Annotated in this window: 54 protein-coding genes and 1 pseudogene (1 of these 55 cut by a window edge); 36 read left to right on the top strand and 19 right to left on the bottom strand. The window is 64.2% G+C overall.

Annotation, left to right across the window (positions count from 1 at the left end; translation table 11 throughout):
• A protein-coding gene (locus JJC00_RS28005; RefSeq protein ID WP_200469077.1) for an ABC transporter substrate-binding protein crosses the window boundary here: on the bottom strand, window positions 1-521 show its start. 1,078 nt of this gene lie to the left of the window's left edge; 521 of the gene's 1,599 nt are visible here — the first part of the coding sequence; its start codon is at window positions 519-521; its stop codon lies beyond the left edge, outside the window.
• Between the two features lie 375 nt (window positions 522-896).
• Here JJC00_RS28005 and JJC00_RS28000 point away from each other — a divergent pair, with 375 nt between their 5' ends.
• The 6 genes from JJC00_RS28000 (at window position 897) to JJC00_RS27975 (ending at window position 8,653) form a co-directional block, all read left to right on the top strand.
• The gene (locus JJC00_RS28000; RefSeq protein ID WP_200469076.1) at window positions 897-1,154 is read left to right on the top strand and encodes a DUF6489 family protein; all 258 of its coding nucleotides are present in this window, start codon (window positions 897-899) and stop codon (window positions 1,152-1,154) included.
• Window positions 1,154-1,954 carry an esterase/lipase family protein gene (locus JJC00_RS27995; RefSeq protein ID WP_200469075.1) on the top strand — a complete coding sequence of 267 codons (801 nt, stop codon included), beginning with the start codon at window positions 1,154-1,156 and terminating at the stop codon, window positions 1,952-1,954. Before JJC00_RS28000 ends, JJC00_RS27995 begins: the two co-directional genes overlap by 1 nt.
• Before the next feature lie 49 nt (window positions 1,955-2,003).
• A complete protein-coding gene (locus JJC00_RS27990) occupies window positions 2,004-3,554 on the top strand; it encodes a WS/DGAT/MGAT family O-acyltransferase (protein ID WP_200469074.1) in 1,551 nt (516 codons plus the stop codon).
• A gap of 22 nt (window positions 3,555-3,576) precedes the next feature.
• Window positions 3,577-4,572, top strand: coding sequence for an alpha/beta fold hydrolase (locus JJC00_RS27985; protein WP_200469073.1), 996 nt, complete (start codon window positions 3,577-3,579; stop codon window positions 4,570-4,572).
• 139 nt (window positions 4,573-4,711) lie between these two features.
• Window positions 4,712-7,948: a bifunctional cytochrome P450/NADPH--P450 reductase gene (locus tag JJC00_RS27980; RefSeq protein ID WP_200469072.1), complete on the top strand. Its 3,237-nt coding sequence runs from the start codon at window positions 4,712-4,714 to the stop codon at window positions 7,946-7,948.
• Window positions 7,949-7,978: 30 nt separating this feature from the next.
• Entirely contained in the window at window positions 7,979-8,653 is a 675-nt protein-coding gene (locus JJC00_RS27975) for a spermidine synthase (protein ID WP_200469071.1), read from the top strand.
• On the opposite strand, the gene JJC00_RS27970 is transcribed toward JJC00_RS27975, so the two are convergent.
• Entirely contained in the window at window positions 8,650-9,564 is a 915-nt protein-coding gene (locus JJC00_RS27970) for an alpha/beta fold hydrolase (protein ID WP_200469070.1), read from the bottom strand. The genes JJC00_RS27975 and JJC00_RS27970 overlap by 4 nt on opposite strands.
• A 163-nt stretch (window positions 9,565-9,727) precedes the next feature.
• Here JJC00_RS27970 and JJC00_RS27965 point away from each other — a divergent pair, with 163 nt between their 5' ends.
• From JJC00_RS27965 to JJC00_RS27890, 16 genes and pseudogenes are all read left to right on the top strand, one after another.
• A complete protein-coding gene (locus JJC00_RS27965) occupies window positions 9,728-10,108 on the top strand; it encodes a hypothetical protein (RefSeq protein WP_200469069.1) in 381 nt (126 codons plus the stop codon).
• Window positions 10,105-11,187: an alpha/beta fold hydrolase gene (locus JJC00_RS27960; protein WP_200469068.1), complete on the top strand. Its 1,083-nt coding sequence runs from the start codon at window positions 10,105-10,107 to the stop codon at window positions 11,185-11,187. Before JJC00_RS27965 ends, JJC00_RS27960 begins: the two co-directional genes overlap by 4 nt.
• Window positions 11,184-11,777, top strand: a complete 594-nt coding sequence (locus tag JJC00_RS27955) for a GNAT family N-acetyltransferase (protein WP_200469067.1) — start codon at window positions 11,184-11,186, stop codon at window positions 11,775-11,777. Before JJC00_RS27960 ends, JJC00_RS27955 begins: the two co-directional genes overlap by 4 nt.
• Before the next feature lie 220 nt (window positions 11,778-11,997).
• Complete coding sequence (locus tag JJC00_RS27950) at window positions 11,998-12,453, top strand: phasin (protein ID WP_200469066.1); 456 nt, start codon at window positions 11,998-12,000, stop codon at window positions 12,451-12,453.
• 172 nt (window positions 12,454-12,625) lie between these two features.
• Window positions 12,626-13,911 (top strand): annotated as a pseudogene (locus JJC00_RS27945) (DUF445 domain-containing protein).
• Between the two features lie 188 nt (window positions 13,912-14,099).
• The gene (locus JJC00_RS27940; RefSeq protein WP_200469065.1) at window positions 14,100-14,870 is read left to right on the top strand and encodes an esterase/lipase family protein; all 771 of its coding nucleotides are present in this window, start codon (window positions 14,100-14,102) and stop codon (window positions 14,868-14,870) included.
• A gap of 88 nt (window positions 14,871-14,958) precedes the next feature.
• A complete protein-coding gene (paaX, locus tag JJC00_RS27935) occupies window positions 14,959-15,825 on the top strand; it encodes a phenylacetic acid degradation operon negative regulatory protein PaaX (RefSeq protein ID WP_200469064.1) in 867 nt (288 codons plus the stop codon).
• Window positions 15,826-15,901: 76 nt separating this feature from the next.
• Entirely contained in the window at window positions 15,902-16,894 is a 993-nt protein-coding gene (gene paaA, locus JJC00_RS27930; RefSeq protein WP_200469063.1) for a 1,2-phenylacetyl-CoA epoxidase subunit PaaA, read from the top strand.
• Between the two features lie 11 nt (window positions 16,895-16,905).
• Window positions 16,906-17,193: a 1,2-phenylacetyl-CoA epoxidase subunit PaaB gene (paaB, locus tag JJC00_RS27925; protein WP_008136594.1), complete on the top strand. Its 288-nt coding sequence runs from the start codon at window positions 16,906-16,908 to the stop codon at window positions 17,191-17,193.
• Entirely contained in the window at window positions 17,193-17,969 is a 777-nt protein-coding gene (gene paaC / locus JJC00_RS27920) for a 1,2-phenylacetyl-CoA epoxidase subunit PaaC (RefSeq protein ID WP_200469062.1), read from the top strand. Before paaB ends, paaC begins: the two co-directional genes overlap by 1 nt.
• Window positions 17,963-18,466, top strand: a complete 504-nt coding sequence (gene paaD / locus JJC00_RS27915; RefSeq protein ID WP_200469061.1) for a 1,2-phenylacetyl-CoA epoxidase subunit PaaD — start codon at window positions 17,963-17,965, stop codon at window positions 18,464-18,466. The genes paaC and paaD overlap by 7 nt, the downstream gene beginning before the upstream one ends.
• Before the next feature lie 138 nt (window positions 18,467-18,604).
• Window positions 18,605-19,687, top strand: coding sequence for a 1,2-phenylacetyl-CoA epoxidase subunit PaaE (gene paaE, locus JJC00_RS27910; protein ID WP_200469060.1), 1,083 nt, complete (start codon window positions 18,605-18,607; stop codon window positions 19,685-19,687).
• A gap of 55 nt (window positions 19,688-19,742) precedes the next feature.
• Window positions 19,743-20,192, top strand: coding sequence for a hydroxyphenylacetyl-CoA thioesterase PaaI (paaI, locus tag JJC00_RS27905; RefSeq protein WP_200469059.1), 450 nt, complete (start codon window positions 19,743-19,745; stop codon window positions 20,190-20,192).
• Window positions 20,193-20,235: 43 nt separating this feature from the next.
• Complete coding sequence (paaK, locus tag JJC00_RS27900) at window positions 20,236-21,567, top strand: phenylacetate--CoA ligase PaaK (protein ID WP_200469058.1); 1,332 nt, start codon at window positions 20,236-20,238, stop codon at window positions 21,565-21,567.
• Between the two features lie 52 nt (window positions 21,568-21,619).
• Complete coding sequence (locus JJC00_RS27895; RefSeq protein ID WP_200469057.1) at window positions 21,620-22,624, top strand: quinone oxidoreductase family protein; 1,005 nt, start codon at window positions 21,620-21,622, stop codon at window positions 22,622-22,624.
• 2 nt (window positions 22,625-22,626) lie between these two features.
• Window positions 22,627-23,685 carry a YeeE/YedE family protein gene (locus JJC00_RS27890; protein WP_200469056.1) on the top strand — a complete coding sequence of 353 codons (1,059 nt, stop codon included), beginning with the start codon at window positions 22,627-22,629 and terminating at the stop codon, window positions 23,683-23,685.
• Here the strand turns inward: JJC00_RS27890 and JJC00_RS27885 are convergent.
• Window positions 23,664-24,578 (bottom strand): DMT family transporter, encoded by a 915-nt coding sequence (locus tag JJC00_RS27885; RefSeq protein ID WP_200469055.1) that lies wholly within the window; start codon window positions 24,576-24,578, stop codon window positions 23,664-23,666. The two genes, JJC00_RS27890 and JJC00_RS27885, sit on opposite strands and share 22 nt — an antisense overlap.
• Before the next feature lie 101 nt (window positions 24,579-24,679).
• Between JJC00_RS27885 and JJC00_RS27880 the strand changes: the two genes are divergently transcribed.
• On the top strand, window positions 24,680-26,110 hold the full coding sequence (locus JJC00_RS27880) for a PLP-dependent aminotransferase family protein (protein ID WP_200474260.1): 1,431 nt from the start codon (window positions 24,680-24,682) through the stop codon (window positions 26,108-26,110).
• Between the two features lie 4 nt (window positions 26,111-26,114).
• On the opposite strand, the gene JJC00_RS27875 is transcribed toward JJC00_RS27880, so the two are convergent.
• The 5 genes from JJC00_RS27875 to JJC00_RS27855 form a co-directional block, all read right to left on the bottom strand.
• Complete coding sequence (locus JJC00_RS27875) at window positions 26,115-27,338, bottom strand: bifunctional alpha/beta hydrolase/OsmC family protein (RefSeq protein ID WP_200469054.1); 1,224 nt, start codon at window positions 27,336-27,338, stop codon at window positions 26,115-26,117.
• A gap of 26 nt (window positions 27,339-27,364) precedes the next feature.
• Entirely contained in the window at window positions 27,365-28,024 is a 660-nt protein-coding gene (locus JJC00_RS27870; protein WP_200469053.1) for a sulfite oxidase-like oxidoreductase, read from the bottom strand.
• Window positions 28,025-28,027: 3 nt separating this feature from the next.
• Window positions 28,028-29,350 carry an MFS transporter gene (locus JJC00_RS27865; protein WP_200469052.1) on the bottom strand — a complete coding sequence of 441 codons (1,323 nt, stop codon included), beginning with the start codon at window positions 29,348-29,350 and terminating at the stop codon, window positions 28,028-28,030.
• Between the two features lie 33 nt (window positions 29,351-29,383).
• Window positions 29,384-30,604 carry a cytochrome P450 gene (locus tag JJC00_RS27860; RefSeq protein WP_200469051.1) on the bottom strand — a complete coding sequence of 407 codons (1,221 nt, stop codon included), beginning with the start codon at window positions 30,602-30,604 and terminating at the stop codon, window positions 29,384-29,386.
• 78 nt (window positions 30,605-30,682) lie between these two features.
• Window positions 30,683-30,892, bottom strand: a complete 210-nt coding sequence (locus JJC00_RS27855; RefSeq protein WP_200469050.1) for a ferredoxin — start codon at window positions 30,890-30,892, stop codon at window positions 30,683-30,685.
• Between the two features lie 155 nt (window positions 30,893-31,047).
• Here JJC00_RS27855 and JJC00_RS27850 point away from each other — a divergent pair, with 155 nt between their 5' ends.
• On the top strand, window positions 31,048-31,695 hold the full coding sequence (locus JJC00_RS27850) for a TetR/AcrR family transcriptional regulator (protein WP_200469049.1): 648 nt from the start codon (window positions 31,048-31,050) through the stop codon (window positions 31,693-31,695).
• On the opposite strand, the gene JJC00_RS27845 is transcribed toward JJC00_RS27850, so the two are convergent.
• From JJC00_RS27845 to JJC00_RS27830, 4 genes are all read right to left on the bottom strand, one after another.
• Window positions 31,692-32,342: an arylsulfatase gene (locus JJC00_RS27845; protein ID WP_200469048.1), complete on the bottom strand. Its 651-nt coding sequence runs from the start codon at window positions 32,340-32,342 to the stop codon at window positions 31,692-31,694. The genes JJC00_RS27850 and JJC00_RS27845 overlap by 4 nt on opposite strands.
• A 146-nt stretch (window positions 32,343-32,488) precedes the next feature.
• Entirely contained in the window at window positions 32,489-33,502 is a 1,014-nt protein-coding gene (locus JJC00_RS27840) for an amino acid ABC transporter substrate-binding protein (protein WP_200469047.1), read from the bottom strand.
• Between the two features lie 12 nt (window positions 33,503-33,514).
• Complete coding sequence (locus JJC00_RS27835) at window positions 33,515-34,864, bottom strand: aspartate aminotransferase family protein (protein ID WP_200469046.1); 1,350 nt, start codon at window positions 34,862-34,864, stop codon at window positions 33,515-33,517.
• Between the two features lie 3 nt (window positions 34,865-34,867).
• Window positions 34,868-35,740, bottom strand: a complete 873-nt coding sequence (locus tag JJC00_RS27830) for a MurR/RpiR family transcriptional regulator (protein ID WP_200469045.1) — start codon at window positions 35,738-35,740, stop codon at window positions 34,868-34,870.
• Between the two features lie 86 nt (window positions 35,741-35,826).
• Here JJC00_RS27830 and JJC00_RS27825 point away from each other — a divergent pair, with 86 nt between their 5' ends.
• Both JJC00_RS27825 and JJC00_RS27820 read left to right on the top strand, forming a co-directional pair.
• Complete coding sequence (locus JJC00_RS27825) at window positions 35,827-37,014, top strand: amino acid ABC transporter permease (protein WP_200469044.1); 1,188 nt, start codon at window positions 35,827-35,829, stop codon at window positions 37,012-37,014.
• Between the two features lie 2 nt (window positions 37,015-37,016).
• On the top strand, window positions 37,017-38,123 hold the full coding sequence (locus JJC00_RS27820; protein ID WP_200469043.1) for an amino acid ABC transporter permease: 1,107 nt from the start codon (window positions 37,017-37,019) through the stop codon (window positions 38,121-38,123).
• A 47-nt stretch (window positions 38,124-38,170) separates the two neighbouring features.
• Here JJC00_RS27820 and JJC00_RS27815 read toward each other — a convergent pair whose 3' ends face one another.
• Both JJC00_RS27815 and JJC00_RS27810 read right to left on the bottom strand, forming a co-directional pair.
• On the bottom strand, window positions 38,171-39,589 hold the full coding sequence (locus JJC00_RS27815; protein WP_200469042.1) for an amidase: 1,419 nt from the start codon (window positions 39,587-39,589) through the stop codon (window positions 38,171-38,173).
• Between the two features lie 113 nt (window positions 39,590-39,702).
• Window positions 39,703-40,479, bottom strand: coding sequence for an SDR family oxidoreductase (locus JJC00_RS27810; RefSeq protein WP_200469041.1), 777 nt, complete (start codon window positions 40,477-40,479; stop codon window positions 39,703-39,705).
• A gap of 159 nt (window positions 40,480-40,638) precedes the next feature.
• Here JJC00_RS27810 and JJC00_RS27805 point away from each other — a divergent pair, with 159 nt between their 5' ends.
• Entirely contained in the window at window positions 40,639-41,712 is a 1,074-nt protein-coding gene (locus JJC00_RS27805) for a tartrate dehydrogenase (RefSeq protein WP_200469040.1), read from the top strand.
• Between the two features lie 66 nt (window positions 41,713-41,778).
• On the opposite strand, the gene JJC00_RS27800 is transcribed toward JJC00_RS27805, so the two are convergent.
• From JJC00_RS27800 to JJC00_RS27785, 4 genes are all read right to left on the bottom strand, one after another.
• Window positions 41,779-42,852, bottom strand: a complete 1,074-nt coding sequence (locus JJC00_RS27800) for a malate/lactate/ureidoglycolate dehydrogenase (RefSeq protein WP_200469039.1) — start codon at window positions 42,850-42,852, stop codon at window positions 41,779-41,781.
• 11 nt (window positions 42,853-42,863) lie between these two features.
• Window positions 42,864-43,775, bottom strand: coding sequence for an NAD(P)-dependent oxidoreductase (locus JJC00_RS27795; RefSeq protein WP_200469038.1), 912 nt, complete (start codon window positions 43,773-43,775; stop codon window positions 42,864-42,866).
• 12 nt (window positions 43,776-43,787) lie between these two features.
• The gene (locus tag JJC00_RS27790; protein WP_200469037.1) at window positions 43,788-45,038 is read right to left on the bottom strand and encodes a Zn-dependent hydrolase; all 1,251 of its coding nucleotides are present in this window, start codon (window positions 45,036-45,038) and stop codon (window positions 43,788-43,790) included.
• 119 nt (window positions 45,039-45,157) lie between these two features.
• Complete coding sequence (locus JJC00_RS27785; protein WP_200469036.1) at window positions 45,158-46,075, bottom strand: LysR family transcriptional regulator; 918 nt, start codon at window positions 46,073-46,075, stop codon at window positions 45,158-45,160.
• Between the two features lie 119 nt (window positions 46,076-46,194).
• On the opposite strand from JJC00_RS27785, the gene JJC00_RS27780 reads away from it, so the two are divergent.
• From JJC00_RS27780 to JJC00_RS27755, 6 genes are all read left to right on the top strand, one after another.
• A complete protein-coding gene (locus tag JJC00_RS27780) occupies window positions 46,195-47,010 on the top strand; it encodes a putative hydro-lyase (RefSeq protein ID WP_200469035.1) in 816 nt (271 codons plus the stop codon).
• 89 nt (window positions 47,011-47,099) lie between these two features.
• Complete coding sequence (locus JJC00_RS27775; RefSeq protein WP_200469034.1) at window positions 47,100-48,344, top strand: ABC transporter substrate-binding protein; 1,245 nt, start codon at window positions 47,100-47,102, stop codon at window positions 48,342-48,344.
• Between the two features lie 227 nt (window positions 48,345-48,571).
• Window positions 48,572-49,405 carry a branched-chain amino acid ABC transporter permease gene (locus tag JJC00_RS27770; protein WP_246774295.1) on the top strand — a complete coding sequence of 278 codons (834 nt, stop codon included), beginning with the start codon at window positions 48,572-48,574 and terminating at the stop codon, window positions 49,403-49,405.
• On the top strand, window positions 49,405-50,388 hold the full coding sequence (locus tag JJC00_RS27765) for a branched-chain amino acid ABC transporter permease (RefSeq protein ID WP_200469032.1): 984 nt from the start codon (window positions 49,405-49,407) through the stop codon (window positions 50,386-50,388). The genes JJC00_RS27770 and JJC00_RS27765 overlap by 1 nt, the downstream gene beginning before the upstream one ends.
• Window positions 50,385-51,116 carry an ABC transporter ATP-binding protein gene (locus tag JJC00_RS27760; RefSeq protein WP_200469031.1) on the top strand — a complete coding sequence of 244 codons (732 nt, stop codon included), beginning with the start codon at window positions 50,385-50,387 and terminating at the stop codon, window positions 51,114-51,116. Before JJC00_RS27765 ends, JJC00_RS27760 begins: the two co-directional genes overlap by 4 nt.
• The gene (locus JJC00_RS27755; RefSeq protein ID WP_200469030.1) at window positions 51,100-51,804 is read left to right on the top strand and encodes an ABC transporter ATP-binding protein; all 705 of its coding nucleotides are present in this window, start codon (window positions 51,100-51,102) and stop codon (window positions 51,802-51,804) included. Before JJC00_RS27760 ends, JJC00_RS27755 begins: the two co-directional genes overlap by 17 nt.
• 139 nt (window positions 51,805-51,943) lie before the next feature.
• On the opposite strand, the gene JJC00_RS27750 is transcribed toward JJC00_RS27755, so the two are convergent.
• Entirely contained in the window at window positions 51,944-52,648 is a 705-nt protein-coding gene (locus JJC00_RS27750) for an aldolase (protein ID WP_200469029.1), read from the bottom strand.
• A gap of 104 nt (window positions 52,649-52,752) precedes the next feature.
• On the opposite strand from JJC00_RS27750, the gene ltnD reads away from it, so the two are divergent.
• The 3 genes from ltnD to otnK are packed head-to-tail and all read left to right on the top strand — an operon-like array spanning window position 52,753 to window position 55,736.
• Complete coding sequence (ltnD, locus tag JJC00_RS27745) at window positions 52,753-53,670, top strand: L-threonate dehydrogenase (protein WP_200469028.1); 918 nt, start codon at window positions 52,753-52,755, stop codon at window positions 53,668-53,670.
• A gap of 12 nt (window positions 53,671-53,682) precedes the next feature.
• On the top strand, window positions 53,683-54,465 hold the full coding sequence (otnI, locus tag JJC00_RS27740) for a 2-oxo-tetronate isomerase (protein ID WP_200469027.1): 783 nt from the start codon (window positions 53,683-53,685) through the stop codon (window positions 54,463-54,465).
• Window positions 54,462-55,736, top strand: coding sequence for a 3-oxo-tetronate kinase (gene otnK / locus JJC00_RS27735; protein WP_200469026.1), 1,275 nt, complete (start codon window positions 54,462-54,464; stop codon window positions 55,734-55,736). The genes otnI and otnK overlap by 4 nt, the downstream gene beginning before the upstream one ends.
• Window positions 55,737-55,834 lie beyond the last annotated feature (98 nt).

Below are 55,834 nucleotides of genomic sequence, written 5' to 3'. Positions count from 1 at the left end.
GGCGTCGGTGCCACCGCATCGTTCGCCTCTGCCCATTTCTTGTCCATAATGTACCAGGTCGCCCAAAGCGCCGTCAGGATCGGATTGGGCGAGCTCAGGACGAAATCGACGGTGTAATCGTCGATCTTGACGACTTTGGCGTCGGCGGGGAGGCGGCTGAGGAAGTTTGAGCCTTTAGCCCGCACGCGCTCAGCCGAGAACACGACATCGTCGGCGGTGAAGGGGTCGCCATTGTGGAATTTTACGCCCTTGCGCAGGTGAAAGCGCCAGCGTGTCGGCTCCGGCGTCTCCCAGCTTTCGGCGAGCGCCGGAATGATCTTCAGGTCTTTGCCGCGGGCGACTAAGCCCTCATAAACGTGGCCGAGATGCGCACTCGTGGTCGACTCGTTCAGCGTGTAGGGGTCGAGCGACTTCAGCTCACCCTGGTTGGCGTAGCGCAGCGACTGGCCCGACACAGGCGAAACCGCCAACGCGAGCACACCGGCGAGCGTCGCCGCAAACAGACTTCGTCCGACTGACATTCTTGACCCTCTCCACTAGCCCGCACCGTGATTTTTGATTGTTCGGCGGGGCTGATCGATCCATGTTGCCCAGAGTTCTCGACCCGTGCAAGCGCCATTCCAGCAAGGAACGCGCCAAGTTGCACCGCTGTGCAGCAATGCTGACCAACAATTTAGGGGCGACAGGCGCATGGGCGACATTGGACTTTCGGCCAGACGGGTCCCGAGAATGAGGGCGGAATCGGCCCGCCGGCGCCCATTCGCGCCGACAATTTGATTGACCATATCCGCCGGTTGCGGGAGCCCGCGTCCGGCCCCACGTCTCAGGTCGCTTGCGTCGCACACCATGTCGCGGTGATACTGTGTGACGCCGCTCGAATCTCATCCGGAGGGGACATGAAAGTTAATATCGAAATCGACTGCACCCCCCTCGAGGCCCGCCAGTTCTTCGGGTTGCCGGATGTCTCGCCGATGCAGACGGCGGTGATGGACAAGCTGCAGCAACAGGTCCTGAGCAACATCGATAAGGTCTCTCCGGAATCGCTGATCCAGAGCTGGTTCACCTTCGATCCCAAGATCGCGGAACGGTTTCAGGACATGTTCGTTACCATGGCCGGTCTCGGTAGCCCGCGCGGCGGCGACAAGAAGAAATAATGCCGACCACGCGCGGCGGTGCGCCAGGCTCGGGCCGGCTTCGTCCGCCGGGCCTTGGCCTGCTGCTTGCGGAGGCGCGCAGCCTGTTCGAATTCAACGCAAGCGTCCTGCTGTCGCCGCTGCTGATGCGCGCGCCCAGGGGAGACGGCCATCCGGTGCTGGCGCTTCCGGGCTTTCTCGCCAGTGATCTCTCGATGGCACCGATACGGCGCTATCTCCGCGAACTCGGCTATGACGCGCATGCCGGGCGGATGGGCCGCAATCTCGGCGGACTGGCGCGGATGCGGGAAACCCTGCACACGCGCCTCACCGAAATCCACGCTGGAAGCGGACGGAAGGTCAGCCTGGTCGGATGGAGCCTCGGCGGCGTCTATGCCCGCGATCTCGCGCTCCAGGTGCCCGACATGGTCCGCTCTGTCATCACGCTCGGCAGCCCCTTTGCCAATGATGCGCGGGCCACCAACGCGACGGCGCTCTATGAGGCGTTGTCCGGCGAGCGGGTCGAGGATTTCGCGGAAGTGCGCGAAGCGATCGCCGGCGATCTTCCGGTGCCGGCGACGTCGATCTATTCGCGCACAGACGGCGTCGTGAATTGGCGGACTTGCCTGCTAGACCCCTCCGACCGGGCCGAGAATATCGAGGTGCGTTTCGCAAGCCACATCGGGCTCGGGGTGAACCCGGCTGCGTTATGGGCCGTGGCGGATCGCCTGGCGCAACCGGAGGGGGAGTTCTGGCCATTTGACCGGGCTGGTCCGTTTGCCATTGCATATGCCCCGCCGGAGCGGGCAGTATCGGCCTGACGAGAAGTGCCATTCAAAGGCGCCCGTCGAATCTAAGCGGAGGGAACCTATGGCTGACGGTAAGAAGCTGTCGTCGCTGGACGCGTCGTTTCTCTATCTGGAAACGCCGGAAATGCCGATGCATGTCGGCAGCATGGCGATCTTTCGCCTGCCTGACGATTACAAGGGCGACTTCTTCGAAGACTTCAAGGCGATGATCGTCTCGCGGCTGCACATCGCGCCGATCCTGAAAGCCCGCCTGGAGAAGGCGCCGCTCGACATCGATCATCCGACCTGGGTCGAGGACGATCAGTTCGACATCGACCGTCACATCTTCCGCGCCAGCCTGCCAGCGCCGCGCGACCGCGCCACGCTCGAGCGCATCGTCGGCTGGATGCATGCCAAGCTCCTGAACCGTGCCCGTCCGCTCTGGGAGTTCTACGTGTTCGAGGGCATGAAGGACAACGAGGTCGGGCTCTATTCCAAGATGCACCACGCCGCCATCGACGGCGGCGCCGGTGCGGCCCTGACCAACATGATCTACGACATCTCGCCGGTCCCGCGAAAGGTCGAGCCGCCGACAGGCGAGTCGAAGCCCGGACAGGAGCCGCGCGACATCGCCGCCAATCTGCTCGACTCGTATCAGCAGCTCTTCACCCAGCCGCTCGATGCCTCGGCGGCTGCGAAGAATCTGCAACTGCCGCGCACCGGCAAGAGCGACATCGGCTCGATCCTGTTCGACAATGCGATGTACCAGATCGAGAGCGCGGTGCGCTTTGCCGGAAATATCCCGACGATGGTCAAGAGTGTCGCCGACGTGCTCGGCAAGATTTCCGATCCGAAGTCGCGCGAGAGCCTCGCCAGCATGGTGTCGCCGCCGACCATGCTCAACAAGTCGATCTCATCGGAGCGTAGCTTTGCCGGCGTGTCGATCTCGCTGTCGCGATCCAAGGCACTCGCCAAGCAGGCCGGCGGCAAGCTCAACGACGTGGTGCTGGCGCTCGCCTCCGGCGTGGTGCGGCGCTACTTGCAGCAGTACGGCACGCTACCGGCGAAATCGCTGACCGCGGCGGTGCCGATCTCGCTGCGCGAGGAGGGCAATACCGAGGCCAACAACCAGGTGTTCGGCATGATCTGCTCGATCGCGACCAACATCGAGGACCCCAAGGCACGGCTGGAAGCCATCATCGCGCAGTCGACCAAGTCGAAGGAGATGTCGCATCCGCTGCGGGCGTTGATGCCGCAGGTCTCCAACATCTCGATGCTGGGCGCGCCGATCATCGTTCAGATCATGGCGCTGCTTTACAGCCGCTCCGACCTCTCGGACGTGCTGCCGCCGGCGGCGAACATCACCGTCTCCAACGTGCCGGGCCCACGGCAGACGCTCTATGCTGCAGGTGCCGAGCTGCTGCACATCTTCCCGGTGTCGATCTCGACGCATGGGCAGGCGCTCAACATCACCGTGCAGAGCTACCGCGACCAGCTCGATTTCGGCTTCATCGTCGGCGCCAACATCATTCCTCACGTGCAGGTGATGTGCGACATGCTGCCGGAGGAGTTTGCCGCGCTCGAAGCGGCTTATGCGCCACCCGCGGCCGACATCAAGGGTGCGGCCGAATAAGAAGTCTGTCAGGATTTTTGCAATGATCGAAATGCCGCCGCTCAAGTTCGCGCCGACGAACGGAATCCGCATGGGCTATTACGAGGCAGGCCCAGTCACCGACAAGCCGCCGGTGGTGCTATGCCATGGCTGGCCCGAACTCGCCTTCTCCTGGCGCCATCAGATCAAGGCGCTGAGTGAGGCCGGCATCCGCGTGATCGCGCCCGACCAGCGCGGCTATGGCGCGACCGATCGGCCCGAGCCAGTCGAGGCCTATGACATCGAGCATCTGGCCGGCGATCTGGTCGGGCTGCTTGATCATCTGAAAATCGACAAGGCGATCTTCGTCGGCCACGACTGGGGCGGCTTCGTGGTCTGGCAGATGCCGCTGCGCCATATCGACCGCGTCGCCGCCGTGGTCGGCATCAATACCCCCCACACCAACCGCGCCTGGGCCGATCCGATCGAGCTGTTGCGTGCGCGCTTCGGTGAGAAGATGTACATCGTGCAATTCCAGGATCCGGCGCGCGAACCCGACCGGATCTTTGGCAGTCGCGTCGAGCAGACCTTCGACGCCTTCATGCGCAAGCCGGCGCCGCGCCCGGCCGATGCGCCGGCAGAGGACGTGGTCGCCGGTGTCGGCGCCTCGCCACGGCTCAATTTGGCGTTTCCGCAGATGATTGCCGGCTATGACGCCAAGCACGACCCGCGCACGCCGATCTTGTCGGCGGAGGAAAAGCAGGTGTTCGTCGACACTTTCACGAAGACCGGTTTCACGGGCGGCATCAACTGGTACCGCAACATGTCGCGCAACTGGGTGCGCTCTGAGGGCCTCGATCACACCGTGCGGGTGCCGGCGCTGATGATCATGGCCGAGAACGACGCGGTGCTGCCGCCGTCATCGGCGGACGGCATGGAGAAGCTCATACCCGATCTGGAGAAATATCTGGTGAAGGACAGCGGCCATTGGACGCAACAGGAGAAGCCGGAAGAGGTCAGCGCCAAGCTGATCGAATGGCGTAGAAGGCGGTTTGGCTAGCTCGTCATTGCGAGCCCGTCATTGCGAGGAGCGAAGCGACGAAGCAATCCAGACATATCGCCGCGGATACATTTCTGGATTGCTTCGCTTCACTCGCAATGACGACGTTGGATACCGAGGCAGGGGGATACGCTTCTAAATGTCATCGAAGAACCGTCTGGACCCGATTCCGCATCCGCCGACCAAGCCGGTGGTCGGCAACATGCTGTCGCTGGACTCGGCCGCGCCGGTGCAGCACCTGACGCGGCTTGCCAGGGAGCTTGGCCCGATCTTCTGGCTCGACATGATGGGGTCGCCGATCGTCGTCGTCTCCGGCCATGATCTCGTCGACGAGCTCTCCGATGAGAAGCGCTTCGACAAGACAGTGCGCGGTGCGCTGCGGCGCGTGCGCGCGGTCGGCGGCGACGGCCTGTTCACCGCGGATACCAAGGAGCCGAACTGGAGCAAGGCGCACAACATTCTGCTGCAACCGTTCGGCAACCGCGCCATGCAGTCGTACCACCCGAGCATGGTCGATATCGCCGAGCAGCTCGTTCACAAATGGGAGCGTCTGAACGCCGACGAGGAGATCGACGTCGTCCACGACATGACGGCGCTGACGCTCGACACGATCGGCCTGTGCGGTTTCGACTATCGCTTCAACTCATTCTACCGGCGCGATTACCATCCCTTTGTCGAGTCGCTGGTGCGCTCGCTCGAAACCATCATGATGACGCGCGGCCTGCCGTTCGAGCAGCTCTGGATGCAGAAGCGCCGGAAGACGTTGGATGAAGACGTCGCCTTCATGAACAGGATGGTCGACGAGATCATCGCCGAGCGCCGCAAGAGTGCCGAAGGGATTGACGACAAGAAGGACATGCTGGCCGCGATGATGACCGGCGTCGATCGCTCGACCGGCGAGCAGCTCGATGACGTCAACATCCGCTACCAGATCAACACCTTCCTGATCGCAGGCCACGAGACCACCAGCGGCCTGCTGTCCTACACGCTCTATGCGCTGCTCAAGCATCCGGACATTCTCAGGAAGGCCTATGACGAGGTCGACCGCGTCTTCGGCCCGGACGTCAATGCCAAGCCGACCTATCAGCATGTGACGCAGCTCACCTACATCACGCAGATCCTGAAAGAGGCGCTGCGGCTGTGGCCGCCGGCGCCGGCCTACGGCATCTCGCCGCTGAAGGACGAGACCATCGGCGGCGGCAAGTACAAGCTCAGGAAAGGGACATTCACCACGATCCTGGTGACCGCGCTGCATCGAGACCCCAGCGTCTGGGGGCCCAATCCCGATGCTTTCGACCCCGAAAACTTCAGCCGCGAGGCGGAAGCCAAGCGGCCGATCAATGCCTGGAAGCCGTTCGGCAACGGCCAGCGCGCCTGCATCGGCCGCGGCTTCGCCATGCACGAGGCAGCACTCGCGCTCGGCATGATCCTCCAGCGCTTCAAGCTGATCGATCACCAGCGTTACCAGATGCATCTGAAGGAAACGCTGACGATGAAGCCGGAAGGCTTCAAGATCAAAGTGCGTCCGCGTGCCGATCGCGAGCGCGGGGTCTATGGCGGGCCCGCGGTGGCGGCGGCTTCGGGCCCGAAAGCGCCACGCCAGCCGACGACGCGGCCCGGCCATAACACGCCGATGCTGGTGCTGTTCGGCTCCAATCTCGGCACGGCCGAGGAACTTGCGACGCGCATGGCCGATCTCGCGGAGATCAACGGCTTTGCCGTGCATCTCGGGCCGCTCGACGATTACGTCGGCAAGCTGCCGCAGGAGGGTGGGGTGCTGATCATCTGCGCCTCCTACAATGGTGCGCCGCCTGACAATGCGACGCAGTTCGTCAAATGGCTCGGTGACGACTTGCCGAAAGACGCCTTCGCCAACGTGCGCTACGCCGTGTTCGGCTGTGGTAACAGCGACTGGGCCGCGACCTATCAATCGGTGCCGCGCTTCATCGACGAGCAATTGTCGAAGCATGGCGCACGCGCGATCTATCCGCGCGGCGAGGGCGATGCGCGCAGCGATCTCGACGGCCAGTTCCAGAAGTGGTTCCCGGCCGCCGCTCAGGTCGCGACCAGGGAATTCGGCATCGACTGGAATTTCACACGCACCGCAGAAGACGATCCGCTGTACGCGATCGAGCCGGTGGCGGTGACCGCCGTCAACACCATCGTTGCCCAGGGGGGCGCTGTGGCGATGAAGGTGCTGGTCAATGATGAGCTCCAGACCAAGTCCGGCGCCAATCCGTCCGAGCGCTCGACGCGTCATATCGAGGTGCAGCTTCCGTCTCATGTCGCCTACCGGGTCGGCGACCACCTGAGCGTGGTTCCACGCAACGATCCGACGCTGGTGGATTCGGTGGCCCGCCGGTTCGGTTTCCTGCCGGCCGACCAGATCAGGCTTCAGGTCGCCGAAGGTCGCCGCGCGCAGTTACCGGTCGGCGATGCCGTGTCGGTCGGCCGTCTGCTCAGCGAGTTCGTCGAGCTGCAGCAGGAGGCGACGCGGAAACAGATCCAGATCATGGCCGAGCACACCCGCTGCCCGGTCACCAAGCCGAAGCTGCTGGCCTTTGTCGGCGAGGAGGCCGAGCCGCTCGAGCGCTACCGCAGCGAGATTTTGGCCGGACGCAAATCCGTGTTCGACCTTCTTCTGGAATATCCCGCCTGCGAACTGCCGTTCCACGTCTACCTGGAAATGCTCTCGCTGCTGGCGCCGCGCTATTACTCGATCTCGTCCTCGCCGTCGGTCGATCCAGCGCGCTGTAGCGTCACAGTCGGCGTGGTCGAAGGGCCGGCCGCCTCCGGGCGCGGCGTCTACAAGGGGATTTGCTCGAACTATCTTGCCAACCGTCGCACGGGCGATACGGTCTACGCGACCGTGCGCGAAACCAAGGCCGGCTTCCGGCTCCCGGATGATCCATCCGTGCCGATCATTATGGTCGGTCCGGGTACGGGATTGGCTCCGTTCCGTGGCTTCCTCCAGGAGCGCGCCGCGCGTAAGGCCAGGGGCGCTGCCCTTGGGCCGGCCATGCTGTTCTTCGGCTGCCGCCATCCCGGCCAGGATTTTCTCTATGCGGATGAACTGAAGGCCCTGTCGGCCAGCGGCATCACCGAACTGTTCACCGCGTTCTCGCGCGCGGATGGACCGAAAACCTATGTGCAGCACGTCCTTGCCGCGCAGAAGGACAAGGTCTGGCCGCTGATCGAGCAAGGCGCGATCATCTATGTCTGCGGCGATGGCAGCAAGATGGAGCCTGATGTGAAGGCGGCGCTGGTGGCGATCCATCGCGAGAAGAGCGGCAGCGATGCGGCTGCGGGCGCGCGCTGGATCGAGGAGATGGGCGCGAAGAACCGCTATGTGCTGGACGTTTGGGCGGGAGGGTGATTGTTCGTCCGATCGTGCTAAAGCTCTCGCATGATTCCCTGGGAAAAGATCGACACCGCCAAAATCCCCGGTTCCGACGAGGAGCTTCGCCTGATGCGGCGGGGCAAGGAGTTCTCCATCAAGCTCGGCACCAACGAGCTGATGAACAACCGCCTGTCAGGCTCCGAAGCCGCGCTCGCAACGCTCGCGGCAAAGCAGATCGAAACGGTTGCCAAGCCCGTCGTTCTCATCGGCGGCCTCGGCATGGGCTTTACCTTGCGCGCGGCGCTCACCGCGCTCGGAAGCAAGGCGAAGGTTGTGGTCGCCGAGCTCGTGCCGGCGGTCGTCAGCTGGGCGCGAGGCCCGATGGCGGAGGTCTTCGGCGACAGCCTCGATGATGCCCGGGTGAGCATCCGGGAGACCGATGTTGGCGAAATCATCCGGGCGAAGAGCTCGGCCTTCGACGCCATTCTCCTCGACGTCGACAACGGGCCGGAGGGGCTGACAAGAAAGGGCAATGACGCGCTCTACGGTGCGAGCGGGTTGAAGGCGGCGAAGACGGCGCTGCGGCCGGGCGGCGTGCTCGCTATCTGGTCGTCGGGACCGAATCCCGCATTCACCAAGCGTCTCGGCAGCGCCGGTTTCGACGTCAACGAGGTCAATGTGCGCGCCACCGGCAGGGGCGGCGGCGCGCGCCACGTGATCTGGATCGCGAAGAAGGCTTAAGCCGCTTGCGCCGCCGCGCCATGCGCATGCTTGTCGATGGCGCCGATGATCTCCGGCCAGAAGCGCATCGGCAGCGCGTGGCCCATGCCGTCGATCATCAGCAGCTTTGCGCCCGGAATTGACTCTGCCGTGTCCTTGCCACCCTCGGGCCGTACCAGTGGATCGACGGTGCCGTGAATCACGAGCGTCGGAGTCTTGACGCTATGTAGCCGTTCCTTGCGGCTGCCGGAGGCGAGCACGGCGCGGAGTTGGCGGCCGACGCCGGCCGGATTGAGCCCGCGGGCGAAAACGCGTTCGGCGCGGCCTGGATCGAGCGCTTCCTCCTCCGGAAAGGAGCCGACGCGCAAGACCTTCCATGTCTGGCCGAAGCGGGTGATGAACTCTTCCTTGCTGCGCGGCGGCGGCGCCATCAGCATGGCGGCGGCCTCCCGCGTCGGCGGCGGTACGCGCGGATTGCCGGTGGTCGACATGATCGAGGTCAGTGAGCGCACGCGCTGCGGAAATGACAGCGCCACCTCCTGCGCGATCATGCCGCCCATGGACGCCCCGGCCAGATGCGCCGACTTGATGCCGAGCGCGTCCATCAGGCCGACCGTGTCCCTGGCCATGTCGATCAGCTTGTAGGTTGCGGCCACGGGAATCCTGAGGAAGCGCAGCTTCAACAGCTCGAGCGGTGTCAGCCGCTTGCCGCCCGTCAGATGGCTCGACTTGCCGATGTCGCGATTGTCGAAACGGATCACGCGAAAACCGCGTGCGGCGAGCTGCTCGCAGAATCCATCGTCCCAATGGATCATCTGCGCCCCGAGCCCCATGATCAGCAGCAGCGGCTCGGCATTGTCGTTGCCGAAAATCTCGTAACAGATGTCGATGCCGTTGGCGCGGAGGGTGCGGGGCGGCTGATGAGCGTTCACAGGCGTGTTCCCTTTGGCTTTTGATCAATGCTGTATTGCACGGTTTCCCGCGGCAAAGAAGCCGCGTGCGCGGCACCCGCCGCTTGCCGGTTGACCGGCACCCCGCAACGGTGTGGTATGGCGGAAAAGAAGGGCACAAGCCCTCCACATCGGGAGGACGCTGATGACCGACAAGATCACCGATCCAGTCGCCTTGTGGCAGAAGATGGTCGGCGACATGGAGAAGGGGTTCAACTCCTTCGCCACCAAGGCGATGGAGACGCCTGAATTCTCGCAAGCGATGAATCGCGCCGGCGGCGCGGCTGCGGGTGCGCAGAAGCAGTTCGGCGAACTCATGGAGAAGTACCTCCTCTCCATGAACCTTCCGAGCCGCGAGCAGTTGACCGGCATCGCCGAGCGGCTGCAGTCTATCGAGGGACAGCTCGGCGAGATCAGGTCGATGCTGAGCCAGATGTCGGCTAATTCAGGTGGATCGCCGATCGATGCCGCACCGCGGCCGCCGCGCACAAAACGTCCGCCATCCGGAGGCGGAGAACAAAAATGAACGCGCCGACGGGACTTGATTTCGCGGCGATCTCGGAGCGCATCCAGTCCGAAGTGCAGCGCGCGATCCAGCGCAGCATCAAGGGCGTCGAATATTTCTCGACCTCAGGTCCCCCACTCGGATCGACTCCGAAGGACGTGCTGCATTCACGCGGCACGATGAGCCTCTACCACTATCGGCCGATGTCGGACGAGATCTACCGCGTGCCGGTGCTGGTCGTCATGGCGACCACCAATCGCGGCTACATCCTCGATCTCGTGCCGGGCCAGAGCTTTATCGAGTTCCTGCTCAAGCGCGGCTACGACGTCTACATGCTCGACTGGAACGCGCCGCGACCGGAGGAGAAGAGCCTGCGCATGGAGGACTATGTCCTCGACTTCATCCCTGATTGCGTCCGCCGCGTGCAGGCCGATTCCGGCGAGCAGGACGTCTCGGTCATCGGCTATTGCTTTGGTGGCGTACTGTCGCTGCTCTACGGCTCGATCTTCCCGGACGGGCCGATGAAGAATTTGATCTGCTTCACCGTGCCGATCGACTTTCGCGAGATGAAGCTGTTTTATAATTTCGCCGACCGCCGCTATTTCGACGTCGACCGTCTCGTCGACAGCGTCGGCAACGTGCCGCCGGAGATGATCCTGTCGTCGTTCGAGATGCTGCGTCCGGCTTCGCGCACGGTCAGCCAGATCCAGCTCTGGGAAAACATCTGGAACGACGAGTTCGTGAAGTCGTACCGGATGTTCGACCGCTGGGCGACCGACACGCTGCCGCTGGCGGGCGAATATTTCCGCACCATCACCAAGGACCTGATGTGGGACAACAAGCTCTACAACGACACCATGTCGGTGGGGGGACGGCCTGCGAAGCTCGAGAACATCAAGGTGCCGATGCTGCACGCGGTCGCCGAGCACGATCACATCGTGCCCTATGACGCCGCCAAGCATCTGATCGCGAAGATCGGCTCCGCAGACAAGGAAGAGGTGATGCTGAAGGGCGGTCACGTCTCGCTGGTCGCCGGCGCCAACGCGGTAAAGCGGTTATGGCCGAAACTGGATTCCTGGCTGGGGACAAGATCGACATGAGTGAGCAGCGTGCCTATCCGCGTGACGTCAAGACCGAGGCGGGCAATATCGAGATCCGTCTGATGTCGCCTGCCGATGAAGCCGCAGTGCTTGCCTTCGGCAAGGACCTGCCGACCCATGACCTGTTGTTCCTGCCGCGCAATATCAGTGAGCCAAAGGTGCTGTCCGCCTGGGTCAAGGAGATCGAGCGCGGCGCGATTCAGAGCCTTCTTGCGGTGAAAGGCGGCAAGGTCGTCGGTTGCGGCACGCTGGTGCGCGACCCTCACTCCTGGTCACCCCATGTCGGCGAGATCCGCATGGTGGTGTCGCAGGACGTGCGCGGGAAGGGGGTGGGCAAGGCGCTGTCGCAGGAGACCTTTGCGCTCGCGCTCGGGGCGGGGCTGGAAAAGCTCTCGGTCCAGATGACGGTCGACCAGCAGGCGGCGATCGCGCTGTTCGAGAGCCTCGGCTTCAAGGCCGAGGCGCTGCTGCGCGACCATGTCCGGGATGTCGGCGGCAAGACCCACGACATCGTCGTGCTGGGCCACAACATCGCGCAGGTCCAGGCCCAGATGGAAGCCTATGGGTTGCCAGGCGCCGTCCAGCACTGAGCGATGCCGGCCCGCATCAAAAAGTGCAATTCAACCCCATGCACAGTAGGCGACCGCAAAAGCGGCAGGTTGCCCGCCATAATGGCACCTCACGGTTTCGTGATATCGCAGTGCAATATTAATATTGCACCGCACAATTAACTATGCCATATAAGCCGTGCCCCGGGCCAAAACCGGACGGGGTGAGCCATAGCTCAACCAATGAGGATGGAGAGACCCAATGACCACCGAAACCAACACCGCTTTCGACGGCTTCAAGGACGCGTTCAAGAACATCCAGAACCTGGAAGTTCCCGAGGCCGCCCGCGAATTCGTCAAGAAGAGCGCCAATACCGCCAAGGACCGTGCTGCCGAAGCTTTCGCTGGCTCCGAGCGCGTGACCGCCGCCGTCGAGAACGCGGTGACCGAGTCCGTTGCTGAGGCCGGCAAGATCAGCCGCAACATCCAGCAGGCGATCTACGAGGACGCCGAGGCGTTCTTCTCGGGCATCGACAAGCTCGCGTCGGCCAAGTCGGTCAGCGAAGCCGTCGAGATCCAGTCGAGCCTGCTCCGCGCCCGCGGCGAAGTGTTCGTCTCGCGCGCCAAGGCGACCGCCGACTATTTCGGCAAGCTCGCCGCTAACGGTGCGAAGTCCGCTCAGGACAACTTTGCCAAGGTCTACAACAAGACCGCCTGATCTGGCGCCCTGAGTACAAACTGAAATTTGAGGCCCGCTTCGGCGGGCCTTTTGTTTTTTGCCGCAGCCGTCATTGCGAGGAGCTCTTGCGACGAAGCAATCCAGAGTCTTTCCGTGAGAAGATTCTGGATTGCTTCGCTTCGCTCGCAATGACGGGTAGGGTGACACAGTCATGACTCCACCCGCCACCTTTTCCTTCGACACTCCCGGCGATGCCGAACGCGCGGCCGAGCTGCGCCGCGTCAAGGCGCTGGCGACGCTGGTGCTGGCCTCGACGCTTCTGCTATTCATCGTCGCGAAGTGGCTGTTGCCCGTGCATCCCGTGTTCGGCTTCATCGCCGCCTTCGCAGAGGCCGCAACCATCGGCGGGCTCGCCGACTGGTATGCGGTAGTTGCGCTGTTCAAGCGGCCGCTGGGGCTGCCGATCCCGCACACGGCGATCATCCAGAGCAACCAGGCCCGCATCGCCGACAAGCTCGGCGAGTTCATCCAGGTCCATTTTCTCGAGGCAGGTCCTGTCGAAGCCAAGCTGAATGAAATCGATTTCGGCTCCTTCGTCGCTGACTGGCTGCGTGACCGCAAGCGCAGCGATGACCTTGCGCGTTTCGCGCTGCGTTTGCTGCCGGAGGCTTTTTCCGCGACCGAGACCTCCGGCCTGATGACATTCATCATCCGCCGCATGTCCTCGCAGGTCCAGGCGATCGATCTCGCGCCGCTCGCCGCCGGCACGCTGCGCGGCTTCGTGGCGGAGGGACGGCACCAGATCCTGTTCGACGATCTCCTGCGCGTAATGCACGAGACGCTGAACCAGAAAGAGACGATGGCGATGATCCGCGAGAAGGTGCGCGCGGAGCTTCCGACCCTGCTCAAGCTCTACCGCGCCGACAAGTTTCTGGTGAACAAGATCGTGTCATCCGCCACCGCTTTCTTCAATGAGGTGCGCAGCGACCCCAAGCATCCGTTCCGCAGCGAGTTCGACCGCATGGTGCTGAGCTTCGTCGACCGGCTCGGCACCGACCAGGCCTATGTCGACCGCATCGACGGACTGAAGCGCGATCTGTTGGCGCGGCCCGAGCTTGCCGATCTGCCCGCACCGTCTGGGCCAACACGCGCTCCTTCATCGAGCGCAGTGCGTCCGGCGAGACGCAGGTGCTCCAGCATCATCTCGCCGGAATGTTCGTCTCAGCGGGCGATGCGCTCGCGGGCGATGCCGAGCTGCGTGGCGAGATCAACAAGGGCCTGGTGACGGTGCTGCGCAGCTTCGTTGCCGATCAGAAGAGCGGCGTCTCCACTTTCATCTCCGACCAGGTCAAGGCGTGGGACATGGCGCAGCTGATTTCGCTGATCGAAATCAACATCGGCCGCGACCTGCAATACATTCGCTTCAACGGCTCGCTGATCGGCGGCCTCGCCGGTCTTGTACTCTACTCCGTAGAATTCCTGCTCCGATTGTTGTGACTTTTGGGTCACGGACGTTAGCATTAACGTACGCGCCTATTGTCGCTTCGTGTCTCGCCCGCTTGAATGTCCGGAACCGGCCGCCTAGCTGATTCATGTTGCGCTGCGGAACGTTCAAGAAGCCGGCGTATTGGAATTCATGCCCATTTGCCGGCATCGCGGCCGGCGTCTTCCCAGGGGATCCATTGATGACCGCTACTGCCCAGACGCTGCATCCGCCGTCCCGTACTCTGATGTTTTTGGAAGGGCGCGCGATCCACGAGTTTGGCGCATTTCTCGGCGCGCTGCCGCTGCTGAGCCTCGCGCCGCGCGGCGACGGGCATCCGGTGCTGGTGTTGCCGGGCCTGGTGGCCTCCGACGTCTCCACACGCGCACTGCGCTCGTTTCTGACCAGCAAGGGTTATGCGGTGAGCGGCTGGCGCCAGGGCCGCAACTACGGCCTGCGCGAGGGTGTGCAGCATGCGATGGTCGATCTGGTCGAGGAGCTCAGCGACAAGCATGGTCGCAAGATCAGCCTGGTCGGCTGGAGCCTCGGCGGTCTCTATGCGCGCCAGCTCGCCAAGATGATGCCCGAGCGCGTGCGCCAGGTGATCACGCTAGGTAGCCCCTTTGCCGGCGATCCCCATTCGACCAATGCCTGGCGCGTCTATGAATGGGCGAGCGGCCGGAAGTCCGACGAGGTCGATCCGCACTTCGGCGGCGAGCTCGCCGTGCCGCCACCGGTGCCGACCACCGCGATCTTCAGCCGCACCGACGGCGTCTGCGCCTGGCAGGGCTGCATGGAGAAGACCGGCGCGCAGACCGAGAGCATCGAGGTCGACAGCAGCCATTGCGGCATGGGCCATCATCCCGCCGTCGTCTACGCCGTCGCCGACCGCCTCGCGCAGAAGGAAGGCCAGTGGCGCCCGTTCGACCGCAGCGGCTGGCGCAGCCTGGCCTACCCTGACCCGCATCGGTAAGCTCTTCCGCCCTGTAGGGCGGGCGAGAACGAGGTGGCGTCGCTGCCGTCCATTGTCGCGCCCGCACCAAACGCGCTATGCCTCGCGCATGGCGCATCCGCTCTCCCGCATCATCGACCAGCTCAAGCGTGAGCCGTCACGCACCGGCTCCATCGTCATCACCATGTTCGGCGATGCCATCGTGCCGCGCGGCGGTTCGGTGTGGCTCGGCACGCTGCTGGCGTTCCTCGAGAGCCTGGACATCGATGCCGGCGTGGTGCGCACCGCGATGTCGCGCCTCGCTGCCGATGGCTGGCTGACGCGCGAGAAGGTCGGCCGCAACAGCTTTTATCGCCTTGCCGAGAAGGGCCGCGAGACGTTCGAGGCCGCGACGCGCCACATCTACGATCCGCCACCGTCGGACTGGACCGGCCGCTTCGAGCTGCTGCTGATCGGCAACGGTGAGGATCGCGACGCCTCGCGTGAAGCCTTGCGCAATGCCGGCTTCGGCAGCCCGCTGCCGGGTGTCTGGGTCGCTCCGTCAGGTGTTCCGGTGCCGGAAGAAGCTGCAGGTGCCATCCGACTTGAAGTTTCGGCTGAGGATGACAGTGGGCGTCGCCTGCTCAGCGCGAGCTGGCCGCTGGAGCGCACCGCCGACGCCTATCTGAAGTTCATGAAGACGTTCGAGCCGCTTCGGGCCGCGATCGCGCGCGGCGCGGATCTGTCCGAGGCCGACGCCTTCACCGCGCGCATCCTCCTGATCCACTACTACCGCCGCGTCGTGCTACGCGATCCGCTGCTGCCTGAGAGCCTGCTGCCGGCGGATTGGCCGGGCAGGGCCGCGCGAGAACTCTGCGGCGAGATCTATCGCGCGCTGCTTGCGCCGTCCGAACAATGGCTTGATAGCCATGGAACGAACGAGAAGGGCGCATTGCCCCCGGCCCGAAAGATCCTTGAGCGGAGATTTGGCGCCTGACTAATATGTTACAGAAATATCTTGCATGAAGTAATTTCTGTTATATATTGCCTCCCAATAAATTGGGAGGATGCGCATGTATACCCAGGCGCTGAACACAGCCGAGACCGATGATCGCGGTCTTGAGGACGCGGCCAAGGCCGCGCAGTTCCAGGCCCGCATCGATGCCGAAGAGCGCATCGAGCCGAACGACTGGATGCCGGCGGCGTACCGCAAGACGCTCACCCGCCAGATATCCCAGCACGCCCATTCCGAAATCGTCGGCATGCTGCCCGAAGGCAACTGGGTCACGCGCGCTCCGACACTGCGCCGCAAGGCCGCGCTGCTCGCCAAGGTGCAGGACGAGTGCGGCCACGGGCTCTATCTCTATGCCGCGGCAGAGACGCTCGGCACCTCGCGCGAAGAGCTGGTCGACGCCATGCTTGCAGGCAAGGCCAAATATTCCTCGATCTTCAACTATCCGACGCTGACCTGGGCCGACATCGGCACCATCGGCTGGCTGGTCGATGGCGCCGCCATCATGAACCAGATCCCGCTGTGCCGTTGCTCCTACGGTCCTTATGCGCGCGCGATGATCCGCGTCTGCAAGGAGGAGTCGTTCCACCAGCGTCAGGGCTACGAGATCATGCTGACACTGTGCCGCGGCTCGGACGAGCAGAAGGCGATGGCGCAGGATGCGCTGGATCGCTGGTGGTGGCCGGTGCTGATGATGTTCGGCCCGCCGGATGCCACGAGCCAGCACAGCGACACCTCGACGAAATGGAAGATCAAGCGCTTCTCCAATGACGAGCTGCGCCAGAAGTTCGTCGATGCCACCGTGCCGCAGGCCCAATATCTCGGCCTCACCATTCCCGATCCCGGCATGACAAAGGATGCGGAAGGTCACTGGCGCTACAGCGAGATCGATTGGACCGAGTTCAAGCAGGTGCTCGCCGGCAACGGCCCGTGCAACCGTGACCGCATGGCCGCGCGCCGCAAGTCGCACGCCGAGGGCGCCTGGGTGCGCGAGGCCGCTGCCGCCTATGCGGCGAAGCGCGCGCAGCGTCAGACCGCCCAAGCTGCGGAATAGGGAGAACCAGAATGGCCACGCCGAATACGCCGCTGTGGGAGGTCTTCATTCGCAGCCGTAACGGGCTCGCGCACAAGCATGTCGGCTCGCTGCATGCGAGCGACGCCACCATGGCGCTGCAGGCGGCGCGCGACATCTACACCCGTCGCGGCGAGGGCCTGTCGATCTGGGTCGTGCCGTCGACAGCGATCACCGCAAGCGATCCCGCCGAGAAGGGCATGATGTTCGAGCCGGCGGAATCGAAGATCTACCGGCACCCGACGTTTTATGAGGTGCCGGAAGAAGTGGGGCACATGTGATGCCCGCCGCCAACGTCCAGGTGTCGGAAATGCCGCTGGTGCTCTATGCGCTGCGTCGCGCCGACGATGCGCTGATTCTCGGCCATCGGCTGTCGGAATGGTGCGGGCACGCGCCGATGATGGAAGAGGATATGGCGCTCTCCAACATCGCGCTTGACCTCATCGGCCAGGCCCGCGAGCTCTACACCTACGCCGCCAAGACCGAAGGCAAGGACAACGACGAGGACAAGCTCGCCTACCTGCGCGACGTCAGGCAGTATCGCAATCTGCTGCTGGTCGAGCAGCCCAATGGTGACTTCGCCCAGACCCTGGTGCGGCAGTTCTTCTATTCCGCCTTCGCCGATCTCTACTGGCGCGCCATGATGACCTCACGCGACGCGACGCTCGCGGCGATCGCCGCGAAGTCGGAGAAGGAGAGCGCCTATCATCTGCGCCATACTTCGGAATGGATCATCCGGCTCGGCGACGGCACGGACGAGAGCCACGTCCGCGCACAGGACGCGATCGATCACCTCTGGGCCTTTACGGGCGAGATGTTTGCCGTCGATGAAAGCGAACGCGCGCTGATCCATGCCGATATCGCCGTGGATCCCGGCACCTTGCGCAGCCGCTGGCTGACGACCCTCTCCGATGTCGTCGGCGAAGCAACGCTCACACTGCCGCAGAACGACTGGATGCAGCAGGGTGGCCGCGCAGGCCGCCACAGCGAGCATCTCGGTCACCTCCTGTCCGAGCTGCAATCGATGCAGCGAACCTTTCCGGGGCAGACATGGTGAGCGTGCTGGAGCGGGACAGCGATCTGCGCCGGCGCGCCTGGGACGCCGCGGCGGGCGTGGTCGACCCCGAAATTCCGGTGCTGACCATCGCCGATCTCGGTGTACTCCGCGATGTCGTTCTCGACGGCGGCCACGTCGAGGTCGCGATCACCCCGACCTATTCGGGGTGCCCGGCCATGAACATGATTGCGCTCGAAATCGAGGTCGCGCTGGAGCGCGCGGGCTTCCATCGCCCGAAGGTGCGCACCGTGCTGTCGCCGGCCTGGACCACCGACTGGATGAGTGAAGAGGGACGCCGGAAGCTGCACGCCTACGGCATCGCGCCGCCGCACGCTTCGGGCTCGCGCCGCGCGCTGTTCGGCGAACAGGCTGTCGTGTGCCCGCAATGCGGCTCGGACAAGACCGAGCTGCTGTCCGAATTCGGCTCGACCTCCTGCAAGGCGCTGTGGCGCTGCAAGTCCTGCCGCGAACCCTTTGATTATTTCAAGTGTCACTAAGAGGCGCACGATGCCAACCTCATCGTCATTGCGAGCGAAGCGAAGCAATCCAGACTGTCTCCGCGGTGGCAGTCTGGATTGTTTCGTCGCAAGGGCTCCTCGCAATGACGGCGGTGGGACCAATGTAGGGTGTCCATGATGTCCGCAGCCGCACCGCGCTTCCATCGCCTGGCCGTCAACGATCTCCGCCGCGAGTCGTCGGACGCCGTTTCAATGACCTTCGCCATCCCCCGCGAGCTTGCCGACGACTATGCTTTCAGTCCCGGCCAGTATCTCACGCTCCGCGCCACGCTCGATGGTGAGGAGGTGCGCCGTTCTTATTCCATCTGCTCCGGCCCCGACGACGGCGAAATCCGCATCGCGGTGAAAAAGGTCGACGGCGGCGCGTTCTCAAGCTGGGCGGCCGACGAGTTGAAACGCGGCGACGAGCTCGACGTGATGACGCCGACGGGACGTTTTGGCGTGGTCCCGCCGGCCGAGGCCGGACGTATCCATGTCGGCTTTGCCGCAGGCTCCGGCATCACGCCGATCCTGTCGATCGTCAAGGGTGTGCTGGCGCGCGAGCCCGACAGCCGCTTCTTCCTGTTCTACGGCAACCGCGCGACCGACAACATCATGTTCCTCGAAGCGCTCGAGGAGCTGAAGGACCGTTTCATCGACCGCCTCTCGATTTTCCACGTCATCTCCGGCGAGGAGCAGGACATCCCGATCCTGCACGGCCGGCTCGACGGCGACAAGGTGAGGGTGCTGCTGCGGTCGCTGGTGCCTGCGACAAGCGTCGATCACGTCTTCATCTGCGGTCCATCAGGCATGAGCGAGGAGATCGAGGCGACCTGCCGTGACATCGGCATCGCCGATGATCGTATTCATGTCGAGCGTTTCGTCTCGGAGTTCGGCGGCAAGCCGCGGCTGAAGAAGGTCGTTGCCGCCGACGCGCCACCGAAGGCGATTGCCTCCCTGATCATCGATGGCAAGCGCCGCGACGTGCCGGTGGCCGAGGACGAGGCGATCCTCGATGCCGCGCTGCGTGCCGGCGTCGATCTGCCCTTCGCCTGCAAGGGCGGCATGTGCTCGACCTGCCGCGCAAAACTGGTCGAGGGCGAGGCCCCGATGGACCTCAATTATTCGCTGGAGCCCTGGGAGTTGAAGGCCGGCTTCGTTCTCACCTGCCAGGCCAAGCCATCGTCGGAACGGGTCGTGGTCGACTACGACCACGTTTGACAGTGTTGGCCAACCAGCAGAACATCATGAGCAAGCATTTCGCCGGGAGAAGCGCGTGAACGTCAAAGCCGCCCTGTCGCCTGAAAATGTTGCCCGCGCCTGCGCCGATGCGATGTGGGCAGAGGACGATGCCTCCAAGGGTCTCGGCATGGAGATCGTCGAGATCGGCCCGGGCTTTGCGACGCTCGCCATGACGGTGCGGTCGGACATGGTCAACGGCCAGCGCATCGCCCATGGCGGCTTCATCTTCACGCTCGCCGACTCCGCTTTCGCCTTCGCCTGTAACTCGCACAACGACCGTGTGGTGGCTGCACAAGGCCAGATCACCTTCATCAAGCCGGGCAAGCTCGGCGACCGCCTCGTCGCGAAAGCGAGTGAGGTCACCCGTGGCGGCCGCTCCGGTATCTACGACGTGCGTGTCACCGTCGACGAGATCGTCATCGCCGAATTTCGCGGGCATTCGCGTGTCATTCCAGGCACGTGGCTGCCGACGCAAGAACGGTAAGACATCAATAAAGAAAAGAACAAATCAATGTGGGGAAACGAGCATGGCTTCGACGAAGCTGAAGGAAGGCGGCCACGTCTATAGGGCCGAGTTGGACGCGCAGGAGCGCGCGTCACGCGACGAGATCATGGCGTTGCAGAAGCAGCGGCTGGCCTGGTCGCTGAAGCATGCCTATGACAACGTCGCGCACTATCGGAAGGCTTTCGACAAGGCTGGCGTGCATCCGTCCGACTTTCGCGAGCTTGCTGATCTCGCAAAATTTCCGTTCACCGTGAAGACGGATCTCCGCGACAACTACCCGTTCAACATGTTCGCCGTGCCGCGCGAGAAGCTGGTGCGCGTGCATGCGTCATCCGGCACGACGGGCAAGCCGATCGTCGTCGGCTATACCCGACGCGACATCGACACCTGGTCGGAGGTGATGGCGCGCTCGATCCGCGCGGCCGGCGGCCGCACTGGCATGATCATCCACAATGCCTATGGCTACGGCCTGTTCACCGGCGGGTTGGGCGTGCATTACGGCGCTGAAAAGCTCGGCTGCACTGTGGTGCCGATCTCGGGCGGCATGACCGAGCGGCAGGTGCAGCTCATCAACGACTTCCGCCCTGATATCATCACGGTGACGCCGAGTTACATGCTGGCGATCCTCGACGAGTTCAAGCGTCAGAAGCTCGATCCGCGCCAGTGCTCACTCAAGGTCGGCATCTTCGGGGCCGAGCCCTGGACCAACGCGATGCGCGGCGAGATCGAGGACGCCTTCGACATGGATGCGACCGACATCTATGGCTTGTCCGAGGTGATCGGCCCGGGCGTCGCGCAGGAGTGCATCGAGATCAAGGACGGCCTGCACATCTGGGAAGACCATTTCTATCCGGAAGTGGTCGATCCCCAGACGGGCGCAGTGCTGCCCGACGGCGAGAAGGGCGAGCTGGTCTTCACTTCGCTCACCAAGGAAGGCTTTCCGGTGATCCGCTATCGCACCCGCGACCTGACGCGGCTGCTGCCGGGCACGGCGCGGCCGGGCATGCGGCGCATGGAGAAGGTGACGGGCCGCTCGGACGACATGATCATCCTGCGCGGCGTCAATCTGTTCCCGACCCAGATCGAGGAGGTTCTGCTCGCGACCGATTGGTGCGGTGGCCACTTTATCCTCGAATTGACCCGCGAAGGCCGCATGGACGAGCTGACTATCATCGCCGAGGCACGGCCCGAGAGCTGGGACGGAAGGGGTCTCGTCGACCACGCCGATCGGGTCTCGACGCATATCAAGAACACGATCGGGATCAGCTCCAAGGTGCAAGTGGTCGCGCCGGCCACGCTGGAGCGCTCGCTCGGCAAGGCCAAGCGGCTCTACGACAAGCGGCCGAAGGATTGACTTGACCGCCCCTAGAGGCGACAAGGCCCGCGAGAAATCGCGGGTCTTATCTATGTCGCCAGCCGATACCATAACCGTCGAGGCGCGTTGCGTCCGCCTCAATGCCAAAGCCGAGAACGCGGCTGCGGTTGCGCCCGTCGTCGAGCATCATACGCTCACCCGCGGCCCGAACGATCTCCTGATCGAAGTGAAGGCCGCGGCGGTCAACCCGTCCGACGTCAAGGCTGCCACCGGGCTGATGGCCTATGCCGTGTTCCCGCGTACCCCAGGGCGTGACTACGCGGGCGTGGTGATCGACGGGCCGGCCGGCACGGTCGGCCGCGAGGTGTTCGGCTCCTCGGGTGATCTCGGCATCCGCCGCGACGGCACGCACGCGAGCCATCTCGTGGTCGAAGCCGACGCGGTGGTCGAGAAGCCGAAGAGCGTATCCTGGGAGGAGGCTGCCGGCATCGGTGTGCCCTTCGTCACGGCTATGGAAGGCTTTCGCCGCGCCGGCATTCCGAAGCCCGACGAGACCGTGCTGGTGTTCGGCGTCAATGGCAAGGTCGGTCAGGCCGCGGTGCAGATCGCGACCTGGCAGGGCGCGCGCGTCGTCGGCGTGGTGCGCAAGGCTGAATCTTATGAAGGCCACAGCAATGCGCCGATCGAGATCATCGACGCTTCCGCAACCGACCTCGCCACTCGCGTGCGCGAATTGACCGGCGGCAAGGGTGCCGACATCGTCTTCAACACGGTCGGCGACCCCTATTTCCAGGCTGCGCACAAGTCGCTCGCGCTGCGCGGCCGTCAGATCCTGATCGCCGCGATCGACCGGATCGTGCAGTTTAACATCCTCGAATTCTATCGCGGACAGCACACCTATGTCGGCATCGACACGCTCGGGCTGTCGTCGGCCGCAACGGGCGCCGTGCTGCACGATCTCGGGCCGGGCTTTGCGGGCGGCCAGCTGAAGCCGTTCCCGATCAACGCGAATGCGATCTATCCGCTCGAGCGCGCGAAGGAGGCGTATGTTGCGGTCGCCGGCTCCTCGCGGGATCGCGTGATCCTGAAGCCGTAATCATGGAATCGCCCGCCCAACTCGTCATCCTCGCCGGCCTCGTCATTGGACTGGTTTATGGCGCTGTCGGCCTGCTCAGCGGCTTCTGCCTGATGAGCAGCATGCGCGGATGGCTGGCAGAGGGGGACGGGCGGCTGGTGCGAAGCTATGCGTTGGCGGTTGCGGTGGCGATTGCCGCGAGCCAGTTCCTCGCCGCAAATGGCATGGTCGACCTCGGCAAGTCGATCTACCTGCAGTCGACCTTTTCGGCACCGGTATTGTTTTTCGGCGGCCTGCTGTTTGGCTATGGCATGGTGCTGTCGAACGGCTGCGGCTCGCGCGCGCTGGTGCTGCTCGGTCGCGGCAATCTCCGCTCCTTCGTCGTCGTAGTCGTGCTCGCCGTTGCCGCGCAAATGACACTCAAAGGCCTGATCGCGCCGGCGCGCATTGCGCTGGTCCAGACTTCTCAAACGACGGTCAGCGCCAATTCGCTGCCCACACTGTTGGCGACGCTTGGTCTTGGTGAAGCTTTTTCTCGTGTGCTCTCCGCGGCCGCGATCGTCATCGCGCTGATCCTGTTTGCCTTTGCCCATCCGGCGTTCCGCCGCTCGCCGGGCCAGATCGCGGCGGGCACCATCGTCGGTCTGCTGGTCGCCGGTGGCTGGTACGTCACCGGCTATCTTGGTGCTGATGATTTTAACCCGGTCCCGGTGACCTCGCTCACCTTCATCGCGCCAATCGCCGATAGCCTGCAATACGCGATGCTCTCGACCGGCCTGACGCTGAACTTCGGCATCGCGACCGTTGCCGGCGTCTTCGCCGGTAGCCTGGTGACTGCGCTCACCACAAGCCGCTTCCATCTCGAAGGCTATTCCTCGCCGCGCCACATGCTGCGCTCGGCCGGTGGCGCCGCGCTGATGGGCATCGGCGGCGTGATGGCGTTTGGCTGCTCGATCGGGCTGGGGCTCACGGGCATGTCGACGCTCGCGCTGGGCTCGTTCATTGCGGTCGCCGGCATCCTGCTCGGCACGGCGGCCGGCCTGCGCGGTGCACTCCGTGTTCAGCCGCTTGCGGTGGCCTGACGGCGTAGCAGCCGATCGCCCAGCGTCGCAAGGCCAATACCGGCGATAATCAGTCCGGCCGCAACGGCCAGGCTGATGTCGATGGGCTCACCCAGCAGGATGGCTGCACTGGCGATCCCGACGAGCGGCGTCCCGGTGGTGCCGAGCGAGGTCGTCAGCGCCGAGATGCTCTTGTTGACCATCGACATCGCCCAATAGGCCAGCGCGGTCCCGATCAGGCCGGAGTACAGGAACAGCAGCACGAGCCGCCACGACCATTCCGCATGCGGCAGGCCATCCGCGATCAGCGCGGATCCCGTCAGCACGATCGTTGCCACGAGCACCTGCCAGATCAGGAGCTGGAGCGGGGAGGCGATCCAGCGATGCGCATGGATATAGATGATGTTCGCGGCCCAGGAAATCGCGGCCAGGATCACCATGCCGGCGCCGAGCACGACGTTCGCATTGGTCCAGTCGATCGATGCCGGGTTCAGGATCACGGCAAGGCCGATCAGCCCGAGTAGCGCGCCTGCGAGCTTTGGCGCCGTGAGCGTGTCCTTCCCGAGCAAAGGTGCTGCGATCGCGACCCAGAGCGGCGTGGTGTAGCCGAGCACGATGGCCTTGCTCGCGGGCAGGAAGCGCACACCGGCCGCAACCAGGACCGAGAACGCCGTCATGTGCAGCAACGCCACGCTCAGGACCACTGGAATGTCGCGCCGCTCCGGGATCACCAGATTATTGCTCAGTCCGAGGATCACGAACAATCCGGCCAGTGCGATCCAGCTCCGGATCGCTGAAGTCCACAGTGGCGGAAGGAATTGCACGAGCTGCTTCGTTATCGACCAGTTCACGCCCCAGGCCAGCACGACGATGAGAAACAGGCCGATGGCCGTGCGGGGAGACAGTGAGTTCATGTCGGAGGTCCTTGAAGCAGTCCAGTCCGCCAGATAGCATCCCGGCTGGCACCTGAAAAAGTGCCAGATAGGACAGGAATAGGGTGCCAGTTTCCGAAAGCATGATCTCTGGTCTGATCGATCTGAGCCGGACCGACGAAGAAGGGTTGGTGGCTCAGCTGACAAGCCAGCTCCGAAAGCTGATCGCAACCGGCCGCCTCGCCAAAGGCCGCGCGCTGCCGTCGAGCCGCCGGCTTGCGAGCGATCTCGGCGTCTCGCGCAACACCGTCACCTATGCGTTCGAGCAGCTCGCCGCCGAGGGATATCTGGAGGCGTCGCGCGGACGTCGTCCTGTGGTGACGGTCGATGGTGCCGAGCGCATCGAAGGAGCAGGCGCCGTTACTTCGCGCGTTCGCTCCACCAGGCCGCAGCTCTCGCCTTGGGCTTCGCAGCTCAAGCAGACGGACTGGCCGATGTCCTATCAGGCTCCGCTCAAACCGTTGCGTCCGGGGCATGGTGATTTCAGGGAATTTCCGACCGAGGTCTGGGCGCGCTGCCTGCGCCGCAGCGCCGTGCGCGCCGCCAGGCGCGAGCTTGGTCCGGTCAACCGGAGCCGCCTGCGCAAGGCGCTGGCGCATTATCTCGCGACCAGCAGAGGCGTCGGCGCGACGGCGAACCAGATCATGATCCTGCCCAGTGCGCAGGCCGCGCTGACCTTGATTGCCGCTGTGCTCGTCTCGTCCGGTGACGATGTCTGGGTCGAGGATCCCGGCTATCCCGGCGCCGCGGCCGCCTTCCGCGCGTCTGGCGCGCGCGTGACCGGCATCAGGCTGGACGAGCAGGGCATGCAGCTGATGCCGGGAATGGCCGCGCCCAAACTCGTTTTCATGACGCCGTCGCACCAGCATCCTACCGGACGGCTGATGGCGCTGGCCCGCCGCACCGAGTTTCTTCGGCTCAGCAGGCCCGGCAAGACCTGGATCGTCGAGGACGATTACGACGGTGAATTCCACTATGACAGCCGGCCGGTGCCGGCCTTGCAGGGGCTCGATGGCCATGGCCGCGTGTTCTATGTCGGCACGTTCTCGAAGGCGATGACGTCGGATATCCGGCTCGGCTATCTCGTCGTGCCACCGGCGCTGGTCAGCACATTCGAGATCGCACAGCGGCACATCGGGCTGATCGCTTCCAGCCACATCCAGGAAGCGCTGGCCGAGTTCATCGCCGACGGGCATTTCCTGGCGCATCTGCGCCGGATGCGCCGGCTCTACCATGCGCGGCGCGATCATCTGGTCGAGGGACTGGAGCGTCATCTCGGCGAGGTCCTGGCCGTCGAGGTGCCATCGGGTGGCATCCAGCTCGTGGCTCGTCTCAAGCGCGGTCGTGCCGATCAGGCGGCGGTGAAGCGGCTGGTCAATAAAGGCGTTGAAACGCGCGCTCTATCCAGCCTGGCGCTGGGCAAGCCGCGCGATCATGGTCTCTTGCTCGGCTTCGCGGCCTGGCGCGAGAGCGAGATCAGCGCAGCGGTGCGCGCGATGGCGTCGTGCTTCTAGCGCGCTAGTCCACCGCCTTGGTGACGATGCGGATCTCCGAGGTCAACGTCCGGTGCACCGGACATTTGTCGGCGATCTCCATCAGCTTCTTGCGCTGCTCGGCGTCGAGCGCACCGTCGATTGCGATGTCGCGCTCGATCTGGTCGAGCATGCCGTCCCGCGTCTCGCACTCCGCGCAGTCCTTGGCGTAGATTTTGGAATGCTTCAGCGTGACGGTGACGCGGTCGAGCGGCAGCGACTTGCGATCGGCATAGAGGCGCATGGTCATGGAGGTGCAGGCGCCGAGACCGGCGAGCAGGAAGTCATAAGGCCCGGGACCGGCATCCTCACCGCCGGCGGCGACCGGTTCGTCCGCAACGAGATGATGCGGCCCAACGGTGACGATCTGGTTGAACTTGCTCTTGCGGGTCTCCTGCACCACCACCTTGCGAGGTTCTTCGGCGAGATCCATCGCCTTCGCAGGCTTTGCCGTATCAACATATCGGCTGACCCAGGCCGCGATCACGTCTGCCGCGTAAAGCGCGTCCGCTGGTTTCGTCAGCAGATGATCCGCATGGTCGAGCGAGACGTAGCTCTTGGGGTGCTTCGCCGCAACGAAGATCTTGGTCGCATTGTCGATGCCGACGGTATCGTCGACCGGCGAATGCATTACCAGCAGCGCTTTGTGCAGGCCCGTGACGTCGTTCATCAGCCGGTGCTCGACGACGTCGTCGAGGAATTCGCGCTTGATCCGGAACGGGCGGCCCGCGAGCGAGACTTCGACTTCCCCCTGCGTGCGGATGTTGTCGAGATGCTCTTTGAAGAGACCGGTGACGTGAGCGGGATCGGACGGCGCCGCGATGGTCGCGACTGCCTTGGCCTCCGGAATCTTTCCGGCCGCCGCCAGGATCGCGGCGCCGCCAAGGCTGTGGCCGATCAGGATCGATGGCGCCTTGCGGGTTGCACGCAGATGATCGGCGGCACGGACGAGGTCGGCGATGTTGGAGGAGAACGTCGAATTGGCAAAATCGCCTTCGCTGGAGCCGAGCCCGGTGAAGTCGAAGCGCAGCACCGCTATGCCCCTGGCCGCGAGCGCGACCGAGATGCGTTTGGCGGCGAGCGTGTCCTTGCCGCAGGTGAAGCAGTGCGCGAACAGCGCGAAAGCTACGGGCTCGCCATCCGGCAGCTCCAGCGCCGCCGCGAGCTGATGACCGCCTTCGCCGGTGAATAGAAAGCGTTCCGTCGGCATGGGCTTCCCCCCGTTCTTGCTTGACCCTAGTCGGCCGAATAGCGCTGCTCGGCCCAGGGATCGCCGCGGTTATGATAGCCGCGGACTTCCCAAAAGCCCGGCGCATCCTCGGTCACAAATTCGATCGCCTGGAGCCATTTGGCACTCTTCCAGAAATAGAGATGCGGCACGACAAGCCGCACCGAGCCGCCATGCTCGTCCGACAGCGGCTGCCCTGACCAGCTATGGGCGAGCAGCGCGTCCTCGGCTGCAAAGTCTTCCAGCGCAAGGTTGGTGGTGTAGCCATCGTAGGAGTGCAGTACGACGAAGCGCGCATCGTCACGCGGCTGGCAGGCGGCGAGCAGCTCGCGCGTCGCGAGCCCTTCCCACTCATTGTCGTAACGCGACCAGGTCGTCACGCAATGGACGTCGGAGGTGAACCGGTCCTGCTTCTGCGCCGCGAACTCGGCATAAGTCCAGAACACGGGATTTTCGATCGCGCCGTAGACGTCGAGCCGCCAGCGATCGCGCGACACGGGCGGCATGACGCCGAGATCGAGCACCGGCCAATCCTTGGTCAGGTGCTGGCCCGGCGGTAGGCGTTGGTCTTCCGGACGCACGATCTTGCCGGAGAGAAAGCGGCCTTCGCGCGCCCATTTCTCCTTGGTGCGTGTCAGCTTGCTATCTGATGGTGTCTCGTCGGCCATGAGCTACTCGTGGCGATGCATCGCGGAGGCAGTTTTGGTGTCGCGCATGGTGGAGTAGATGATCAGCGACAGGCAGATCACGCCGGCGAGATAATAGTAGAACCATTCCTCGTGCCCGATGCTCTTGAAATAGAGCGCGATCGCCGGCGCCGTGCCGCCGAAGATCGAGACCGTGATGGCATAGGGCAGGCCGACGCCGAGGGCGCGGACGTTGGTCGGGAACAACTCGGCCTTTACCACCGCGTTGATCGAGGTGTAGCCGGCGACGAACAGCCAGGCGGCGCAGATCAGGATGAACGCCATGAAAGGCGATTTGGTCTCTTTCAGCGTCATCAGGAGCGGCACGGTTGCGAGCGTGCCGGCGACGCCGAAGAAGATCAGCAGCGGCTTGCGGCCGATCCTGTCGGAGATCGCGCCATAGATCGGCTGCAGGATGGTCGCGAAGATCAGCGTGCCGAAGATCACGAAGGTGGTCTGGTCTTCGGTCAGCCCGACCGACAGCTTGACGAAGGTCTGCATGTAGGTGGTGAAGGTGTAGAACGCCGCGGTACCGCCGGCGGTGAGGCCGACCACCAAAAGCAGCTCGCGCGGATAGCGCAGCAAATTGGTGATTGAGCCGGTCGGCTTCACCACTTTCCTGGCTTCCTCGAACACCTCAGTCTCTTGCAGATTGCGCCGCATCACTGCGGCAAAGATCGCAAGCGCCGCGCCGATCGCGAACGGGATACGCCAGCCCCAGGTCTTGAGCTCGTCGGGCGTGAGGAAGACCTTTTGCAGGAGCAGCAGCACGATGATCGCGGTGAGCTGACCGCCAATCAGCGTGACGTATTGAAAGCTCGAATAGAAGCCGCGATGCTTGGGATCGGCGACCTCGCTGAGATAGGTCGCGCTGGCGCCATATTCGCCGCCGAGGCTGAGGCCCTCGATCACGCGGGCCAGCGCCAGGATCAGCGGGGCGGCAAAGCCGATCGTCGCATAGGTCGGCGTCAGCGCGATGATCAGCGAACCGAAGCACATGAAGACGACCGACAGCGTCAGCGAGATCCGCCGCCCGAAATGGTCGGCGATATAGCCGAACAACCAGCCGCCCAGCGGCCGCATCAGAAAGGTCGCCGCGAACACCACGGCGACGTTCAATTGCTGGACGACGGGGTCGTTGCCGGGGAAAAACGCCGGGGCGAAATAAAGCGCGAACGCCGTATAGGCGTAGAAGTCGTACCATTCGACGAGGTTACCGATCGAGCCGATCAAGATCGCCTTGATCCGGCGCTCGGCGTCGGCGATGTCAATGCGGTCGGAGGCCGGTTTGATTGCTTGCTCTGTCACGTCCGGCCTCCCAGAAATCCTATGTCTGGGCGCCTACATCGCCTTTCCGAGCAAAAATGGCAACTGGCGGGGGCCCCGCACCGTGCCCTGCGACCAGGTCACGGTGCCTGCCGGATCAAGCCGGAAGTCCGGGATCCGCTTCAGCCACTCCTCCAGCGCAACCTGCATCTCCATGCGTGCGAGATTGGAACCGACGCAGCGGTGGATGCCGAGGCCAAAGGCGGCATGGCGATTCTCCCGCCGGTCGATCACGACCTTGTCAGCGTCGGGAAACATTTTGGGATCGCGGTTGGCGGCCGGGAAGGACAGCAGCACCATATTGCCCGCCTTGACCGGGCAGCCCGAGATCGTGGTCTCCTTGACGACCTCGCGGGCCATGGTCACCGGCGAATAGGCCCGCAGCAGCTCCTCCACGGCGATCGGGATCAACCCGGGCTCGGCGATCAGCCGCTCGCGGTCGGCTGGCGTCCGGGCGAGATGCCAGAGCGAGGAGCCGATCGCGCTCCAGGTGGTATCGATGCCGGCGATCAGGAGCAGCCGCAGCGAGCCCAGCACGTGCGACTCCTCCAGCGGCTGGCCTTCCTTGTCCTTGGCATTCATGAGGTAGGAGATCAGGTCGTCAGTCGGCTTCGACCTACGCTCCTCGATCTGCGCCCTGAAATAGTCGCTCATCTCCTGCACTGCCTGCAGCAGCTTATTCTCGTCCTTGATGCCGAGCTCCAGGATCATGTGGATCCAGTTGATGAAGAGATCGCTGTCGCTCTCGGGAATGCCGAGCATGTGTGCGATCGCCTGAACCGGGATGTATTTGCTGTAACGCGCGGCTGCGTCGACCTTGCCGTCGGTGATGAACCCGTCGATCAGCTCGTTGCAGATCGCGCGCATCCGCGGCTCGAGCTTCTTCATCGCATCCGGGGTGAAGGGCGGCAGCAGCAATTGCTTGGCTGGCTTGTGCACCGGCGGATCGGAGGTGATCGGCGGCGCCGCATTCCTCGCGACCTCGGGACGCACGTCGCGGACGATGATGCGGCGCGACGAAAAATGCTCGGTGTCGTTGGCGATCTCGCGCACCGCCTCATAGGTCGTCGGCATGTAGCAGCCGAGGAAGCGCTCGGTATGCACGACCGGGCTCGCGGCGCGCAGCTCTTCCCAGATCGGGAAGGGATCATCCGTCCATTGCGGATCGGTGTGGTCGAAGTCGTTGACCCAGTCGGTCACGGGCGGATGAGCGGCGGGCTGGCTGACGTCGGACATGGCAGAAAAATCCCTTGAAAATCCCCTTGGGGCTCGTGTTCGCTGAAGGCACGCGAAGGCGCGCGGGCAGGGGCCGCGCTACTCCTCGATCACATCGATCGCGATTTCCGGGCAGTTGGATTTGGCAAGCCAGGCCTTGCCTTCGAGGCCCGGCGGAACCGTGCCGTCTCCGGCCTCGTGGGCGTTGCCGTATTCATCGAGCTCGAACAGCTCCGGCGCCAGCGCCTTGCAACGCGCGTGACCCTGGCATTTGTCGGGATCGACATGAACTTTCAGTCGTTCTGCCATTGCGGCTCCCTCGGTCGTATGCGCGTGGCCCGAAGGGCGGCGCGCTCCTCTTGTCAATATTATCTGCGGCATTTGCCGCATATTCTAAGTTATATGCTATTACATTCGCGACAAGCTTCCCCTGTCAAGCGCAAACTTATAGGCTTCGCCGTAACATGCGTTCACAACTCGCTCGCAAGCCCGAGAACACCTACCACCATGGCGATCTCCGCGACGCCTTGATCAAGGCTGCGTTACGCGAGGCTGAGCAGGGCGGCGCCGAGGCGATCAGCATCAAGGCGCTGGCAAAGCAGCTCGGCGTCTCGCAACCAGCGCCGTATCGGCATTTCGCCGATCGCGAGGCGCTGCTGGCGGCGGTGACAGCGGAGGCGTTCCGGCAGCTCAGCGCGATCCTTCGCGATGCGATGGCAAAGCCGTCCAGGCAATCAAAACTGTCGCGACTGGCACAGGCAACGCTTGATTTCGGTCTGCGCCGCAATGGCATCTACCGCTTGATGTTCGCGTCCCGCACCGTGTCGTGCGCTGCCAAGGGAAGCGAACTGCACGAAGCCACGCGCGAAACTTTCGCCCTCGTGATCGAAGCCTTGGAGGCGCCCGCGGTCGGCTATCTGCGCGAGCGGCAAGCGCTCAAGATTTGGGCCGCACTGCACGGCGTCGTGATGCTGGCCGAGCAGGGCCTGTTCACCGGCGAGGCCGCGCATGCCACGCGCGAGGAACTGGTCGAGGATTTTGTGAACGAGACGAAGGCGGCGCTCGTCGTCGCGATCAGGGATGCGCAGCGTCGTAAGAAGGCGGGCGCTTAAGCCTTCGCCTTCAGCAACTTCATCAGCTTTTCGACCGCGCTATCCGGGGTCGTCACGACGGGGCGGCTGGTGGCTTCCGCGACGAGCGGAGCGGTTGACGCGATGCTGAACTGGGCCAGCGCGATGACGTCGCAATCACGCAAATCCTTTGACGCCTCGACGATCAGCCGGTCATGCATAGCGCGGTCGCCGCGATCGAGTGCAGCCAGTGCACCCTCGGCAAGCTTCGGTACGATTTGGACGGAGGCCGGAAACTCCGGCGGCATCGAGACCAGCGTCGGTGGAAAGGTCGAGAGCAGGCCGATCTTCTTGCCCATCGTCACGGCCCGTTCGATCATGGCTTCGTTCGGCTTCAGCACCAGCATCGGCGCATGCGCCCGCGCGACCGCCTCGATGCAGGGACCGAAGGCCGAGCAGGTGAACAGGATCGCGTTCGCCCCGGTCGCGGCCGCATAATCGCCGAGCGCGAGGAAGCGCTCGGTCATGGCATCGTTGAGCGTGCCGCCGCGCGCCAGATCCGCCGACAGGCTGTCGTCGAGCAGGTTCATCAGCCGCGCCGCCGGCCACGCCTTAGCGAACGCCGCCTCGATCGGGGCGATGGAATGCTTGAGGGCGTGGATCAGGGCGATGCGAGGGGGCTTTGTCATTGAATGTGAGTACCTAGGTCTCGTGCCCCGGACGCAGCGCAATGCGCAGTATTGCGCTGCAGAGCCGGGGCCCATCGTGGCCGCTGGGTCCCGGCTCAGCGCAGCAGCGTTGCACGCTGCAGCGCGTCCGGGACATACGTGTGTGTCTACTTGAACGGCAGCGCGTACATCAAGCCGCCCTTGCTCCAGAGGCCGTTGAGGCCGCGCTCGAGCTTGAGCGGGCTCGCCTTGCCGACATTGCGCTCGTAGATCTCGCCGTAATTCCCGGTGGCCTTGATCGCGGTGGCCAACCATTTGTTGTCGAGCCCAAGCCGCGAGCCGAGATCGCCGGAGGCGCCCAATAGCCGCTGGATCGCGGGCGTCTGCGACTTCGTCATCTCGTCGACATTGGCCTGCGTCACGCCGAGCTCCTCGGCTTCGATCAGGCCGTAATGCAGCCAGGTGATGATGTCGCTCCAGACCTCGTCGCCGTTGCGGGTGAAGGGCCCGAGCGGCTCCTTGCTGATGGTCTGCGGCAGCACGACGTAGTCGGCGGGGTTCGGCGCTGCGGTGGTCACGGCACCGGCAAGCGCGGAGGCGTCCTGGGTCATGGCATCGCAACGGCCACCGAAGAAGGTCTGATACATGGTGTCGACCCGGTCGAACACCAGCGGCTTCCAGTCGATGCCGTTGGCGCGCCCGTAATCGCCGAGTGTGACCTCATGCGTGGTGCCTTGCGCAACGCAAACGGTGGCGCCCTTGAGGTCCTTCAGCTCCTTCACGCCGAGGTCCTTCTTCACGACAAAGCCCTGGCCGTCGTAGAAGTTGATCGGTCCCTGCCGCAGGCCCAGCGTGACGCCGCGCAAGTAAGTCTGCGTGGAATTGCGGTAGAGCACGTCGATCTCGCCTGATTGCAGCGCAGTGAAGCGATTCTGCGCGGTCAGCGAAACGTAACGCACCTTGTTGGGATCACCGAGCACGCCGGCCGCGAGCGCGCGGCAATAATCGACGTCGAGGCCCTTGTAATTGCCTTGCGAGTCCGGTGCCGAGAAGCCGGCAAAGCCCGCGCTGACGCCGCATACCAGCGTGCCGCGGCTCTTGACCGTGTCGAGCGTCGCCGCCTGCGCGACAACCGTCGATGCCGCGAGCACGCCCGCTGCAATAGCCACTTTCCTCATCATGCTACTCTCCCCTCAGTGATTGACACTACGCAACACGTTGTCGACGGCCGTGCCGAGCTTGTCGACGATCTGATCGATCTCGTCAGCCGAAGCGATATAGGGCGGCGCCAGCAGCACATGGTCGCCGCGGATACCGTCCACAGTGCCGCCGCCCGGATAGCAGCCGAGCCCCTTGGCAAAGGCTTCCGCCTTAATCTTCGGGTTCAGCTTGAGTGCTGGATCGAATGAGGTGCGGGTCGCACGATCGGCGACGAGCTCGATCGCCCAGAACAGGCCGCGGCCCCTGATGTCGCCGACATGGCGATGATTGCCGAAGCGCTCGGTGAGCCGCTGCTCGAGCTGCTTGCCGCGCTGCTTCACTTGCTCAAGCAGATTATCCTCCCGGATCACGTCCTGCACCGCGAGTGCAGCCGCGCAGGCGAGGGGGTGCGCGAGATAAGTATGGCCGTGCTGGAACGCGCCCGAGCCCGAGCGGATGGTGTCGATGATCTTGCCGCTCGCAAGCATTGCGCCGATCGGCTGGTAGCCGCCGCCGAGCCCCTTGGCGATCGCCTGGATATCGGGTGCGATACCTTCCTGCTCCCAGGCGTGCGTGGTGCCAGTGCGGCCCATGCCACTCATGACCTCGTCGAGGATGAGGAGGGCGCCGTGCCGGTCGCAGATCTCTCGCACCGCTTTGAAGTATCCGTCCGGCGCCGCCACCGCACCGGCGGTGGCGCCGACGACGGGCTCGGCGAGGAACGCCGCGACGGTATCCGGGCCAAGGCGCTGGAACTCGGCCTCGAGCTCCGCGGCAAGCCGCGCCACGAACTGCGCGTCGGACTCGCCGTCGTGCTTCTCGTGATAGGCAAACGCTGGCGTCACATGGCTAAATGCGGCCGAGAGCAGGGGCGCATACGGCGCGCGGCGCCAGGCGTTGCCGCCGGCGGCGAGCGCGCCGAGCGTGTTGCCGTGATAGCTCTGCCGCCGCGCGATGAAATGCTGCCGCTGCGGCTCGCCGCGCTCGATGAAATATTGTCGCGCGAGCTTGATGCTGGCCTCGATCGCCTCCGATCCGCCGCTGACGAAATAGGCGTAGGCGAGACCGCCGGGCTCGTGACCGACCAGCGTTTCGGCGAGTGCCTCGGCCGGCTCGGAGGAGAAGAAGGCGGTGTGGGCATAGGCGAGCGTCGAGGCCTGCTTCGCCATTGCCGCGATGACGCGCGGATGCTGATGCCCGAGGCACGAGACCGCCGCGCCGCCCGAGGCATCAATCACACGGCGTCCGTCCTCGGCAAAGAGATAGACGCCCTCGCCGCCGATTGCCTTGGGCGGCGTCTCACGCAACGAGCGATGCAGCACGCGGCTGGTGCGGATGCTCATGGGTCAACCTTTCTCTGAAACGTAGGTGGAGGCCGCGGCGAGCCGGGCCTCGGTATCCTGGAGCCGCTTCTTGGCGGCCGTGCCGCCGAGCGAGAACGTCACCGCCGCCAGCGATTGCGCAATCGCGAGCGCGCCGGTGAGGCTCGGGAAGAAGCCCGGTGAGGATGCGGCTTCGAACAGCAGCACGTGGTCGGCGCCCTCGGCCATCGGCGCTGCCACGCTGTCGGCGATTGCGATCAGCGTCGCGCCGGCGCGATAGGCGGCCTGCGCGACGCGGACGCTGGCATTGGTGTAGGGCATGAAGCCGATGACGATCACGGCCTCGCCGGGGCGGAACGCGCCGAGATCGAGATCGTCAGGGCCGGACGCGCCGACGATCTGCACCTGTTCGGGCCGGAACAGCCGGAGCTCGTAATTCAACAACTCCGCGACGCTGCGGCAGCTGCGATAGCCGGTGATCCAGATCCGTTTTGCATCGTGGAGGGTGCGGGCCGCGTTCGCAATCGCGTGGGCGGAGATGCGCGGCAGGCCCGCGGCCTCGGCTTCGAGCTTGTCGGAGATAAGCGCGACATCGGCGTTCGGGCCGTGGCGGCGGCCTTTGGCGCGCGCCGAGAAGGGTGAGATCTGCGATGGCCGCCGCGCCTCGGTCAGTGCAGCGCGTAACTCGTCCCAGCCGGAATAGCCGATGGCCTTCGCAAGGCGCGTGAACGCGGCGGGATCGGCGCCGGCTTCCGCCGCGAGATCACGCATCGAACGGGTCGTGGCGTCGTAGTCATTGGCTGCGACGAAACGCCCGACCTCCTGCAAGCGCAGGGGGAGCGATGGCAGTGCAATGCGCAGTTCGCTCAGGGGCGAGGATTTCGCGGGCTCGGCCATGAAACATTTGTTGCACGGTTATTGGATTGGTGCAACAGTTGACGTGCGCCGCCGGAAATCGCTGTTTCAGGAAGGATTTTTGTGCCGTGACCTCAGATGACCCCAGGCCGCCGCCCCGCCGCAGCTTTTTTGGCGCGCTCGGGCCAAACGAATTGAAGGGCCTGTTCTGGCAGGTGCTGGTGGTCGGCATCGCGGTCGCCGTCGTCGTCTTCCTCTGGTCCAATACCGTCACCAACCTCTCGGCTCGCCGCATCACCACGGGCTTTGCCTTTCTCGGCCGCGAGGCCGGCATGCCGATCGCCGACAGCCTGCTCGCGTACAGTCCGAGAGACAGCTATCTCTGGGCCTTCGTCGTCGGCCTCGCCAATACGCTGCGCGTCGCCGTGATCGGCGTCGTGCTCGCGACCATTCTCGGTACACTGATCGGCATATCGCGGCTGTCGGCGAACTGGCTGCTGTCACGGCTCGCCGCCGTCTATGTCGAAGTCCTGCGCGACATCCCGCTGCTGCTTCAGCTGCTGTTCTGGTACGTGCTGATGCAGGCGTTGCCGGCCGCGCGTGCGGCGTGGCGGCCGGTCGATGGCGTCTTTCTCTCCAATCGCGGTCTGATCCTGCCGGCGATCCCGGTGGGCTCAGCGCAGCTCTGGGTGCTCGGCACCGCCGTGCTGGGCTGCGTCGTGTTCTATGTCATTCAGCGATGGCTGGTCGCGCAGCAGATGCGTGACGGCAAGCTGCGGCCGGCATGGCCTTTTGCGCTCGGCCTCATCGTGGTACTGCCAGCGGCGGTGTCGCTGTCGCTTGGCGTGCCCTGGAAGATCGAATGGCCGGAGCTGCGCGGCTTCAACTTCGTCGGCGGGTTGACGCTTGCGCCGGAATATTTCGCGCTGCTGATTGCGCTCGTGACCTACACCTCGGCCTTCATCGCCGAGATCGTGCGCAGCGGCATCCAGTCGGTGCCGCGCGGACAGTGGGATGCCGCCAGCGCACTCGGCCTGCGCCGCAGCTTCATGCTGCGGCAGATCATCCTGCCACAGGCGCTGCGCGTGATCGTGCCGCCGATGACGAGCCAGTATCTCAATTTGACCAAGAACTCCTCGCTAGCGGTCGCGATCGGCTACCAGGACGTGGTCTCGATTGCCAACACCACGCTGAACCAGACCGGGCAGGCGATCGAGGCGATCTCGCTGATCATGGCTGTCTTCCTCACCATCAGTCTTGGCATCAGCTTCTTCATGAACTGGTTCAATGCGCGCATCGCGCTGTCGGAGCGCTGACCATGACGGCGATCACTGACATGCCGGACCTGCCGCGTGCCGCCCGCCCTCCGCAAATCGGCAATCCGGTGCTGCGCTGGTTGCGCACCAATCTGTTCTCGTCGATCCCCAACGGCATTCTTACAATCGTCCTGCTGGCGGTGCAGGCGAAGGGCGTGATCAGCTTCGTGCAGTGGGGCCTTGCGAACGCGGTCTGGCTCACGCCGACGAACGATTCCAGCGCATGCAAGGCGGTGCGCGGCCTGGGCGCCTGTTGGGCCATCATCCCCGAGAAATACCGCTTCATCCTGTTCGGCACCTATCCATTCGACGAGCAGTGGCGGCCGGCGCTGTCGGTCGTCCTGTTCATCGCGCTGTTCTATCTCTCCACGCGCCGCGCGCTATGGCGGCGCGAATTGGCCTATCTCTGGATCGGCGCGCTCGCGCTGATCAGCGTGCTGATGTGGGGCGGCGTGTTCGGGTTGTCCTTCGTCTCGCAGGATCGTTGGGGCGGGTTGCCGGTGACATTGATCCTGGCGACGTTCGGACTGGCGTTCGGTTTCCCGCTCGGCATTTTGGTTGCGCTCGGCCGGCGCTCAAAACTGCCGGCGATCCGCTCGCTGAGCGTGCTCTATGTCGAGCTGATCCGCGGCGTGCCGCTGGTGAGCCTGCTGTTCATGGCGAGCGTCATGTTCCCGCTGTTCATGCCCAGCGGATTCAACATCGACAAGCTTTTGCGGGCGCAGATCGCGATCATCCTGTTCGCGGGCGCCTATCTGGCCGAAGTCATCCGTGGCGGCCTCCAGGCCGTGCCGCGTGGGCAATATGAGGCTGCCGACGCGCTGGGGCTGTCCTACTGGCGCAAGCACCGGCTGGTCGTCCTGCCGCAGGCGATCCGCCACGTCATTCCGCCGCTGGTCAACACCTTCATCGCCTTCTTCAAGGATACCAGCCTGGTCCTGATCATCGGCATCTTCGACCTGCTCACCACGGCCAAGACTGCGATCATCGATCCGGCCTGGCAGCAGTTTTCGGTTGAGGTCTATATCTTCGTCGCCGCGATCTATTTCGTCTTCTGCTTTGCGATGTCGCGCTATAGCCGCAGCCTGGAGGCGGCGAGCGCGAGGTGAGGGCTTGTGTCCCGGACGCGCTGGGTCCGGGGACAGGAGGGTGGCTGCTACTTCTTTACCCGCGGATCAATCGGTGTCTGCCCGCGCAGGCCCAAAATGTCCTCCAGCACCTTCGCGCCGGCGATCACCTGCGCATCCGCGCGTGGTGCGCCGACGACCTGCACGCCGACCGGCAGGCCCGAGGCGGTGAAGCCGCAGGGCAGCGACAGCGACGGGCAGCAGGCCAGCGTGATGGCGTAGACGATGCCGAGCCATTCGACGTAGTTCTCGAAGGTCTTGCCAGCGCATTCGGCGACATAGCGGTTCTCGATCGGGAAGGGCGGCACGATCGTGGTCGGCGTCAGCAGGAGATCGTAAGTCTTGAACAATTCGATGGCACGCGCGGTCATGCCGACGCGCTGGGCTTCGGCGCGGGCGAGCTGCTCGACGGTGAGCTTGAGGCCCTCCTCGATGTTCCAGATCACCTCGGGCTTGAGCAGATCGCGCTTGGTGCGCAGCAGATTGGCCTTGGTGATCGCGAAATCGAAGGCGCGCAGCACGTGGAAGCATTCATGCGCGTCGCGCCAATCGGGGTGCGCCTCCTCGACGATGGCGCCGGCTTCCGCGAAGCGCTCGGCGGCCTTGCGCGTGATCGCTTTGACTTCGGGATCGACAGGCGTGATGCCGAGATCGGGCGAATAGGCGATGCGCTTCGGCTTCTTACCCGATTGTGCGGCCGACAGGAAAGAGGTCGCAGGCGCTGGCAGCGACAGCGGATCGTCCGCATAGTCGCCGCTCATGGCATCCAGCAGCAGCGCGAGGTCCTCGACGTTGCGCGCCATCGGGCCGACGACGCCGAGATTGCGATCGATTCCGGATTTTGGGGTATGGGCGACGCGGCCGATGCTCGGCCGCATGCCGACGACGCCGCAGAAGGCCGCGGGGCTGCGCAAGGAGCCGCCCATATCGGAACCCTGCGCGAGCCAGGCCATGCCGGTGGCAAGCGCCACCGCGGCGCCGCCAGAGGAGCCGGCCGCCGACTTGGTCGTATCCCAGGGATTGAGCGTCGCGCCGAACACTTCGTTGAAGGTGTTGGCGCCGGCGCCGAATTCCGGCGTGTTGGATTTGGCGTAGACGACCGCGCCATTGGCTTCGAGGTTCTCGACCATCAGGTCGGACGTCGCGGAAATGTTATCCCTGAAGATCGGCGAGCCCTGTGTGTTCAGCACGCCCGCGACATCGGTCAGATCCTTGATCGGCAGCGGCAAGCCCGCAAGCAGCCCGCGCGCGCCGGCCGGCTTCTGCATCAGCGTCTTCGCATTGGTCCGCGCGCGATCGAAACACAGCGTCGGCAATGCGTTGACCTTGCCGTCGACCTCGCTGATGCGCTTCTCCACCACGTCCAGCAGCTCGAGTGGAGAGACATCACCGGAGCGTAGCTTGTCGACGACAGTGCAGGCGGTTTCGCGGATCAGGTCTTGAGACAACGATTCTACTCCCGTGCTTATCTTGTCGTCATTGCGAGCGCAGCGAAGCAATCCAGTCTGTCACCGCAGAGGTATTTCTGGATTGCTTCGCTTCGCTCGCAATGACGGAAAATCTAACCCCACCCGGCGCTGATGCCGCCGTCCACCGTGTAGATCACGCCGGACGTGTAGCCGGCGCGATCCGACGCAAGGAACGCCATGAGGTCGCCGATCTCGCGCGCATGCGCGGGGCGGCCGAGCGGCAGGCCTTTCTGGAATTCCTTGTAACGGTTCTCGTCGCCGAACTGGTGCTTGGCCCGCGTCTTCAGCAGCGTGACGTGACGGTCGGTGCCAACCGGGCCGGGATTGATGCCGACCACGCGGATGTTGTCGGCGAGGCTTTTTCCGCCGAGCGCGCGGGTGAAGGCCATCAGCGCAGCATTGCCGGCGCTGCCGCAGATGTAATTGGCGTCGAACTTTTCGCCGGCAGCGCCGATGTCGTTGACGATGACGCCGCCACCCCTGGCCTTCATCTGCGCGTAGATCTGCCGCGTGAGGTTGATGTAGCCGAACACTTTCAATTCCCAGGCGTGCCGCCAGGTGGCTTCATCGATCTTGTCGATGGAGCCGCCGGGGATGTCGCCGGCATTGTTGACGAGCACGTCAATGTCGGCGGCGTCCTTGGCGAGCCGCGCCAAATCCTCAGCTTTGCGCAAGTCCACGATGCTCGTCGCGGCATCGATCTGGTGTGCGGATCGCAACCGATCGGCCAGTGCCTTGAGCTGCTCGCCGTTACGGGCAGCAAGCAGGAGATGCGCGCCCTCTTCGGCAAACGCCTCGGCGGCGGCTGCGCCAATGCCCTTGGACGCGCCCGTGATCAGGACGCGCTTGCCACGCAGATGCAGATCCATGAGAGGTACTCGCAGGAGAGGAACAAGGATGAAATCAGTAGGCGCATGGCCGCGCCATGGTCAACATTGCAGTGCAGCGTTGCACTGCCGCTGACTTTGGTCCATTGCAGTGCGGTCAAAAAAGGCGGCGGCTGCCGGATCAAAAAAAGGACGTTCTCGATGAGCAAGAAACAATACCGGATCGCAGTCATTCCCGGCGACGGCATCGGCAAGGAAGTGTTGCCCGAAGGCCTGCGCGTTTTGGAGGCAGCCGCGAAGAAGCACGGCGTGTCCCTGCACTTCGATCATTTCGACTTCTCGTCCTGGGACTATTACGAGAAGCACGGGCAGATGATGCCGGACGACTGGAAAGAGAAGATCGGCAAGCACGACGCGATCTATTTCGGCGCAGTCGGCTGGCCGGCCAAGATTCCGGATCACGTCTCGCTGTGGGGCTCGCTGATCAAGTTTCGCCGCGAGTTCGACCAGTATGTGAACTTGCGCCCGGTGCGGCTGATGCCCGGCGTGCCGTCGCCGCTGGCGGGCCGCAAGCCCGGTGACATCGATTTCTGGGTGGTGCGCGAGAACACCGAAGGCGAATATTCCTCCGTCGGCGGCCGCATGTTCCCCGACACCGACCGCGAGTTCGTCACCCAGCAGACGGTGATGACCCGCACCGGCGTCGACCGCATTCTGAAGTTCGCCTTCGAGCTCGCGCAGTCGCGGCCGAAGAAGCACCTGACCTCGGCGACCAAGTCCAACGGCATCTCCATCACCATGCCCTATTGGGACGAACGCGTTGAGGCGATGGCCAAGAAGTTTCCTGGCGTGAAGTGGGACAAGTACCACATTGATATTCTCACCGCGAACTTCGTGCTGCATCCGGATTGGTTCGATGTCGTTGTCGGCTCAAACCTGTTCGGTGACATCCTCTCCGACCTCGGCCCCGCCTGCACCGGCACAATCGGCATTGCCCCGTCAGGCAACATCAATCCCGAGGGCGATTTCCCCTCGGTGTTCGAGCCGGTTCACGGTTCGGCGCCTGACATCGCGGGACAGGGCATCGCGAACCCGATCGGCGCGATCTGGTCGGGCGCGATGATGCTCGAGCATCTCGGCGAGAAGGTTGCCGGCAAGTCGATTGTCGAGGCGATCGAGCGCACGCTGGCCGAACGCACGCTGCGCACCAAGGATCTCGGCGGCAACGCCGATACGACGGCTTGCGGCAAGGCCGTCGCGGATATGGTGGATTAAGGCCAAGCTACGAGCCACAGAGTCGTTCCGGCCTTCGCCGGGACGACACCGGTGGCGATTGGCCAACTAGCCCGCGATCTTTTCAATCGCCGCCTGATCCAGCCCGAACTTTTTCCCGGCTTCCAAAATCTCCTGCCAGGTGGTCGGATCGACCGGGATACCTTCGGCGAGCCGCTGCTTCTTGGTCTCGCGCTCGGGCTCGCCGGCGATCCTGACCTTGTCGATGCCGGGGGCGGGCGGCGAGGCGGTGTGCCAGGCAACGAAGCTCTCGACTTCGCGCGCGAGGTTTTCGCCAGTGCCGAGCTTGCTGGGGTCGATGATGATCGAGAGCATGCCGTTGAGGACGTTGTGCTTGCCGTCAGACGGGCCCTTGACCACCTGCCCGCCAGAGAGCGCGCCGCCGAGGATTTCGCACACCAGCGCGAGTCCCGAACCCTTGTGCTCGCCGAACGGCAGGATGGCGCCGTGCGGCGGGATCACGGTGTAACGCGGGTTGACGGTGGACTTGCCTTCATTGTCGATAATGGTGCCGGGCTCGAGTTCGACGCCTTTGTTGTGGGCGACGCGGGTCTTGCCCTGCGCGATCCTGCTGGTGGCGAAATCGAGCACGATCGGCTCTTTCCCTTTGCGCGGGATGCCGACGCAGAACGGGTTGGTGCCATGGCGCGCATCGCTGCCGCCCCAGGGCGCTACGATCGGGCGCGAGATCACGTTGACGAAGTGGATCGAGACCAACCCGTGGTCGATGCATTGCTCGGCCCAGTGGCCGATGCGGCCGATGTGATGGGCGTTGGAGAGGCCGACGAGGCAGACGCCGTTGCTCTTGGCGCGCTCGGCCGCCAGCTCCATCGCTTCGTGCCCGATCACCTGGCCGTAGCCGGTGAGGCCATCGAGGGTGAGCAGCGGACCGGTGTCGAGCACGATCTTGACATGCTGGTTCACCGCGAGGCCGCCGTTGGTGACGCTCTGGACATAGCGCGGGATCATGCCGACGCCGTGCGAGTCGTGTCCCTTGAGATTGGCCTCGACTAAATTGGTGGAGACGAGCTCGGCCTCGCGGTCCGTGGAGCCGCCGGCCTTGACGATGGCACGGATGGCGTTGGTGAGCGGCTCGGCCTTGATGGTGCGATAGTCGGCCATTGTTGTTGCTCTTATCCTTTCACGATCCGGCGGCAATGAACCCACGCCGCTTCAATCAGGTTCTCGCTGGCCTCCGGCGTGCGGAAGGCGGAATGCGCCGACAACGTCACGTTCGGTATCTTGGTCAGCGGATGGTCCGCCGGCAACGGCTCGATGTTGAAGACATCGAGGCCCGCATGGCGGATGTGGCCCGACTTCAGCGCGTCGATCATCGCCTGCTCGTCGACGATGGCACCACGCGCGGTGTTGATGAAGACGACGCCCGGCTTCATCTTCGCGATTGTCTCGCGCGTGATCATACCGCGCGTCTCGTCGTTGAGCAGCAAGTGCAGCGATACCACGTCGCTCCGCGCCAGCAATGTGTCGAGATCGGCGAATTCGACGCCGGGATGGGTCTTTGGCGAGCGGTTCCAGGCGATCACCTTCATGCCGCCGCCGGACGCAATGCGCGCGACTTCGGCCGCGATACCGCCGAAGCCAATCAGGCCGAGCGTCTTGCCCGTGAGCTGCATGCCGTCCTCGCGCAGCCAGTTGCCAGCGCGCATCTCGCGGTCCATCATCGCGATGACGCGCGCGGAGGACCACATCAGCGCGATCGCGGACTCCGCCACGGCCGTGTCGCCATAGCCCTTGATCAGATGCACGGAGATGCCGAGCTCGGCGAGCTCCTCGGGATTCATGTAGCTGCGCGCGCCGGTGCCGAGGAACACGACGTGCTTGAGGCCCGCGCACTTCTTCGCGATCTCGGTCGGCAACGCGGTATGGTCCACGATCGCGATCTCGGCGCCGTCAAGGATCTCAGGATATTGCTCGGGCTTGATATCAGGATCCCTGTGGATCCGCACCTTGGGATCGTCAGGCTTCTCCAGCCGCTCCACGATCACGGCAAGCGCTTCATTGGCGTCGACGAAAACTCCACGCATGTCTGTCTCCGATCAGGATGCGACGCCGGCAATTGCCAGCACGGTGTGCATCAGCACGTTGGTGCCCGCGGCGCAGTCGGGCTGCGTGGCGTCTTCCAGCTCGTTGTGGCTGATGCCGTCCTTACAGGGCACGAATACCATCGCCGCCGGCATCACCGTATTGAGGTTGCAGGCGTCGTGACCGGCGCCGGAGGTGATGCGGCGAGAAGAATAGCCGAGCGTCTTTGCGGCGTTCTCGACCGCTGCGATCAGCTTGGGATCGAAGTGCGTCGGCGGCTTGCGCCAGACGAGATCAATCTTGACCTCGACCTTGCGGCGCGCGGCGATCTCGGCAATCGCGGCGCGCAGGTCGCGGTCGAGCGCATCCATGATCGCGCCATCTGCGCTGCGGCAATCCATGGTGAAGGCGATCTCGCCGGGAATGACGTTGCGCGAGGGATTTGCGATCACGGCCTCGCCGATGGTGCCGACTGCATTCGGTCCGTGCTTCCTGGCAATGGCCTCCATTGCCAGCACGATTTCGGAGAGTGTCGCCAGCGCATCGCGCCGCAATGGCATTGGGGTCGAACCTGCATGGCTTTCGAAGCCGGAGATCTTGCCGTCATACCAGAGCACACCCTGGCCGGAATCGACCACGCCGATGGTCTTGCCTTCGGCTTCCAGGATCGGGCCCTGCTCGATGTGCAGCTCGACGAAGCAGCCGAGCTTCTGGAAGCCGACCGGCTTGTCACCGCGATAACCGATGCTGTCGAGCGCCTGGCCGACGGTGGTGCCCTCAATGTCCTTGCGCGACAGGATATCGTCGGTGGTGAAATCGCCGACGTAAGCGGCGGAGGCCATCATCGCCGGCGCGAAGCGCGAGCCTTCCTCGTTGGTCCAGTTGACGATGCAGATCGGCGCCTCAGTCTCGATGCCGGCGTCGTTCAGCGTGCGGATCACTTCGAGCGCGCCGAGCGTGCCGAGAATGCCGTCGTATTTGCCGCCGGTCGGCTGGGTGTCGAGATGCGAGCCGATGCCGACGGGCAGCTTCGACATGTCGCGGCCCTTGCGCAGGCCGAACTGAGATCCGAGCGCATCGACATGCACTTCGAGGCCGGCTTCCTCACAGGCCTTTCGGAACCAGTCGCGAACCTGCTTGTCTTCGCTGCTTAGCGTCAGCCGCCGAACACCACCTTTGGCCGTCGCGCCGAACTGCGCGGTCTCGTGGATGGAGCCCCAGAGGCGGGCGGAATCGATTTGCAAATTAGTCGCGGCTCGGCTCATGCGTCAGTCCATCTTGGCTGTCATTCCGGGGCGCCCGAAGGGCGAACCCGGAATCTCGAGATTCCGGGTTCGCGCTGCGCGAGCCCCGGAATAACGTTGAAGGTTGTCCGGCGCCTTTTTCAATGACGCGCCAGCGCGGGCGCGTCAACCGCGAGGCTGCTCTGCGCAATTTGACATGCAAGCTCGGCGACGCGCTCCACCGCGACGACGTCGGGCGAGGCGAGCCAGCTTGCCGTGAACGTCAGCGGCGCGATCTCCAGATCGGTGTCGAGCAACTGCAGCCGACCGTCGGCGAGCTCGTTCTCGACGATTGCGTCGGGGATCACGGCGATGCCGAGGCCTTCCACCGCCATGTGGATCACGGTGGCGAGCGAGGCAGAGGCGTGGAGACGGATCGGCGGCAAGTCGGGCCGGTCGAACACCTCGCGCACGACCTCGTAGGGTCTGGTCTTGCGCGGAAAAGTGATGATCGGAAACCGCGCGAGATCGGCGGGCGTCACCGGGCCATGGCCAAGCCCGAGCGACGGGCTTGCGAGAAAGCCGATCGGGTAGTCGGCGAGCACGCGGTTGTGTACGCCCGAGGCCGACAGCGGGCCGACCACGAAGGCAAGCTCGATCTCCTGCGCGAGCAGGCGCGCGGTGAGGTTCGGCGTGATGTCGACCTCGATCTCCAGCGACAGGTTCGGATAGACCTCGTTCATGCTCTTCACCAGCCGCGGCAGCCACGTGTGCACGATGGTCTCGGCGACGCCGAGCCGCATCACGCCGCGCATCGCCGACCGATCGCCGATCTCGGCCATCATCTGAGCGCGCAGGCCGATCAGCTTTTCCGCATAGACCATCATCTGCCGGCCGCTCGGGGTGGGCGACGCCACGCGATGATCGCGGTTCAGGAGCTTTACGCCCATCTCGCGCTCGAGCTGGGCAATGCGCTGGGAGATCGCCGGCTGGGTCGTATTGAGCCGCGCTGCGGCGCCACGGAAGCTGCCGAGCTTCACAACCCAGAGAAAGGTTTCGATCGATCTGAAGTCCAGCATTGGAAGGATTTTCCCGATCGATAAAATAAATTTATCGATATCCATTAGAAAGGACGATTAGACTTTATAGTATGCTTGATGTTGGCTACGCTTGTCGAGTTCATAGGCAGGTCGATCACATGACTGTTTTGGTGGCAGCGCAGCAAACTGAAACACCCGACACCCTCCCGAGCCGCCAGGTGCGGCTCGCCTATCGTGGCGGCGAGGTCGGATCGACCGCAGGGGTCGCGCCCGGCTTCGTCCAGGGCAATCTGGCGATCCTGCCGGCGGAATACGCCGGGGCTTTCCACCGCTTCTGCCAGCTCAATCCCAAACCGTGTCCGATCATCGGCATGTCCGACGTCGGCAGCCCGCACATCCCGGCGCTCGGCGCCGATCTCGACATTCGCACCGATGTGCCGCGCTACCGCGTCTGGCGCGACGGCGAGGTCGTGGACGAGCCGACCGACGTCACCAAGCACTGGCGCGACGATCTCGTGACCTTCGTGCTGGGCTGCTCGTTCTCGTTCGAAGAGGCGCTGCTCGACGAGGGCATGCCGATCCGCCACATCGAGCAGAACGTGCGGGTGCCGATGTACCGCACCAATATCGCCTGCGGCGAGGCCGGCCCGTTCGCGGGGCCGATGGTGGTCTCGATGCGTCCGTTCAAGCCGGCCGATGCGATCCGCGCGGTGCAGATCACCTCGCGCTATCCCGCAGTGCACGGCGCGCCCGTGCATCTCGGCCATCCGCATCTGATCGGCATCAAGGACATTGCCAAACCCGACTATGGTGATCCCGTATTTGTTGCCGATGACGAGATCCCGGTGTTCTGGGCCTGCGGCGTGACGCCGCAATCAGTCATCAATGCAGCCAAGGTCCCGTTCGCGATCACGCATTCGCCCGGCCTGATGCTGGTGACGGATCTGAAGAACAGGAACATGGCCGTGATTTAGTGGGCAGCATTTGCTCTTTCTTCGGGCTTTACCGCATCCATCAATCGCTTCATTCGATCAGTCGAAATTTAGTAACAGGGGACTTTGCCATGACGATCTCTCGCCGCGACGTGCTGTTGGGTGCCACCGCTACTGCTGCGCTGGTGCCGCTTGCTGCGCGCGCCCAGACCTCGGAAGTCGTGATCGGCGTCATCTATCCGTTCTCCGGCGGCAGCGCCCAGCAGGGCGTCGACGCGCAGAAGGCCTACGAGACCGCGCTCGAGGTCATCAACAAGGACACTGATTTCGATCTGCCGCTGGCGAAGGGCGAGGGCCTGCCGGGCCTCGGCGGCGCCAAGGTGCGTCTCGTGTTCGCCGACCACCAGGCCGATCCGCAGAAGGGCCGCGCCGAGGCCGAGCGCCTCATCACGCAGGAGAAGGTCTCCGCCATCATCGGCACCTATCAGAGCGCGGTCGCGGTCACCGTCAGCCAGATCTGCGAACGTTACCAGATCCCGTTCGTCTCGGCCGACAACTCCTCGCCGAGCCTGCATCGCCGCGGTCTCAAATATTACTTCCGTGCGGCGCCACATGACGAAATGTATTCGGCCGCGATGTTCGACTTCTTCGATGCCCTGAAGAAGAAGGGCACCAAGATCGAGACGCTGTCGCTGTTCCACGAGGACACCATTTTCGGAACCGACTCCGGCAACGCCCAGGCCAAGATCGCCGGCGAACGCGGCTACAAGATCGTCTCCGACATTAAGTACCGTGCCAACTCGCCCTCGCTGTCGGCCGAGGTGCAGCAGCTCAAGAGCGCCAATGCCGACGTGCTGATGCCCTCGAGCTACACCACCGACGGCATTCTGCTGGTCAAGACCATGGCCGAGCTCGGCTACAAGCCGAATGCGATCGTGGCGCAGGACGCCGGCTTCTCCGAGAAGGCGCTCTATGATGCCGTCGGCGACAAGCTCGAAGGCGTGATCTCGCGCGGCACCTTCTCGCTCGACCTAGCGCAGAAGCGCCCGATGGTCGGCAAGCTCAACGAGATGTTCAAGGCGCGCTCGGGCAAGGATTTCAACGACCTCACCTCGCGCCAGTTCATGGGCCTGATCATCCTCGCCGACGCGATCAACCGCGCCAAGTCGGCGGACGGCGAGAAGATCCGCGATGCGCTCGCCGCCACCGACATCCCGGGCGAGCAGACCATCATGCCGTGGAAGCGCGTCAAGTTCGATGACATGGGCCAGAACAACGACGCCGACCCGGTGCTGCTGCAATATATCGGTGGCAAGTTCGTCACCATCTTCCCGCCGCAGGCCGCGATCGCGGAAGCGACCTGGCCGATGAAGTAGGCGTTTCGGTTCGGGGAACCAGGCGCTGTGAGGAGCAGGACGACCAAGCTGTTCCCACACCGTCATTGCGAGGAGCGAGCGACGAAGCAATCCAGGTTGCTTCCTTGGCGACATGTCTGGATTGCTTCGCTTCGCTCGCAATGACGAAACCTGGCGTGACGTTTTCGAACGGGGGACTAGAGTTGACAGCCCAAGCCATTATCCAGAGTCTCGCGAGCGGCCTCCTGATGGGCCTGCTCTACGGACTGATCGCGGTCGGCCTCGCGCTGATCTTCGGCCTGATGGACGTCGTGAACTTCGCCCATGGCGAGTTCCTGATGATCGCGATGTATGTGAGCTTCTTCCTGTTCACGTTCTTCGCGATCGACCCCTTGCTGTCAGCGCCGCTGGTCGCCGCCGCGCTGTTCGTGCTCGGAGCCGTGGTCTATCTGTTGGTCGTGCGGTTCGCGATGCGGGCGAAAGCCAACGCCGGCATGGTGCAGATCTTCTCCACCTTCGGCCTCGCCATTGTGATGCGCGGGCTCGCGCAGTTCTTCTTCACCCCGGACTACCGAAGCATCCCGCACTCCTGGGCCGGCGGTAAGACCATCTCCGTCGCCGGTATCTTCCTGCCGGAGCCGCAACTGATCGGCGCCCTGGTCGCGATCGCGGCCTTTGCCGGCCTGTACTTCTTCATCCACCGCACCGATTTCGGCCGCGCGCTGGAGGCGACCCGTGAAGATCCCGGCGCGGTCGCGCTGGTCGGCATCGACAAGAACCGCGTGTTTGCGCTCGGTTGGGGCCTCGGTGCCGCGCTGGTCGGTCTCGCCGGCGCGATCATGGCGGTGTTCTTCTACATCTATCCCGACGTCGGCGCGTCCTTTGCGCTGATCGCCTATGTCACGGTGGCGCTCGGCGGCTTCGGCAGCGTGTTCGGCGCCTTCGCCGGCGGCATCGTCGTCGGCCTGGTCGAAGCGACTACCGCATTGGTGCTGCCGCCCTCGCTGAAGTCGGTCGGCATCTATGCAGTGTACCTTCTCGTCGTCTTCATCCGGCCGCGCGGCCTGTTCGGACAGATGTGATGGACAAGCATTTTACCGCGCGGCGCCGCCGCGATCTCATCATCGCCGCGGTCCTGGCCGGGCTCGCAGCGCTCGCGCCACTGTTTGTCAAGGACGTCTACGTCCAGAACATCCTGATCCTGACCCTGATGTATGCGGCGCTCTCGCAGAGCTGGAACATCCTGTCCGGCTATTGCGGGCAGATCTCGCTCGGACACGCGCTCTATTTCGGCATCGGCGCCTACACCACCGAGCTGTTATTCACCAAGTTCGGCGTGCTGCCCTGGTTCGGCATGCTCGCCGGCGGCGCGATCGCGGCTCTCATCGCGATGGCGCTCGGCTATCCCTTCTTCCGTCTGCGCGGCCATTACTTCGTGATCGCGACCATCGTCATCGCCGAGATCGGGCTGTTGCTGTTCCAGAATTGGGAATGGGCGGGGGCGGCGATGGGTATCACAATTCCCGTGCGCGGCGACAGCTGGCTGAAATTCCAGTTCCTGCGCAGCAAGCTGCCGTACTTCTATTTCGCGCTGGCGCTGTGCAGCCTGGCCTGGTTCGTCACCTGGTGGCTTGAAGACTCCAAATGGGGTTTTTGGTGGCGCGCGGTGAAGGACAATCCGGAGGCCGCTGAAAGCCTCGGCGTCGTCGTGTTCAACTCCAAGATGGGCGCTGCCGCCGTCTCCGCTTTCCTCGTTGCCGTCGGCGGCGCCTTCTATGCGCAGTTCCTCGCTTACATCGATCCAGAAAGCGTTATGGGCTTCCAGTTCTCGCTCTTGATGGCGCTCCCCGCCGTGCTCGGTGGCATCGGCACCCTCTGGGGTCCCGTGCTAGGGGCGGCCATCCTGATCCCGATGACGGAGCTGACGCGCTCGTATATCGGCGGCTCCGGCCGTGGCGTCGACCTGATCGTCTACGGCGCATTGATTGTGGCGATCTCGCTGGCGCTGCCGCAGGGTCTTGTGAGCCTGTTCTCACGCACCAAAGCAAAGGGAGCGACACGATGACCGCGCTCCTTGAAACCCGCGGCGTCTGGCAGCGGTTCGGTGGCCTCGTCGCCAACAGCGACGTCTCGATCTCGGTCGGCCGCGGCGAGATCGTCGGGCTGATCGGTCCCAACGGTGCCGGCAAGTCGACGCTGTTCAATCTCATCGCCGGCGTCCTGCCGCCGACGCAGGGCTCGATCTGGTTCGACGGCGAGGACGTGACAAAATTGCCGGCGGCCGAACGCTGCCAGCGCGGCGTCGGACGCACCTTCCAGGTCGTCAAGAGCTTTGAGACCATGACCGTCATCGACAACGTCATCGTCGGCGCGCTGGTACGCAACACGGTAATGCGCGAGGCGCGCCGGAAAGCGCATGAGGTGCTGGAGTTCACCGGCCTTGCCGCGCGTGCCGACGTGCTCGCGAGCGACCTCGTGCCGGCCGAGAAGCGCCGCCTTGAGGTTGCCCGTGCGCTCGCGACCGAACCGAAACTGCTGCTGCTCGACGAGGTCCTCACCGGCCTCACGCCAACCGAGGCGCAGACCGGTGTGGCGCTGGTGCGAAAAGTGCGCGATACCGGCGTCACCGTTCTGATGGTCGAGCATGTCATGGAGATCGTGATGCCGCTGGTCGACCGCGCCATCGTGCTCGACCTCGGCAAGGTTCTGGTCGAGGGCAAGCCCGCCGACGTGGTCCGCGATCCCAAGGTGATCAGCGCATATCTGGGAGATCGTCATGCTGTCGGTGCATGAAGTCACGACCGCCTATCAGGGCCTGGTCGCGATCTCCGCGATCTCGATCGAAGTCCAGAAGGGGGAGATCGTCTGCGTCGCCGGCGCCAACGGTGCGGGCAAGTCGACGCTGCTCAAATCCATCGCCGGTGCCGAGCGTCCGCGCTCGGGCACGGCGACGTTCGACGGCAAGCGCATCGACGGCATGGCGCAGCATCACATCACCGCCACCGGCATCGCTTACGTGCCGGAGAACCGCCGCCTGTTCCCGCGCCTGTCGGTGCGCGACAATCTCCGCCTCGGCAGCTATCTCTATCGCGGCGAGGCGGATCGCGAGGAGCCGCTCGATCTCGTCTTCAAGCTGTTTCCGCGCCTGTCCGAACGCCTCGATCAGCGCGCCGAAACGCTCTCCGGCGGCGAGCAGCAGATGCTCGCGATCGGCCGCGCCCTGATGACGCGTCCGCGGCTTCTGATGCTCGACGAACCCTCGCAGGGCATCATGCCGAAGCTGGTCGATGAAATCTTCCAGGCGGTGAAAACCATCCGTGATGCCGGAATGACCGTGCTCATCGTCGAGCAGCGGATGGCCGAGTGCCTGGAGATCGCCGACCGCGCCTACATCCTGCAAACCGGCCGCGTACTGATGCAGGGGCCGGCAGCCGACATCAGGGGCAATCCGGACGTGCGCAAGGCGTATCTGGGGCTGTAGGCGCCGGAGCTGCCTCCGCGAGCACTGCCGTCATCCTGAGGTGCGCGCGCTTGCGCGCCTCGAAGGATGAGCCGCAAGCGCCTGTAGCCCATCCTTCGAGGCTTCACCTTGCGATGCTTTGCATCGCAAGGCTCGCACCTCAGGATGACGCCGGCGTGTGTGGCTCGTCATCATCCTCCGGCAGCGTCACTCCGAACACTTTCACCAGATCCGCCACCTGCTCCGGCGAGAGATAGCGCGGATTCATTCCGCGCAGCAGCAGATACAGCTTCGCCGTCTCTTCCAGCTCCTCCGTCGCGAATACGGCGGCTTCGAGCGTGTCGCCGGCGACGACGGGCCCGTGATTGGCGAGCAGCACAGATGAATATTTCCCGGCCAGTCCCTTGATCGCATCCGCGACCGCGGGATCGCCAGGGCGGTAATAGGGCACGAGCGCGGTGGCGCCGCATTTCATCAGATAATAGGCCGTCATCGGCGGCAACGCGGCGCGCGGGTCGATCTCGGGCAGCATCGAGAGCGCGACCGAATGAGTGGAGTGCAGATGCACGATCGCCCGCGCGCGTCCGCGCGTATCGTAGAGTGCGGTGTGCAGCGGAACCTCTTTGGTCGGGGCATCGCCCGAAACCAGCCGGCCCTGATCGTCCAGCCGCGACAGTCTTGCAGGATCCAGAAAGCCGAGCGAGGCGTTGGTCGGCGTCACCAGCCAGCCGCCGCCATCCAGCCTGACGCTGATATTGCCGGACGAGCCCGGCGTCAGCCCGCGCTCGAACAGGGACCGTCCGAAGCGGCAGATATCCTCACGCAGCCTTGTCTCGTTGCTCGTTTCGGTTCTCATGGCCGTCATGCCCGCTTGTCTCACGCTTTGGCAGCGCGGCCAAGCCGTGTTATTCGAGATCACGAGCCGCCACAAAGGCGGTCATCCGGGAAACGTTCGCAAGGGTTAGTTGCATGGCCGCCTCCACGTTACAAAATCAGCGTATCGCCGTCATCGGGCTCGGCTCGATGGGGTATGGCATGGCGACCTCGCTGAGGCGCGCCGGCCATACGGTCACCGGCTGCGACGTTTCGGCTGATGCGGTGGCGCGTTTTGTGAAGGACGGCGGCACCGGCGCCACAACGCCGGCCGAGGCGGCCAAGGGCGCGGACATCGTCGTCAGCGTCGTCGTCAACGCCGCGCAGACCGAAGCGATCCTGTTCGGCAAGGACGGCGCCGCCGAGACCCTGCCGAAGGACAGCGTCTTCATCTCCTCTGCTACCATGGACCCCGACGTGGCGCGGCGACTGGCAAAACAGCTGGAAGCGACCGGCCGAAATTATCTGGATGCGCCGATCTCCGGCGGTGCGCAGCGTGCCGCGCAAGGCGAGCTGACGATCCTCGCGTCGGGCAGCCCGGCTGCCTTTGCAAAGGCGCGTCCGGCGCTCGATGCGATGGCGGCGAAGCTCTATGAGCTCGGCGATGCCGCTGGCCAAGGCGCGGCATTCAAGATGATCAACCAGCTGCTGGCCGGCGTGCATATCGCTGCCGCAAGCGAAGCGATGGCGTTCGCTGCCAAGCAGGGCCTCGACATCCGCAAGGTCTATGAGGTGATCACGGCCTCCGCGGGCAATTCCTGGATGTTCGAGAACCGCATGCCGCACGTGCTCGACGGCGACTACACGCCGCGCAGTGCCGTCGAAATCTTTGTGAAGGACCTCGGCATCATCCAGGACATGGCGCGCAGCGCGAGATTCCCGGTGCCGGTTTCCGCCGCAGCCCTCCAGATGTTCCTGATGACATCAGCCGCCGGTATGGGGCGTGACGATGACGCGTCGGTGGCGCGAATGTATGCGCAGGTCACCGGCGTGAAACTTCCCGGCGACAAGTAGAAGAGGATTCCAATGCCCCGTTTCGCCGCCAACCTCTCGATGATGTTCACCGAGGTGCCGTTCCTCGACCGGTTCGACGCCGCCGCGCAGGCCGGCTTCACCGCTGTCGAGTTTCTCTTTCCCTATGAGCATCCGGTCGACGCGGTCGGCGAGCGGCTCAAGCGCAACGGCCTGACACAGGCGCTGTTCAACCTGCCGCCGGGCGACTGGAATGCCGGCGAGAGGGGTTTTGCCGCATTGCCGGCGCGCTTTGCCGACCTCAAGGCGAGCCTGGAGACGGCGCTGCCTTACGCCAAGGCGACCGGCGTCAAGCGGCTGCATTTGATGGCGGGCATCGCCAACCGCGGTGAACGGGTCGCAATCGAGGCCTTCTACAAATCGGTGGCGTGGGCTGCGGAGTTCTTCGCGCCACATGGCATCGACATCGTGCTCGAGCCGATCAATTCCCGCAATGTGCCAGGCTATTTCCTCAACGATTTCGGCTTCGCGCGCGACCTGATCCAGGAGCTGCGGCTGCCCAACCTGAAACTCCAGTTCGACATCTATCATTGCGGGATCATTCACGGCGACGTCACCATGCGGCTGCGCGAGATGATGCCGATCATCGGCCACATCCAGATCGCCAGCATTCCCTCGCGCAACGAGCCCGACGGCGAGGAGCTCAATTATCCGTTCCTGTTCGAAGAGCTCGACCGCCTCGGCTATGCCGGATTCGTCGGCTGCGAATACAATCCGCGGGGCAAGACCACCGATGGCCTGGCCTGGTTCAAGCCCTATGCGGGAGTGAAGCCGTGACACTTGCGTTAGGCTGCATCGCCGACGACTACACCGGCGCCTCCGATCTCGCCAATACGCTGACGCGCGCCGGACTGCGCACGGTGCAGACCATCGGTGTGCCCGCTGACGATCTGAAGCTGCCGGAGGTGGACGCCGTCGTGGTGTCGCTGAAGAGCCGCTCGATCGAGGCGGGACTTGCGGTGTCGCGCTCGCGCGCGGCCGAGACATGGCTGCGTGGTCGCGGCGCGAGCCACGTGCTGTTCAAGATCTGCTCGACCTTCGATTCCACGGACGCAGGCAATATCGGGCCGGTGATGGATGCGCTGCGTGCCGATTGCGGCGAGGCTATCGTGCTGGTCACGCCGGCTTTTCCCGAAACCGGTCGCACCGTCTACCAGGGCAATCTGTTCGTCGGTGCCGTGCCGCTGAACGAGAGCCCCCTCAAGGACCACCCGCTCAACCCGATGCACGATTCCAACCTGGTGCGCGTGCTGGCGCGCCAGAGCAAGGCGCAGATCGGTCTCGTCGACCTCGCGACCCTCTCACGGGGGACGGAGGCCGTGCGGGCCCGGCTTGTCGAGCTATCGGGCAAGGGCGTCGGCGCCGCGATCATCGACGCCGTGTTCGACCGCGACCTCGAGACCATCGGCCTTGTTGCCGCAGAGCACCGGCTGTCGGTCGGTGCCTCCGGTATCGGCCTTGGCCTCGCCCGCGCGCTGGTGTCGACCGGCAAGGTCAAGTCGGCCGCCGCCAGCAGCGAGCAGGGCGCCGCCGTCGGCGGGCAGGTGGCGTGCCTCGCGGGAAGCTGCTCGCAGGCCACCTTGCAGCAGATCGCCAACGCCGAACGCGTCATGCCGGTGCTTCGTCTCGACCCCGACCGTATTCTTACGGGCGCAAACGAAACGCAGCGCGCGCTGGACTGGGCGAAGGAGCGATTGGCCCAGGGTCCCGTGCTGATTGCATCGAGCGCGACGCCGGCTGACGTCGCTGCACTCCAGGCGCGTCACGGCCGCGACGCCGCGGGGCACGCGATCGAACAGACGATGGCCGACATCGCCGAAAGTCTCGTTAAATCGGGCGTGCGGCGATTGGTCGTTGCCGGCGGCGAGACGTCGGGCGCCGTCGTCGATCGGTTGAGGATTCCCGGATTTCTCGTAGGAGTGGAAATTGCAGCGGGCGTTCCAGTGCTGCGCGCGGTCGGCGTAGAAGGCGACATGCTGCTCGCGTTGAAGTCCGGCAATTTCGGTGGGCCCGAGTTTTTCTCGGACGCGCTTGGGCTCATGCGCTGAGCGCAGGGCATTCTTAGCGGCCTGTTCATTTCTTTCGCGTTCCGTACTCGTACGGAGTCGTAGTTAACATCTGGTCAGGTGCTCTGGTGTCGGATGTC

Source organism: Bradyrhizobium diazoefficiens (assembly GCF_016616885.1).
Taxonomy (GTDB): domain Bacteria; phylum Pseudomonadota; class Alphaproteobacteria; order Rhizobiales; family Xanthobacteraceae; genus Bradyrhizobium; species Bradyrhizobium diazoefficiens_F.
The sequence above is the reverse complement of the archived record's forward strand: the minus strand, read 5'-3'. Positions and strand labels throughout refer to the sequence as shown.

Excerpts from the sequence above, each read along its gene's own strand:
- JJC00_RS27780 (WP_200469035.1), top strand. The coding sequence starts at position 46,195 with ATGACTGTTTTGGTGGCAGCGCAGCAAACTGAAACACCCGACACCCTC.
- JJC00_RS27805 (WP_200469040.1), top strand. The coding sequence starts at position 40,639 with ATGAGCAAGAAACAATACCGGATCGCAGTCATTCCCGGCGACGGCATC.
- JJC00_RS27820 (WP_200469043.1), top strand. The coding sequence starts at position 37,017 with ATGACGGCGATCACTGACATGCCGGACCTGCCGCGTGCCGCCCGCCCT.
- JJC00_RS27960 (WP_200469068.1), top strand. The coding sequence starts at position 10,105 with ATGAACGCGCCGACGGGACTTGATTTCGCGGCGATCTCGGAGCGCATC.
- JJC00_RS27840 (WP_200469047.1), bottom strand. The coding sequence starts at position 33,502 with ATGATGAGGAAAGTGGCTATTGCAGCGGGCGTGCTCGCGGCATCGACG.
- JJC00_RS27965 (WP_200469069.1), top strand. The coding sequence starts at position 9,728 with ATGACCGACAAGATCACCGATCCAGTCGCCTTGTGGCAGAAGATGGTC.
- JJC00_RS27955 (WP_200469067.1), top strand. The coding sequence starts at position 11,184 with ATGAGTGAGCAGCGTGCCTATCCGCGTGACGTCAAGACCGAGGCGGGC.
- JJC00_RS27880 (WP_200474260.1), top strand. The coding sequence starts at position 24,680 with ATGATCTCTGGTCTGATCGATCTGAGCCGGACCGACGAAGAAGGGTTG.
- JJC00_RS27985 (WP_200469073.1), top strand. The coding sequence starts at position 3,577 with ATGATCGAAATGCCGCCGCTCAAGTTCGCGCCGACGAACGGAATCCGC.
- JJC00_RS27850 (WP_200469049.1), top strand. The coding sequence starts at position 31,048 with ATGCGTTCACAACTCGCTCGCAAGCCCGAGAACACCTACCACCATGGC.
- JJC00_RS27835 (WP_200469046.1), bottom strand. The coding sequence starts at position 34,864 with ATGAGCATCCGCACCAGCCGCGTGCTGCATCGCTCGTTGCGTGAGACG.
- JJC00_RS27885 (WP_200469055.1), bottom strand. The coding sequence starts at position 24,578 with ATGAACTCACTGTCTCCCCGCACGGCCATCGGCCTGTTTCTCATCGTC.
- JJC00_RS27980 (WP_200469072.1), top strand. The coding sequence starts at position 4,712 with ATGTCATCGAAGAACCGTCTGGACCCGATTCCGCATCCGCCGACCAAG.
- JJC00_RS27870 (WP_200469053.1), bottom strand. The coding sequence starts at position 28,024 with ATGGCCGACGAGACACCATCAGATAGCAAGCTGACACGCACCAAGGAG.
- JJC00_RS28000 (WP_200469076.1), top strand. The coding sequence starts at position 897 with ATGAAAGTTAATATCGAAATCGACTGCACCCCCCTCGAGGCCCGCCAG.
- JJC00_RS27765 (WP_200469032.1), top strand. The coding sequence starts at position 49,405 with ATGGACAAGCATTTTACCGCGCGGCGCCGCCGCGATCTCATCATCGCC.
- JJC00_RS27895 (WP_200469057.1), top strand. The coding sequence starts at position 21,620 with ATGTCGCCAGCCGATACCATAACCGTCGAGGCGCGTTGCGTCCGCCTC.
- paaK (WP_200469058.1), top strand. The coding sequence starts at position 20,236 with ATGGCTTCGACGAAGCTGAAGGAAGGCGGCCACGTCTATAGGGCCGAG.
- JJC00_RS27975 (WP_200469071.1), top strand. The coding sequence starts at position 7,979 with ATGATTCCCTGGGAAAAGATCGACACCGCCAAAATCCCCGGTTCCGAC.
- JJC00_RS27760 (WP_200469031.1), top strand. The coding sequence starts at position 50,385 with ATGACCGCGCTCCTTGAAACCCGCGGCGTCTGGCAGCGGTTCGGTGGC.
- JJC00_RS27810 (WP_200469041.1), bottom strand. The coding sequence starts at position 40,479 with ATGGATCTGCATCTGCGTGGCAAGCGCGTCCTGATCACGGGCGCGTCC.
- JJC00_RS27940 (WP_200469065.1), top strand. The coding sequence starts at position 14,100 with ATGACCGCTACTGCCCAGACGCTGCATCCGCCGTCCCGTACTCTGATG.
- paaB (WP_008136594.1), top strand. The coding sequence starts at position 16,906 with ATGGCCACGCCGAATACGCCGCTGTGGGAGGTCTTCATTCGCAGCCGT.
- JJC00_RS27795 (WP_200469038.1), bottom strand. The coding sequence starts at position 43,775 with ATGCGTGGAGTTTTCGTCGACGCCAATGAAGCGCTTGCCGTGATCGTG.
- JJC00_RS27990 (WP_200469074.1), top strand. The coding sequence starts at position 2,004 with ATGGCTGACGGTAAGAAGCTGTCGTCGCTGGACGCGTCGTTTCTCTAT.
- JJC00_RS27770 (WP_246774295.1), top strand. The coding sequence starts at position 48,572 with ATGGGCCTGCTCTACGGACTGATCGCGGTCGGCCTCGCGCTGATCTTC.
- JJC00_RS27750 (WP_200469029.1), bottom strand. The coding sequence starts at position 52,648 with ATGACGGCCATGAGAACCGAAACGAGCAACGAGACAAGGCTGCGTGAG.
- JJC00_RS27790 (WP_200469037.1), bottom strand. The coding sequence starts at position 45,038 with ATGAGCCGAGCCGCGACTAATTTGCAAATCGATTCCGCCCGCCTCTGG.
- JJC00_RS27950 (WP_200469066.1), top strand. The coding sequence starts at position 11,998 with ATGACCACCGAAACCAACACCGCTTTCGACGGCTTCAAGGACGCGTTC.
- JJC00_RS27845 (WP_200469048.1), bottom strand. The coding sequence starts at position 32,342 with ATGACAAAGCCCCCTCGCATCGCCCTGATCCACGCCCTCAAGCATTCC.
- JJC00_RS27800 (WP_200469039.1), bottom strand. The coding sequence starts at position 42,852 with ATGGCCGACTATCGCACCATCAAGGCCGAGCCGCTCACCAACGCCATC.
- JJC00_RS27755 (WP_200469030.1), top strand. The coding sequence starts at position 51,100 with ATGCTGTCGGTGCATGAAGTCACGACCGCCTATCAGGGCCTGGTCGCG.
- JJC00_RS27855 (WP_200469050.1), bottom strand. The coding sequence starts at position 30,892 with ATGGCAGAACGACTGAAAGTTCATGTCGATCCCGACAAATGCCAGGGT.
- paaA (WP_200469063.1), top strand. The coding sequence starts at position 15,902 with ATGTATACCCAGGCGCTGAACACAGCCGAGACCGATGATCGCGGTCTT.
- JJC00_RS27860 (WP_200469051.1), bottom strand. The coding sequence starts at position 30,604 with ATGTCCGACGTCAGCCAGCCCGCCGCTCATCCGCCCGTGACCGACTGG.
- ltnD (WP_200469028.1), top strand. The coding sequence starts at position 52,753 with ATGGCCGCCTCCACGTTACAAAATCAGCGTATCGCCGTCATCGGGCTC.
- JJC00_RS27875 (WP_200469054.1), bottom strand. The coding sequence starts at position 27,338 with ATGCCGACGGAACGCTTTCTATTCACCGGCGAAGGCGGTCATCAGCTC.
- JJC00_RS27995 (WP_200469075.1), top strand. The coding sequence starts at position 1,154 with ATGCCGACCACGCGCGGCGGTGCGCCAGGCTCGGGCCGGCTTCGTCCG.
- paaC (WP_200469062.1), top strand. The coding sequence starts at position 17,193 with ATGCCCGCCGCCAACGTCCAGGTGTCGGAAATGCCGCTGGTGCTCTAT.
- otnI (WP_200469027.1), top strand. The coding sequence starts at position 53,683 with ATGCCCCGTTTCGCCGCCAACCTCTCGATGATGTTCACCGAGGTGCCG.
- JJC00_RS27775 (WP_200469034.1), top strand. The coding sequence starts at position 47,100 with ATGACGATCTCTCGCCGCGACGTGCTGTTGGGTGCCACCGCTACTGCT.
- paaX (WP_200469064.1), top strand. The coding sequence starts at position 14,959 with ATGGCGCATCCGCTCTCCCGCATCATCGACCAGCTCAAGCGTGAGCCG.
- JJC00_RS27890 (WP_200469056.1), top strand. The coding sequence starts at position 22,627 with ATGGAATCGCCCGCCCAACTCGTCATCCTCGCCGGCCTCGTCATTGGA.
- JJC00_RS27830 (WP_200469045.1), bottom strand. The coding sequence starts at position 35,740 with ATGGCCGAGCCCGCGAAATCCTCGCCCCTGAGCGAACTGCGCATTGCA.
- paaE (WP_200469060.1), top strand. The coding sequence starts at position 18,605 with ATGTCCGCAGCCGCACCGCGCTTCCATCGCCTGGCCGTCAACGATCTC.
- JJC00_RS27785 (WP_200469036.1), bottom strand. The coding sequence starts at position 46,075 with ATGCTGGACTTCAGATCGATCGAAACCTTTCTCTGGGTTGTGAAGCTC.
- paaD (WP_200469061.1), top strand. The coding sequence starts at position 17,963 with ATGGTGAGCGTGCTGGAGCGGGACAGCGATCTGCGCCGGCGCGCCTGG.